The organism is Leisingera sp. ABM4_103 (genome assembly GCF_056158685.1).
Map to the genome: position 1 here is coordinate 3387148 of NZ_JBSWTU010000005.1, position 55896 is coordinate 3443043.

Sequence of the window (55896 nt, forward strand, 5' to 3'; positions counted from 1 at the left end):
CCGTGGTTACGGACATCAGCGGCGCCGGGCCAGCCAGCCTTCGAGGCGGGAGACGATGTCGGCGGCAATCTCCGCATCTTCGATCTCATCCACCGCTTCGGCCAGGAAGGCCAGCGTCATCAGGTCAGTGGCCTCTGCGTGCGGCACCCCGCGGGAGCGCAGGTAGAACAGCCCTTCCTCGTCGATCGCGCCAGAGGTCGAACCGTGCGAGCAGGCCACGTCGTCGGCGTAGATCTCCAGCTCAGGCTTGGCCAGGAACTGGCTGTCGTCGTCCAGCAGCAGCGACTGGGAAATCTGATATCCGTCAGTCTTTTGCGCGCCTTCCTTCACCAGGATCTTGCCCTGGAACACGCCGGTGGCACCGTTGCGCAGCACCTTCTTGAACACCTGACGGCTTTCGCAATTCACGGCGTCATGAGTGATGAAGACCGTGTCGTCGTGGTGGAAGTCGCCGTCGCCGACGCAAGCGCCCGCGATATGGGCCACCGCGTCATCGCCGGTCAGCTCGATCACCGCCTCGTTGCGGGTCAGCACGCCGTTCACTGTGAGGGTGAAGGACTTGAACACCAACTCGGTGCCCAGGCGGGCAAACAGGTGGGTGGCCGCGCGGCGCTCATGGTCACGACCTTGGGCGCGCACCAAATGCAGCTTGCCGCCGTCGGCCACGTCGATCTCCATGCACTTGTTAAAGCGCGACGCCGCCGGGCCGTTTTCAAGGATCGTCACCTCGGCACCGCTTTCCACGCGGATCACGTGGTGCAGGATCGCATCGGAGTTTTCGTCCGAATGCACATAGGTGAAGTTCACAGGTTTGGAGACCTTGCCGGTCACCCGGATCGCTACGCCATCGCTGGCAAAAGCGGTGTTCAGCGCTGCCAGCGGACGTTCCACCGGGGTCTGCCCGCGTGCTTCAAGAACACCGTACAAGTCCTTGGCCCAATGGATATCCTTGCAGCAGATATCCTCGATCCGGTCGATGGTGACACCTTCCAGAGACAGATCGTCGGAGGCTTCTGCATCAAACACGCCATCAACGAAAACGATGTTCAAACGCTCAAAGGCACTGAACATCGGGGCTTCATCGGCGTCGAACACCGCCGCCTTGGGCGCGCCGGCCTGCACCAGCGTGTCCGGCTTGGTGTATTTCCAGTACTCGTCGCGGCGGCTGGGCAGGCCCATGGTCTGGACCCGCGACAGCGCGGCCTCGCGGGCCGCCTTGAGGCAGCCGCTTTCCGGCAGGCTCAGCGCTGACAGCCGTGCCTCGGTTGCGCTTTGCTTGACTTCGGGCAGGGCCATTTACGCCTCCTCTGCCAGGATGCCGGCGTAGCCGTTGTTTTCGACTTCCAGCGCCAGCTCGGGGCCGCCGGTCTTGACGATGCGGCCGTTGGCCAGGATGTGCACCACGTCCGGTTTGATGTGGTCCAGCAGACGCTGGTAGTGGGTGATCACCAGGAAGCCGCGGCCTTCGTCACGCAGGGCGTTCACGCCTTCGGCCACCAGCTTCATCGCGTCCACGTCCAGACCGGAGTCGGTCTCGTCCAGGATGCACAGCTTCGGCTCCAGCATCGCCATCTGCAGGATCTCGTTGCGCTTCTTCTCACCGCCGGAGAAGCCGACGTTGACCGGACGCTTCAGCATCTCGGCGTCGATCTTCAGGGTTTTGGCCTTGGCGCGGACTTCCTTCAGGAAGTCGGAGGCCGACAGCTCTTCCTCGCCGCGGGCCTTGCGCTGTGCGTTTACCGCGGTGCGCAGGAAGGTCATGTTGCCGACACCAGGAATTTCGACCGGGTACTGGAACGCCAGGAACATGCCCGCCGCGGCGCGCTCTTCCGGCTCCAGTTCCAGGATGTCTTCACCTTCCAGCTCAGCCGAGCCTTCGGTCACTTCATAGCCGTCGCGGCCCGACAGGACATAGGACAGGGTCGATTTGCCCGAGCCGTTCGGCCCCATGATCGCATGCACCTTGCCCGCTTCGACGGTGAGGTCGACGCCGTTCAGGATCTGCTTGTCTTCGTCTTCAAGCTTGACGTGCAAGTTTTTGATTTCGAGCATTTTTGCCTCTCGCATAGTACTGTTCCGGCAGCCGTCGGCGCCTAGAAGGTTTTGGTGTAAAGCGTCAGGATCTGGGTCAGATCCCGGCGCGGAAGTTCATCGGGGAGCAGGTCGAACCGGGCCATGCGGCCGCGGATTTCAACCGGCTTCACCCATCTTTCGACCTGCTTGTACAGCGCCCGCCCCGCGTAGTCGTCAAACAGGACGGTGACGGGCTGTTCCGTCCGCAGCATGACGGTCAGAAAGCAGGCCGCGCGGAAGCGGCCGTCAATCAAAACCAGATCCGGTGCCTCAAAGGTTTCAAGATCCCATACGGAGTTCGGATACTGGTGAAACCGCCGCCACATGTCATTGTTCAGCGGCCGTCCCCACTTGCCGGTCTTGCCGATATTGGCGTGGTGCAGATACACCTCGGACTTGGCCCCGGCCTGACGCAAATACCGCTTCATCATGCGGTACCACATCTTGTCGGACTCAACGGAAAAGACCTTTTTCCCGCTCAGCTCAGACGCCAGCACAGTTGAGCCGCCGCTGCCGTATTCCAGGATGACATTTGCCGCCTGGTAATGGCTGCACACCCATTCCGCCTCTTCCGGCGGCAGGGTGAGCGCCGGGCGCTCGATCAGCTGCTCGTCTTTGGCCATGCCCGTCTCCCGGCCCCTTAGCCCAGCACCACGGCGGTGCCGCTGGCCGAGACCATCAGCATGGACTGGCCGACCACTTCATAGTCCAGATCGACGCCGACCACGGCATTGGCGCCCTTGGCCCGGGCGCGCTCTTCCAGCTCGCTCAGCGCGGTTTCGCGCGCGTCCTGCAGCTTGCTTTCATAGGCGCCGGAGCGGCCGCCGACGATGTCGGTGATCGAGGCAAAGACATCGCGCACCACATTGGCGCCCATGATCGCCTCGCCCACCACGATGCCCTTGTATTCGGCAATCTGGTAGCCTTCGACGGAGTTGGTGGTTGTGACGATCATCTTTTCCAATACTCCAACACTTTTGATCCTTGCCGGTAAGTGAACATCCACAAAACCAAAAAGGGGCCGCCAAATACCGCCAGGCATAACACTCCAGCGATCACTCCGTTGACGGCGACGGCCGCGACAAGAGTGATTACAAAAACCAGGAAAAGAGGACCGGCAATGCGGCGCAGGAACCAGGTGAACGCGACGGCGCGAACGCCTTCTTTCGCGTTGTATTCAAAGGCCTTGACCTCTGCATCTGCCCTCTTGTCCAAGTTCACTGCTTACCCCACCGAGCCTTCCAGCGAAATTGCAACCAGCTGCTGGGCTTCCATGGCGAACTCCATCGGCAGCGCCTGCAGCACGTCCTTGCAGAAGCCGTTCACCACCAGAGCCACAGCCTCTTCCTCGTCCATGCCGCGCTGGCGGCAGTAGAACAGCTGGTCGTCGTCCACCTTCGATGTGGTCGCCTCATGCTCCACGCGGGAGGAGTTGTTTTTGACCTCGATGTAGGGAACCGTGTGCGCCCCGCATTTGTCGCCGATCAGCAGGCTGTCGCACTGGGTGTAATTGCGGCTGTCCTTGGCCTTGGGGTGCATAGACACCAGACCGCGATAGGTGTTCTGCGCCTTGCCTGCAGAGATACCCTTGGAGACGATGCGCGATTTGGTGTTCTTGCCCAGGTGCACCATTTTGGTGCCTGTGTCGGCCTGCTGCATATTGTTGGCGATGGCGATCGAGTAAAACTCGCCTTGGCTTTCGTTGCCGCGCAGGATGCAGGACGGGTATTTCCACGTCACAGCAGAGCCGGTCTCCACCTGGGTCCACATCACCTTGGCGCGGTCGCCGCGGCAGTCGGCGCGTTTGGTCACAAAGTTGTAGATACCGCCCTTGCCGTTTTCGTCGCCCGGATACCAGTTCTGGACGGTGGAGTATTTCACCTCGGCATCTTCCTCGATGATGATTTCCACCACCGCGGCGTGCAGCTGCGCGGTGTCGCGCTGCGGTGCGGTGCAGCCTTCCAGATAGGACACATAAGAGCCCTTGTCGGCGATGATCAGGGTCCGCTCGAACTGGCCGGTGTTTTCCGCGTTGATGCGGAAATAGGTCGACAGCTCCATTGGGCAGCGCACGCCCGGGGGCACGTAGACAAACGAACCGTCAGAGAAGACGGCGGAGTTCAGCGTCGCATAGAAGTTGTCCGAAACCGGAACAACGGTGCCAAGATACTTTTTCACCAGTTCCGGATGCTCGCGGATCGCCTCGGAGATCGAGCAGAAGATGACGCCCGCCTCTTTAAGCTCCTTCTGGAAGGTGGTGCCGACGGAGACGGAGTCGAATACCGCGTCCACGGCGACCTTGCGGCCTTCTTCCGGAGTCTCGCCTGCGCCTTCGACGCCTGCCAGAATCATCTGTTCTTTCAGCGGGATACCCAGCTTCTCGTAGGTCGCCAGCAGCTTGGGGTCGACCTCCTCCAGCGACTTGGGCTTGGTTTCCATCGACTTGGGGCGGGCATAGTAATACTGGTCCTGGAAGTCGATTTCCGGGTAGCTGACCATCGCCCAGTTCGGCTCGTCCATCTGCTCCCAGCGCTCAAAGGCCTGCAGGCGCCATTCGGTCATCCATTCGGGCTCTTCGTTCTTTTCCGAAATCAGTCGGACGATATCGGGGTTCACGCCCTTGGGCGCGTATTCCATCTCGATATCGGTTTCCCAACCGTATTTGTAAGCACCGCCTACCTCGCGGACTGCGTCCACGGTTTCCTGGTCAACACCTTCCTTGACTTGGGTCTGGTCCAAAGCGGCCATTATCTTCTCCTCACTCACGCCGCGTGGGCGCGATGTTTCTTTTCTTTTTGCAGCCACGCCTCGGCAAAGCGCAGCACGTCTTCTTCTCTCGTCTCCGGCCCCAGCGACACGCGCACCGCGCCTTGTGCCGTGGCCTCGTCATATCCCATGGCGGTCAGCACCGCGCTAGCGCGCACCTTGCCGCTGGAACAAGCGCTGCCCGCGCTGATGGCAAATCCCGCAAGGTCCATCTGCATGACCTGGGTCTCGCCCTTCCAGCCGGGCGTTGCGAAACACAGGGTGTTCGGCAGCCGCTTCTGATCCTTCCCGACAAAAATAGTATGGCTTGCGCCAGACACAAGCGCCTTTTCTAGAATATTTCTAAGTTCTTCAACCCGCTCCCAGACGCCATCGGCCAGATCTTTGGCAGCAGCTTCAGCTGCGGCGCCGAAGCCAGCGATTCCAATGACATTTTCGGTGCCGGACCGGCGGCCCATCTCCTGGCCTCCGCCTTTTATCTGAGCCGACAGGTCGGTACCGCGTTTCATCACCACCGCGCCGATGCCCTTGGGGCCGCCCAATTTATGCGCTGAGATCAGCGCCATTTGAGCGCCAAGCCAGTTGAAGGCAACCGGCAATTTACCGAATGCCTGGGTCGCATCGGTCACTGCCAGGCCGTCCGGCAAGCGCTGAACAATGCCCGTTTCCGAATTGGCCAGTTGCAAGGTTGAAGCGGCAGGAGCGGTAATTTCCACCGCACCGTCGGAGCCTGCATTCAGGTCCTCGACGGTCCAGGCCCGCACCGCGTCATGCTCCACCGGTGCGCCATGCAGGCCGCGGCCGGCCAGCGCCAGCGACGCGCCCTCGGTTGAACCGGAGGTAAACACGATATCCGCGCCATCGGCTCCAAAAGCGGCAGCCACCTGCGCCCGCGCCTTTTCGACCAGCGCCTTGGCGGCCCGGCCCTCGGCATGGACCGACGACGGGTTGCCGCAGACGTCCATCGCTGCAATCATCGCAGCCCGCGCTTCGGGACGCAGAATGGCGGTGGCGTTATGATCGAGATAAACACGTTTCATAGATGCATCTTTTTGCGGATCGCTGCCGCGTCATACGCGGCCTTGCACCAATGCGCAAAGCCTTCCCGCACAAATTGTGAGGTGGGTCCGATATAACCGGACAGGGTGGCGCAGCGAGTCACCGGCACCTCAGTCATCCACCACGGCAAACAAGCTCGGCACCGCCGGGCATGGCGCCAGGTCGTTCTTGATCACGTCGGACAGGCGCGTCTGATGCAGAAACACATAGACATGCGCGCTGAGGCCTTCCCACAGGCGGTTGGTCAACGATTGCGCCCGACTCCCGGACAGCGCCCCTGAGGCGCCAGCCCCCTTGTGCATAGCGTCAACCGTTTCGTCCACGGCGGACAGCACATCGACAACCCGAATTTCCGACGCCGGCATGGCCAGACGGTAGCCGCCGCCAGGGCCGCGAACTGATTCAACCAGCCCGGCACGGCGCAGTTTGACAAAAAGCTGCTCAAGGTACGGCAGGGAAATATCCTGACGCTTGGAGATATCGCCCAAAGGCACCAGATCACCCTGCGTTTGCAGCGCGATATCGGCCAAAGCGACCATGGCATAGCGCCCCTTGGTGGAAAGCTTCATCTATGTCTCCTCGAAATCAGAGCGGCCACGCGAAAACATTGACCTCGCCCGCGTCTGTGCGTATCTCAGCTTGACGGTGTTCGGCTCTGGCCTGCGCCCTTGATTAGAACTGTTCTAAGATGCCTGACGGAACCCGTCAAGTATTCTGCCAGCAGACCCGAAAACGAGATTAGGATTTAAACCGCCCATGCCCGAGGTCATCTTTCCCGGACCCGAAGGCCGCCTCGAAGGCCGCTATCACCCGCAAAAAGAAAAAGACGCCCCGATCGCCATCGTGCTGCACCCGCATCCGCAGTTCGGCGGCACCATGAACAACAAGGTTGTCTACAACCTGCATTACGCATTCTACAACATGGGCTTCACCGTTCTGCGGTTCAACTTCCGCGGTGTTGGCCGCAGCCAGGGCGAATACGACCAGGGCGTCGGCGAACTGTCTGATGCGGCGTCGGCTCTGGATTATCTCCAGTCGATGAACACCAACTCCAAGCATTGCTGGGTCGCGGGCTTCTCCTTCGGCGCGTGGATCGGTATGCAGCTGCTGATGCGCCGCCCCGAGATCACCGGGTTCATTTCGGTTGCCCCGCCGGCCAACATGTACGACTTTTCCTTCCTGGCGCCCTGCCCGTCCTCCGGTCTGATCATCAACGGCACTGCCGACCGCGTGGCGCCGCCTGCTGATACCGCCAACCTGGTCAGCAAGCTGCATGAGCAGAAGGGCATCACCATCACCCACACCGAGATTGAGGGCGCGGACCACTTCTTCCAGGATCCGTATATGGACACGATGATCGGCAATGTGAGCGATTACGTGAAGCGCCGCCTGACGGAGACGTCGCGCTGATGAGCACAATCGAGACGCTGGCCCAAAAACTGGCGGTCGATACGCTCAAAGTTCAGGACGCCAGCGGCGAGGACCGGCTGTACGTCGAGGTGGGCCAGGTGCTGGGCGCTGCCTCCCAATCGCTGGAAGAGGCGTTTCTGACCGAAATGCGCGTGCGTCTGGCGGAACGCAAGGCGCGCGAGTTCCTCAATCAGAAAGTTTCCGCGCTGCAGGCACAGCTGGAAGCCAAGGGTGACGCGTGAGCGCCCGTCTGGATGCCCAATTCGCCTTCCTGCTGGAAGCGGACAAGCTGCGCTGCGTGGAGCGCCAGAACCTGATCCTGGATTGCAGCCGCCGCGAAAACTCGGCCGAGCACAGCTGGCATCTGGCGCTTTATGCGCTGGTGCTGGCACCGTTTGCCGCGCCGGAGGTGAACATCTTCCGCGCCATACGGATGCTGCTGCTGCATGATCTGGTGGAGATCGACGCAGGCGATCATCCTATCACCGATGAGGTCGACTGGGACGCCGTTTCGCGGTCTGAACTGGCCGCTGCTGACCGCCTGTTTGGCCTGCTGCCCGCGGATCAGGGCGCAGAATTCCTGACACTGTGGCAGGAGTTCGAAGCCTCTGAAACGCCCGATGCGCGCTTTGCCAAGCGAGTGGACCACTGCCAGCCGGTCTTTCAGACCCTTTACGGCGCAGAGCCGTTGGACTGGCATGTCGGCGTGGTCCGGCAGAACCTGTTTGGCGGCCGCGCAGCCGCGCTGGAGCATGACTTGCCCGAAGCGTTTCACCACGCGCTGGCCCTGCTGGGAGAAGACACCGGATTTGATTGCAGCAGGCTGACGGCCCGCCTTCCTTTCCTGAATGAAGCCGACAACCTGAAACTTGTCACCCGCGCATCCAAGCTCGGCGACGGCTCGCGGCACGAAAACTCGGCAGAGCACAGCTGGCACATCATGCTTTACGCTTGGGTGCTGGCAGAGCACAGCGCGGATGCGGCGGATGTGGACCGGGTGCTGCAGATGCTGCTGCTGCATGACCTGGTGGAAATCGACGCAGGCGATGCTCCGATCCACGGGGTGGTCGATCCTGCTGCCCTCGCTGCCCTGGCCGCTGAGGAGCAAGCTGCCGCAGACCGTTTGTTCGGCCTTCTTCCCTTGGAGCAGGGCGCGCCGATGCGCGCCATCTGGGAAGAGTTCGAGGCCGCGAGCAGCGCAGATGCAGTCTTTGCCAAGTCCATTGACCGGGTGCAGCCGGTGCTGCTGAACCTGCTGAACGGCGGTGGCAGCTGGGTAGATTACGACGTGACCCTGCCGCAGCTCGAGGCCCGCGTCGGCGCAAAGGTCAGCCGCGGCACCCCCGGCGTTTGGGACTATGTGCGCACAACGGTCGAACCCTGGTTCCGGGAGGCCGGGCGCCTGTAGCAGCAGGCGCCCCCGCACTGAACGTCACTCCAGAAACGGTTGAAACGGCTCGATTTCCGAACCTTCTCTGGTCAGCGTCAGAAACGCGCCCGGCTTCAACTCGCTCCAGGCTTCGCCGGTCTGCTCCAGCGGCTCCGACACCACCGCCCAGCCGTTCATGCTGCTGCTCCAGCGGTAATAGACCGAGGGCGCAATACTGTCCGAGGAATAGCGCGCCGCATAAAGCCTTTGCCCGTCCGACATTGCTACGGACAGGCGCATATGCGGCGTGGTTCCCCGCGCCCGCGACAAGGCCTCCATCCGGGCAACCGCCCGCTCCAGCGCCGCTTTCGGGTCGGTATCCAGGCCTTCCTGCAAGGCGAGCAGAAACAGCACCTCGCTGTCGGTGGCCCCTTTGCGGTGCTCATACAGCTCATCAGGGATGCACATGTCAGCATGGCGGCGGAATTTCTCAAAACCGCCGACCTGGCCGTTATGCATGAAACTCCACCGTCCCGCGGTGAAGGGATGACAGTTGTTGCGGCTGGTTGCCGACCCTGTCGAGGCGCGCACGTGGGCCAGGAAAAGGCCTGATTTCACCTGCTGGACCAGCGCCCGCAGATTGCAGTCCGACCAGGCCGGATAGACATCGCGGTACAGGCCAGGCTCCGGCCGCTGCCCGTACCACGCGATGCCGAACCCGTCGCCGTTGGTTGCCGTCTTGCATTCAGCCGCCTTCTGGCTTTGGGCAATCAGGGAATGCGCGGGAATTGAAATGATGTCTTCCAGGAACACATCAGCCCCCGAATAGGCAGCCCAGCGGCACATATGGCAGTCCCCCGCACCAGTTTGGGAATCGGACCGGAGTTTTTTCGGCACCGGATTATTGGAACAATCTCCTAAGAAACTCCCAAATCACAGTCCAGTGTGTTCGCGCACAGTCGCCTGTTCACCGCCGCGGCAGGCGGAAAAGCGGCAGTTGGTGACGCATCGGGACTTCCTTGAACGCGGCGGATAAGGTACCGGGGAAACAGGCCCGCCGTTGCGGGGGCAAGCGCGCAGAACGGAGGCAGAGATGCCGGTACATTACTTCTACCTGATCATTGCCGTAGCCGCGGAAACAATCGGAACCACGGCATTGCAAGCCAGCCAGCAGTTTTCCCGTCTTGGGCCGTCGCTGATCGTGCTGGTTGCCTATGCCTTTTCCTTCTACATGATGGGGCTGACGCTCAAGTTCATGCCTGTGGGCATCGTCTATGCCATTTGGTCCGGCCTCGGCATCCTGCTGATTGCGGTGATTGCCTTCTTTGTCTTCGGCCAGAAACTGGATCTTCCCGCAGTCATCGGCATGCTTCTAATCATGTCCGGTATCGTCATCATCCACCTGTTTTCCAAGTCCTCGGGCCACTGAACCGCATTTGCAGGCCATATGGCGGTTTTTCTCTGGCCTTTGAACCGGGATCGGGCTATGCGCGGCCCAACTTCCTTACAAAGGCGAACGTCATGGACTTGCGCAACATTGCGATCATTGCTCACGTTGACCACGGCAAAACCACTCTGGTCGACGAGCTGCTGAAACAATCCGGCGCCTTCCGCGAAAATCAGGCTGTGGCGGAACGCGCCATGGACAGCAACGATCTTGAGCGCGAACGCGGCATCACTATTTTTGCCAAACCGACCTCGGTCGAATGGAACGGCACCCGCATCAACATCGTCGACACCCCCGGCCACGCTGACTTTGGCGGTGAAGTGGAGCGGATCCTGTCGATGGTGGACGGCGTGGTGCTGCTGGTAGACGCCGCCGAAGGCCCGATGCCGCAGACCAAATTCGTGACCTCCAAGGCGCTGGCCCTGGGCCTGCGTCCGATCGTGGTGCTGAACAAGGTCGACAAGCCCGACGCAGAACCCGACCGCGCGCTGGACGAATGCTTTGACCTGTTTGCCTCTCTGGACGCAACTGAAGACCAGCTGGACTTCCCGCACATGTACGCTTCCGGCCGCTCCGGCTGGGCCGATGCCGAGCTGGACGGCCCGCGCAAGGACCTGCACGCGCTGTTCAACCTGATCGTGAACCACGTGCCGGAACCCAAGCAGATCAAGCGCCAGGACGAAGATTTCCGGATGCTGGCCACCACCCTGGGCAGCGATCCGTTTGTCGGCCGCCTCCTGACCGGCCGCGTCGAATCCGGCAAGTTGAAGGTCGGCGCCACCGTGCAGGCGATCTCCCGCATCGGGCAGAAAATCGAACAGTTCCGCGTCACCCGGATCCAGGCCTTCCGCGGTTTGGCCCAGCAGGACATCGAAGAAGCCCAGGCGGGCGACATCGTCTCCATCGCCGGCATGTCCAAGGCCACTGTGGCCGACACCATCTGCGCGCTGGCCGTGGATGAACCGCTGGACGCCCAGCCGATCGACCCGCCGACCATCACCGTCACCTTCGGCATCAACGACAGCCCGCTGGCTGGCCGCGACGGCAAAAAGGTGCAGTCGCGCGTCATCCGCGACCGCCTGATGAAAGAGGCCGAAAGCAACGTCGCCATCAAGATCCAGGACACCCCCGGCGGCGAGGCCTTCGAAGTCTCCGGCCGCGGCGAACTGCAGATGGGCGTTCTGATCGAGAACATGCGCCGCGAAGGTTTCGAGCTGTCGATTTCCCGCCCGCAGGTGATCATGAAGGAAGTCGATGGTGTCCGCATGGAGCCGATCGAAGAAGCCACCATCGACGTGGATGACGAATACTCCGGCGCGGTGATCGAGAAGCTGACCGGCGCCCGCAAGGGTGAGCTGGTCGAGATGAAGCCCGCAGGTGCAGGCAAGACCCGTATCATCGCCCATGTCCCCTCGCGGGGCCTGATCGGCTACCACGGTGAGTTCCTGACCGACACCCGCGGCACCGGCGTGCTGAACCGCGTGTTCCACGGCTGGGCACCGCACAAGGGCGCAATCCCGGGCCGCCGCGCCGGCGTGCTGATCTCGATGGAGAACGGCCAGTCTGTGGCTTACGCCCTGTGGAACCTGGAAGAGCGCGGCAAAATGATGATCGGGGCCCAGGCCGACATCTACACCGGCATGATCATCGGCGAGCATTCGCGCGACAATGACCTGGAAGTGAACCCGCTGAAGGGCAAGAAGCTGACCAACGTCCGCGCCTCCGGCACCGACGACGCGGTGCGTCTGACCACCCCGATGACGCTGTCACTGGAAGAGGCCATCGCCTACATCAACGATGACGAACTGGTCGAAGTGACACCGAACAACGTGCGTCTGCGCAAGCGTTACCTGGACCCGCATGAACGCAAGCGGATGGCCAAGGCCGCAAGCTGACACAGACCTGAAAAGGCGCCTTCGGGCGCCTTTTTTACGCGGCCGACTTAGTCTGCACCGCAGCAAAAAGGGGGCACCCAAGGCACCCCTTCATCTTTCCCAAAATACTCAAAAAAGGCGGCAGAGCCGTCACAGGGACCAGCCTTTACTCGCTGGTCTCCACAACCATCAGCTCGCGCTCGGACGCGCCGCGCGCGTGGTCCAGCGCTTCCTGGTATTCCGGGCTGTGATAGCAATCCACCGCCGCCTCGACACTCGGGAAGCGGGCCACCACATTGCGCGGCCGCTCCTTGCCCTCCAGCTGCACAAACCGGCCGCCGCGGGCGATGAACTCACCGCCATGCTTGGCGATGGCAGGGCCAGCCAGTTCGGCATATTTGCCGTAGGCATCGGCGTCGGTGACGGTCACATGTGCAATCCAAAGCGCGGGCATCGGAGCCTCCCAAGTTTATGATCTTCCCGGCAGCTTAGGCAGTTTGCCGGAAAGACCAAGAGTTTATTGACCAAATGGTCAGCCAGCCAGCACGGCCTCTGCGGCCTTGATCGCCTCCTCGGCGCCGGAGAAGTCCTTGCCGCCGCCCTGGGCCATATCCGGACGGCCGCCGCCGCCCTTGCCGCCCACGGCCGGAACCGCGGCTTTCAGAACGTCCACGGCAGAGACTTCGCCGGTCAGATCGTCAGTGACACCAGCAGCCACGGCCACCTTTCCCTCATCCTCGGCGATCAGCAGGATCACGCCAGAGCCGATGTTCTGCTTGTGCTTATCGATGAGGCCGCGGAGATCCTTGCCGGAGACGCCTTGCAGAGCCTGGGCCAGGAACTTCTTGCCATTCACGTCCTTGGCCTCGGCACCGCCGCCGGAGCCGCCGCCCATGGCGATCTGCTGCTTGAGGTTGGAGATCTCGTTCTGCAGCGCCTTGCGCTCATCCATCATCGCCTTGAGGCGGTCCAGGACTTCTGCGGGCTGCGCCTTCAGCGCACCGGCGACTTCAGCCATGCGGCCCGCTTCGCGCTCCAGATGCTCGACCGCTGCCGCGCCGGTCAGCGCCTCAATCCGGCGCACGCCGGCAGAGGACGCGCTGTCGCCCAGGATCACAAAGGTGCCGATGTCGCCGGTTTGCTTCACATGCGTGCCGCCGCACAGCTCGATCGAGTACGTGTCGCCATCCTGGCCTTTACCAGTCGGAGCACGGCCCATGGAGACGACGCGCACCTCCTCGCCGTATTTCTCGCCGAAAAGGGCCTGCGCGCCCAAATCGCGCGCATCATCCGGGGTCATGATCCGGGTGGACACCGGCGTGTTCTGGCGGATGAAGTCATTCACCTCCGCGCCCACCTTGGCCAGCTCATCCGCGCTCATCGCCTTGTTGTGGCTGAAGTCGAAGCGCAGCCGGTCAGCGGCGTTCAGCGAACCCTTCTGCGCCACATGCTCCCCCAGCGCGTTGCGCAGGGCTTCGTGCAACAGGTGGGTTGCCGAGTGGTTGGCCCGGATTTTGCTCCGGCGGCCATGATCCACTTCCATCGCCGCGCCCTGACCGACGGCAACAGTGCCCTCGGTCACTTCGGCGATGTGCAGGAACAGGCCTTCTACCTTCTTGGTGTCGGTGATGCGGGCTGCGCCGCCTTCCACGGTCAGCACACCGGTGTCCCCCACCTGGCCGCCGCTTTCGCCATAGAACGGCGTCTGGTTCAGGATGATCTGAACCGTGTCGCCCTTGCCCGCGGACTGCACCTGTGCGCCGTCCTTGACGATGGCAACGATCTGGCCCTCTGCCTTCTCGGTTTCATAGCCCAGGAAATCAGTGGTGCCGGCGGCGTCCACGATGTCAAAGTAAACCTTCACATCCGCGGCTTCGCCCAAACCGATACCGCCTGCGCGGGATTTCTCCTTCTGCTCCCTCATCGCAGCGTCGAACCCATCGGTGTCGACCTCGATCTCCTTGGCCCGCAGGGCGTCTTGCGTCAGGTCGAGCGGGAAGCCGTAGGTGTCATACAGCTTGAACGCAGTTTCACCCGGCAGCACGTCGCCCTTGCCCAGATCGGCAGAGGCTTCGTCCAGAAGCTTCAAACCGCGGTCCAGTGTCTTGAGGAAACGGGTTTCCTCCTGCTCGAAAGTCTCTTCGATCAGCGCCTGGCCCTGGCCGAGCTCTGGATAGGCCGCACCCATCTTCTGCACCAGCGACGGCACCAGCTTGTGCATCACCGGATCGGTGGCGCCCAGCAGCGAGGCATGGCGCATCGCGCGGCGCATGATCCGGCGCAGGACGTAGCCGCGGCCTTCGTTCGACGGCAGCACCCCCTCGGCAATCAGGAACGAACAGGACCGCAGGTGATCGGCGATCACCCGGTGATGCACGTTCTGATCCCCGAACGGATCGGTGTTCGTCACGTTCGCGGAGGCTTCGATCAGCGCCTTGAACAGGTCGGTTTCATAGTTGTCATGGGTGCCCTGCAGCAGCGCCGCAATCCGCTCCAGCCCCATGCCGGTGTCGATGGACTGCATCTCCAGATCAACCATGGTGCCATCGGCGAACCGCTCGTTCTGCATGAAGACGAGGTTCCAGATCTCGATGAAGCGGTCGCCGTCTTCCTCCGGCGAGCCCGGAGGGCCGCCCCAGATGTGGTCGCCGTGATCATAGAAAATCTCGGTGCAGGGGCCGCACGGGCCGGTGTCGCCCATCTGCCAGAAGTTGTCGGAGGTGGCGATGCGAATGATCCGCTCCTCCGGCACGCCCATTTTCTTCCAGATCTCAAAGGCTTCGTCATCGGTGTGATACACGGTGGTGTACAGCCGGTCCTTGGGAATATCGAATTCCTTGGTGATCAGCTCCCACGCGAAGGGGATCGCCTCTTCCTTGAAGTAATCGCCAAAGGAGAAGTTGCCGAGCATCTCGAAGAACGTGTGGTGGCGCGCGGTGTAGCCGACGTTGTCGAGGTCGTTGTGCTTGCCGCCGGCGCGGACGCATTTTTGCGAGGTGGTCGCGCGTTTGTAGTCGCGGGTCTCTACCCCGGTGAAGCAGTTCTTGAACTGCACCATGCCCGAGTTTGTGAACATCAGGGTCGGATCGTTGCGCGGCACCAGCGGGCTGGAGTCGACAACCTCATGCCCCTGTTTGGCAAAGTAGTTCAGAAAGGTAGAGCGGATATCGTTGAGCGTCGGCATATGCGGGATCTCTTGCGGGCTTAAAACAAGCGTTCCGGGCAGGTTTACCCGCGCGCCGGGGCGCTGTCCACAGCGGGAAGCGGCGTGCAGCAACGAAAAAGGGCGCAGCCTTCGCCGCGCCCCCTCACTCTCAGGATTTGATCAGATTATCCGGCGCTTAGGCCTCAAGGATATCGTCGGCGCCATCCATGTCCGGACGCTCGAATTCCAGCCCGTGCGCGGCGCGGATCTTGTCCTCGATGTCGTAGGCGATGGAGGGGTTTTCGCGCAGGAATGTCTTGGCGTTTTCGCGCCCCTGCCCGATCCGCTCGTCCCCGTAAGAGAACCAGGCGCCGGACTTGTTGACAACACCGGCTGCCACGCCCAGATCCAGCAGCTCACCCATCTTGGAGATGCCTTCGCCATACATGATGTCGAATTCCACCTGCTTGAACGGCGGCGCCACCTTGTTCTTGACGACCTTGACGCGGGTGGAGTTGCCGACCACCTCGTCGCGGTCCTTGATCGCGCCGATGCGGCGGATGTCCAGGCGAACGGAGGAATAGAATTTCAGCGCGTTGCCGCCGGTAGTGGTTTCGGGGGAGCCGAACATGACACCGATCTTCATGCGGATCTGGTTGATGAAGATCACCATGCATTTGGAGCGGCTGATAGAGCCGGTCAGCTTGCGCATCGCCTGGCTCATCAGACGGGCCTGGACGCCGACGTTGCTGTCGCCCATGTCGCCCTCAAGCTCGGATTTCGGGGTCAGCGCCGCCACCGAGTTGACGATCACCATGTTAACCGCGCCTGAACGCACCAGCGTATCGGTGATTTCCAGCGCCTGTTCACCGGTGTCGGGCTGCGAGATCAGCAGCTCGTCCAGATCAACGCCCAGTTTGGCCGCATACTGCGGGTCCAGCGCATGTTCCGCGTCCACAAAGGCGCAGACGCCGCCCTTTTTCTGCTGTTCCGCGATGCAATGCAGGGTCAGCGTGGTCTTGCCCGAGCTTTCGGGCCCGTAAATTTCGATAATCCGCCCCATCGGCAGACCGCCAATGCCCAATGCGATGTCGAGGCCCAGAGAGCCGGTCGAGCTGGCCTCGATTTCGTTCATGGCATTGCCATCGCCGAGCTTCATGATGGAGCCCTTGCCGAACTGCCGCTCAATCTGGGCAAGCGCGCTGTCGAGCGCCTTTTGCTTGTCACCGCTTACTTTATTTTTCATGGTCAAAAGATCCGCCATAGTCCCTTGTCCCTTTCTATCTGTCACACACCGGGGCGTGCGGCAATCACTGCTTTGTTCACCTCTTGTTCCTTATGAGATCAAAAAGAGAACATTGCAACAGTAAAACTGATATACCCACTTCAACGGCAGGGTGTTAAAGAGTCCTTTATGGTTAAAGCCGAGCAATTATTTTTACCGGGCAGTTAACGGAATGATGATATTTTTCAAGGAACGGCTGGCGCTTCTGTCCGTTCCCAAGACCGGCACCACTGCCTTTCAGGCTGCGTTGCGCGACCGGGCGGATCTGGTTATCTCCGACCCGCCGGAACTGAAACATGCACCGCTCTACCGCTACAACCGCTGGATCCGGCCAATGTATGAAAAGGTCTGCAGCGCCGAGCTGGAGATTGCAGCGGTGATGCGGGAGCCGGTGAGCTGGCTGGGCAGCTGGTACCGCTACCGCCAGCGGCCCGCGCTGGACGGCAATCCGAATTCGACCAAGGGTATCAGTTTCGAAGATTTCCTGCACGGCTACTGCAAGGGCAAACCGCCTGCCTATGCCAATGTGGGCAGCCAGGCAAAGTTCCTCGTGCCCCAGCCGAACGGCTGCAATGTCAGCCATCTGTTCCGCTATGAAGACCAGGATGCGCTGAAAGCGTTTCTGGAACAGCGACTGGACACCGGAATACGCCTTGAGCGCAAGAACGTCAGCCCAGCAGCGGAACTGTCGCTGAGCCCGGACGCCGAAGACCGGCTGCGGCGGAAACGGGCGGAGGAATTCTCGTTGTACGAATTGATACCGCGCCGCTGAGACAAGCAAGCCGCCGGGACCGGCGGCTTATTCAGCGCAAGTCTCCTCAGACCTCAATGCAGCTGGGCGTGTACCGTCTCTGTCAGCTGGTTCAGCGAGAAGGGCTTGGGCAGGAATACCGAGTTCGGGACTTCCGGCTCCGCCTCGCCAAAGGCGCCCTCGGCGTAGCCGGACACAAAGACAACCCGGGTATCCGGCCGCTCCTTCAGCGCTTCGCGCACCCAGCTGGGACCGTCCATGCCGGGCATCACCACATCGGTGACAAAGACGTCAACGGTCAGACCGGGATCTTCCAGCGTGCGCAGTGCATCCTCGGCCGAATCCGCCTCCAGCACGGTATAGCCGCGCATCCGCAGCGCGCGGGAGGCAAAGGCCCGCACCGGCGCCTCGTCCTCCACCAGCAGCACCACACCTTCGCCATGCTGATTTGCTGCGGTCTTGTCCTCCGCTTCTTCGGTCTTCTCTGCGGCCAGCGTGTCAGCCTGCTGCTTGAAGACAGGGAAGAACAGCGTGAACTGGGTGCCGTGCCCCTTGACCGAGTCGACAAAGATATAGCCGCCGGTCTGCTTGATGATGCCATAGGCCGTGGACAGACCCAGACCGGTGCCCTCGCCCGTGCGTTTGGTGGTGTAGAAAGGTTCGAACACCTTCTGCAGCTTGTCCGGTGCTATCCCGACACCTTCGTCGGACACTTTAACCGTTACCCAATCTCCCGCAGGCACGGTGGCGCGGTTCCGCTCCAGCGGCTTGTCCAGCGAGAGGACCTCGGTCTCAACACGGATTTCGCCGCCCAGCGGCATCGCATCGCGCGCGTTCACCACCAGGTTCATCAGCACCTGCTCCAGCTGCCGCTTGTCGGCACGGATTGACTTCATCACCGGGTCGTGGCTCAGGGTCAGCGTGACCTTCTCGCCCACCAGGCGGTTCAGAAGATGAGTCAGATCCGACAGCGTGTCGCGCACATCCAGGATCTCCGGCTGCAGGGTCTGTTTGCGCGAGAACGCCAGCAGCTGGCTGACCAGCGAGGCCGCGCGGTTGGCATTCTCGTGGATCTGAATCAGATCGCCATAGTCCTGATCGCCCTGATCATGGCGCAACAGCAGCAGGTCGCAGTGGCCGGATATCGCCGTCAGCAGGTTGTTGAAGTCATGCGCAACACCGCCGGCCAGCTGGCCGATTGCCTGCATTTTCTGGCTTTGCACAAACTGCGCTTCCAGCGTTTTCAGTTCCGTCGCGTCGTTCAGAACCGCGATCAGCACCGGCGTGCCTTCTTCGACCACGCGGGTGAGAGTGACCTGGACGAAGACTTCCTTGTCGGAACGTGACAGACGCAGGAATTCGGATTTGTTGGGGGCCAGCCCGTCAGCCGTATCGCGCAGCCAGTCGGACATCGGGCGGCCGAGGCCCTCCATCAGCTGGCCAAGTTTCAGGTTGGCGCAGCTTTCGACCCCCAGCAGGCGCAGCGCCATCCGGTTGGTGGTCAGGATCTCACCAGTGGGTGCAACCTTGAGGAAGGGAACCGGCAGCGCCTCCAGCCCGGCCTGCGCGGCGTCGAGCCCGCTTTCGTCCACTTGCATCAGGAACAGCTCGCTGCGGCCCTGGGTACGGTTGTTTTCGCTGACCAGAACCTGCACCGGCCCGTTTTTGGTGCTGAGCGTGTTGATCCGCCCCGGCAGAACCGGCAGCGCGGGGAACAGGCGGTCGGTGGACTTCACCCGTTCGCCGATCAGGCTGCGGGCGGCTTCGTTCATGAACAGAACCGCGCCGGTCCGGCCTACGGTGATCATCGGCACCGGCATAGTGTCCGCGCCGCGGCCATTGCTGCCGCGGTCCAGAATATCCTCCACCCGCCACAGGAAGCTGCCGCCATTCATCTGATGCACCGCCAGCCGGACATGGCCGCGCCGCGTCACGATATCCTCGCGCGCGGCACCATCGACGCGGGCACGGCTTTGCAGCCGGTACAGAACGGCGGACGGATTCGCCAGGATCGACCGCAAAGTGCCCGCCAGAGTTTCCCCGCCGCCATCCTGGAATTGCTTCACCGCCGCGCCGTTGCAGGCGTGGATGACCCCATCGCCGTCCGTGACAAAGCTGGGTGTGGCGTCTTTCTCGATGAAGCCAGTCAGAAGTTCCGCAGCCATCGCCCGTGCGTTCAGCCGCATGCGGGTCTGCACCACCATCAGCACTGCTACCGCAAGTAGCGTCAGTCCGACCATGATAAAGCCGCGGCTCATCCAATCGGGCAGCGGAAACAGCCAGGGGCCGGACATCAGCATCAGGGCCAGCAGCAAAGTGGCGGCCAGCCTGGCGTGTTCAGGCGCATAAACGCGCAGTTCCGGAACGGAAGTGTCTTGGCGACCGGACATTACGGCTCCATGGTCTTTGCTTGGTGACGCCATAACGCGGCGGTTCAGGTTAAAACCACGTTAATAAAAACAAAGGGTTTCCCAGCCGCGACCCTATCAACCGGTCTTTGCGCGCGTCAACACGGCAACATAGAACCCGTCTGTGCCCTGCTGCACCTGCCAGCTCTGCTCCGCCGTCAGGGACCACTCAGGCTGCTCCCGGATAAAGCGTTCAACTTGCAGCGTATTCTCCGCTTGAAGCATGGAGCACGTTGCATAGGCCAGCGTGCCGCCAGGGGCCGTGAGACCCGCCGCTTTGTGCAAAATTTCCGATTGGGTTTGCAGCAGGGCCTGCAAGGCCTCTGGCGTCAGCCGCCATTTACCCTCGGGCGCCCGCCGCCATGATCCGGAGCCGGAACAGGGCACGTCGCAGAGGACGAGATCAAAGGGGGCTGTGCGGTCAACATCCGTGGAGGAGAGAAGCGTCACCCGGGTGCCTGCCCGCGCGGCGCGCTCCGGCAGGTCCTTCATCCGCTTGGGATCGGCGTCATGGGCGTGCAGGCGGATCCGGGCGCGGGCCGCCATGGCAAGGCTCTTGCCGCCGCCGCCGGCGCAATAGTCGAGAACGGACATGCCATCCTGCAGCGGCAGCTGCTCAACCACCGCCTGGCTGGCCGCGTCCTGCAGCTCTACCAGACCGTCCAGATAGGCCTTGGCATTGCGCAGCTTGCGGGCGCCTTCGGTGATCTCCAACGCAGTTGAAGCCGCGGGGTGCGGCTGGGTGGATATCCCCTCGGCAGACAGAGCGTCTTGAGCTTGCTCCATTGTGCCCCGGGCCGTGTTCACCCGCAGATGCACCGGAGCACGGCTGCGAAGGGCCTTCGCGGAAGTTTCGGCGTTCCGTCCGAGACTGGCACTGAATTCAGGCCACAGCCAATCGGGAATATCCAGCGCCTCAGCCCATTCAGGCGGCGGAGGCAGTTGGCGTTCAGCCTCGCTCAGCGGCGCGGGGGCGTGGCCCTGCCCGGTGAAGACCTCATCCGGGTCCTGTCCGGCCTCGCGCAAGGCGCCAAGGATCAGCCCCCGCCCGCTGCGTGCACCGCCCAAGGCCGCGTGCGAGCGCAGGCAGCGTACGGCAGTGAACACATGATCGCGCACGGCGGCGCGGTCCTTGGAGCCGGCAAAGCGGCTGCGCCGGCCCCAGGAGGTCAGCGCCTTTTCCGCCGGCTCCCCCGCCAGCACCTGGTCGAGGATTTCAATGGCCGCCTGCAGGCGGGCGGCGGGGGTCATGCCCCTGCCCCAATTTCACACGCGGCCGTCATCAGTTTATCCCACCCGGTAGTTCGGCGCTTCGCGGGTGATCTGCACGTCGTGCACGTGGCTTTCCTTGAGCCCGGCGCCGGTGATGCGGACAAAGTTGCAGTTCTTGCGCATCTCATCAACGGTGGCACAGCCGGTGTAGCCCATTGCAGCGCGCAGGCCGCCGACCAGCTGGTGAATCACCGCGTTTGCGCCGCCTTTGTAGGGCACCTGGCCTTCAATGCCTTCCGGCACCAGCTTGTCGCTGGCCGCATCCTTCTGGAAGTAGCGGTCAGCGGAGCCGCGCGCCATCGCACCCATTGAGCCCATGCCGCGGTAGGATTTGTAGGAGCGGCCCTGGTACAGAATCACCTCGCCCGGGGACTCGTCAGTGCCCGCAATCATCGAACCGACCATCGCGCAGGATGCGCCGGCTGCGATCGCCTTGGCGAAGTCGCCGGAGAACTTGATGCCGCCATCCGCGATCACCGGAGTGTCGCCAGCGGCGCTTGCGCAATCCATGATCGCGGTCAACTGGGGCACGCCAACGCCCGCCACCATGCGGGTGGTGCAGATCGAGCCCGGGCCGATGCCGACCTTAACCGCATCCGCGCCTGCGTCGATCAGCGCCCGGGTCGCTTCACCGGTGGCCACGTTGCCGGCAATCACCTGAACCTTGCTGGACAGCGCTTTGACCCGCTTAACGGCGTCGATCACGCCCGCGGAATGACCATGCGCCGTGTCGACCACGACGATATCAACACCCGCGTCGATCAGTGCTTCGGAGCGTTCGAAGCCGCTGTCGCCGACGGAGCTGGCAGCCGCCACGCGCAGGCGGCCCAGCTCGTCCTTGCAGGCGGTGGGGTTCAGAACCGCCTGTTCGGTGTCCTTGAGGGTTAAAAGGCCGGTCAGCTTGCCGTTCTTATCGGTAACCAGCAGCTTTTCGATCCGGCGCGCCTTCATCAGCGACTTGGCCTCTTCCAGATCGGCCGGCTCCTGCAGCATCGCCAGGTTGTCGGAGGTCATCATGACCGAGACCGGCGTGCTGTCATCGGAAGCAAAGCGCATATCGCGGTTGGTGACGATGCCGACGACGCGGCCGGAGCCGTCCACCACCGGGAAGCCGGTCACCCGGTAACGCTCCTGCAGCGCCTTGGCATCGGCCAGTGTCTGCTCGGCGGTCAGGGTGATGGGGTTGTAGACGATGCCGGAGACAAAGCGTTTCACCCGGCGCACTTCGCGGGCCTGCTCTTCGACGTTCAGGTTCTTGTGGATCACGCCCATGCCGCCGGCCTGTGCCATCGCAATCGCCATGCGGGATTCAGTCACCGTGTCCATCGCCGAGCTGAGCAGCGGGATATTCAGCGACACCGACCGGGTCACCCGGGTGCGGGTATCGGCGGTGTTCGGAAGCACGCTGGACGCGCCCGGCACCAAAAGAACATCATCAAAGGTGAGAGCCTCACGAATCTGCATTTGTCATCCCCATGCATAACCCCGTTTGGCGGTGACCCTATGGCACAGAACCGGCCGGGGGAAAAGAGGCAGAGGGCAAGAATTCCTGCGGTGCAGAAAACCCGGCTTTTCCTGACTTGCATCAAGGACCTGTTTCACAGGAACGTTAGCACTGTGCTGCATCGAACCGCGAACAGGACTGCTCATGCCCGGACCACTGGAAAACATCACCATCCTTGACCTCACCCATGTGCTGGCCGGTCCCTATTGCTCCATGATCCTGTCCGACCTGGGCGCCAGGGTCATCAAGGTGGAGCGTCCCGGCGGCGGTGACGACACCCGTGCCTTCCCGCCGTTCAAGGACGGCGAAAGCGCCTATTTCGCCACCATCAACCACGGCAAGGAAAGCATCGCGCTGGATCTTAAGGCACCAAGGGACCGCGCCATTTTCGACCGGCTGCTGGCGCAAGCCGATGTGCTGCTGGAAAACTTCCGCCCCGGAGTGATGCAGCGGCTGGGCTACGGCTGGGACACGCTGCACGCGCAATATCCGCGGCTGATCTACGGTGCCGTCTCCGGATTCGGCCACAGCGGGCCGGATGCCCTGAAACCGGCCTATGACATGGTGGTCCAGGCCCGCGGCGGGGTTATGTCGATCACCGGAGAAAAGAACCGCGAGCCGGTGCGGGTCGGCGCCTCGATCGGCGACATCGTGGCGGGCATGTTCCTGGGCCACGGCATCCTGGCAGCGCTTCTGGACGTGCAGAAAACCGGCGAAGGCAAATTTGTCGACGTCGCCATGCTCGACAGCCAGCTAGCACTGCTGGAGCACGCCATCGCCATCACCTCGGTGACCGGCGAAGCGCCGCAGCCCTCCGGCGCGCGCCACCCGTCGATCACCCCGTTTGAAACCTTTCACGCATCCGACGGGCTGTTTGTGATCGCCGCGGGCAACGACGCGCTGTTCGCCCGCCTCTGCGACGTTCTCGAGCTGCCGTTGGCCTCTGACCCGCGTTTCGCCACCAACCCCGCCCGCTGCGACAACGCCCGGCTTTTGAAACGGCTGATCGAGGCCGTGACCCTGGACGGGACAAAGGCGCATTGGATTTCGCTGCTGACGGAGGCGGGCATTCCGACCGGACCGATTCAGACCGTCGATCAAGTGCTCAAGGATCCGCAGATCCTGGCCCGTAATATGGTCGTGGATGTGCTGGGCGATGATGGCCGCCCTGAATATTTGTCAGCTGGCAATCCGATCAAGATGACCGGCCTGCCCGACCCTGCAACTAGGCCGCCTGCCCCTCAACTCGACGGCAGCCGGGCGCAGATTCTGGCGTGGCTGGAGGAGGTTGAAGGGCAGCAGCCCACCTGACGGCAGGACGCTCGAAATCCGCATTCCAAAGTCATCAATTTACAAAAATGCCGCCGGCAGACGGGAAAATGCCGCCCATTGCCTTTCGCTTGCCGCAAAAGCCCATATGCTCCGCCTAAATTGCGGAATGAGAAGGCCACAGGCATGACTGACGAACCCCTCGTTGTGTTTACCCCCTCCGGCAAGCGCGGGCGTTTCCCCGCGGGCACGCCGATCCTCACCGCCGCCCGGCAGCTGGGGGTCGATCTCAACTCGGTCTGCGGCGGCCGCGGGATCTGCTCCAAGTGCCAGATCACGCCCTCCTACGGCGAATTCCCCAAGCACGGCGTCACCGTGCAAGAAGGCGCGCTCAGCGAGTGGAACAAGGTCGAGCAGCGCTACAAGGACAAGCGCGGCCTGATCGACGGCCGCCGCCTGGGCTGCCAGGCCACCGTGCAGGGCGACGTCGTGATCGACGTTCCGCCGGAAAGCCAGGTGCACCGCCAGGTGGTCCGCAAACGCGCCGAGGCCCGCGACATCACCATGAACCCATCTACCCGGCTCTATTATGTCGAGGTGGAAGAGCCCGACATGCATAAGCCTACCGGCGATATGGAGCGCCTGATTGAGGCGCTGGACAGCCAGTGGGGCCTGAAAGGTGTCAAAACCGACCTGCATATCCTGAGCGTTCTGCAGCCAGCCCTGCGCAAGGGCAACTGGAAGGTAACCGTCGCCGTGCATCTGGGCGATGCCAACCATCCGCCCAAGATCATGCACATCTGGCCCGGCTTCTACGAAGGCTCAGTCTACGGGCTGGCGGTTGATCTCGGCTCCACCACCATCGCTGCGCATCTTTGCGATCTGAAAACCGGTGAAGTGGTCGCCTCCTCCGGCATCATGAACCCGCAGATCCGCTTTGGCGAAGACCTGATGAGCCGGGTGTCCTATTCGATGATGAACAAGGGCGGCGACCAGGAAATGACCCGCGCGGTGCGCGAAGGCATGAACGCGCTGTTTACCCAGATCGCGGCTGAGGCCGAAATCGACAAGGCGCTGATCGTGGATGCGGTCTTTGTCTGCAACCCGGTGATGCACCATCTGTTCCTCGGCATCGACCCGTTCGAGCTGGGCCAGGCACCGTTTGCGCTGGCAACTTCCAATTCGCTGGCACTGCGCGCGGTTGAGCTGGATCTGAACATCCACCCCGCTGCCCGCGTTTATCTGCTGCCCTGCATCGCAGGCCATGTGGGTGCCGATGCCGCCGCGGTGGCGCTGTCTGAAGCCCCGGACAAATCCGAGGATCTGGTTCTGGTCGTCGACGTGGGCACCAATGCCGAGATCCTGCTTGGCAATAAGGAAAAGGTCCTCGCCTGCTCCTCCCCCACCGGCCCCGCGTTCGAGGGCGCGCAAATCTCCAGCGGCCAGCGTGCCGCCCCCGGCGCCATCGAACGGGTCGAGATCAATCTCGAGACCAAGGAGCCCCGTTTCCGCGTCATCGGCTCCGAGATCTGGTCCGACGAGCCGGGATTTGCCGAATCCATTGCCACCACCGGCATCACCGGCATCTGCGGTTCCGGCATTATCGAGGCCATCGCCGAAATGCGCCTGGCCGGGGTGCTGGACGCTTCCGGCCTGATCGGCTCGGCTGAGCAGACCGGGTCGGCCCGTTGCATCCAGGACGGCCGAACCAACGCCTATATGCTGTGGGACGGCTCCGCCGAGGGCGGCCCGACCATCACCGTCACTAACCCCGACATCCGGGCGATCCAGATGGCCAAGGCAGCGCTGTATTCCGGCGCGCGCTTGCTGATGGACAAGTTCGGTGTCGACAAGGTGGACCGCGTGGTGCTCGCCGGTGCCTTCGGCGCGCATATCTCGGCCAAACACGCGATGGTGCTGGGGATGATCCCTGATTGCCAGCTGGACAAGGTCACCTCGGCCGGCAACGCCGCAGGCACCGGCGCCCGCATCGCGCTGCTGAACACCGAAGCGCGCGGCGAGATCGAGGAAACCGTTCGCAACATCGAAAAGATCGAAACCGCCGTGGAGCCCCGCTTCCAGGAGCATTTCGTGAACGCCTCGGCGATCCCGAACTCGGCCGAACCCTTCCCGATCCTGGAAACCGTGGTGACCCTGCCGCAGGTGAACTTCAACACCGGCGGCGGCGACAGCGAAGGGTCCGGAGGCCGCCGGCGCCGCCGCCGCGGCTGAAGACCGAAAGGCCGAAAATACCGCTGCAGCGCCCTTGACCTCCTTGGCGCTGCAGCATAGTCCTGCTGTTCACAGGCGGGTATGATGTAATGGTAGCCTGTCAGCTTCCCAAGCTGAACGCGCGGGTTCGATTCCCGCTACCCGCTCCAAATCAAAATGAAATTTCAAAGTCTTCCCGCCAGCCAGCCGGGCACGCCCGGTGCGTATCCGCCGGCAGCAAGCCTGCCGCGCGGCACAGGCCGAAGTGTGCTAAACTCGGACCATCTGCCTGCAAGGTGCGGGCGGCTTGGTTGAGAGGGTATCAGTATGACACGTCATTGTTTGACCGCAGCACTGCTTTGCGCATTCGGAGCAGGATCCGCACTGGCCGGCACGACCTGGGACCAAACGGGCAAAGGAACCGGAATCTCCACCAGTTCCGTCAACCAGATTGCCGAAGGCCACATGGTGATGCAGATCAGCAGTTCCTATGAAAATGTTGAAATGGATGAGGCTGAGCATCCCATGAACGGCGCCGCGGGCCCCTGTTTCGGGGCGGTTGAGGTTGCCTCTGGCCAGGTTGAGGGCGGCGGCATCTGCGCCTTTACCGACAGTGCGGGCGAAAAGGTCGTGCTGCACTGGGACGCCGAAGGCATGGACGACTCCGGCGCGCTGACCGGCAGCTGGACCCTGGGCGGAGGCAGCGGCCCGTGGGCTGATGCGCAGGGCGGCGGCACGTTTTCGTCCCTGACCGACCCCGAGACCGGCAAATTCGTGAACACCATCACCAGCAGCGTGACCATGCCCTAAGGCGGCGTGCGGTCCGGACCTGACTGGGACCCTCGGGCAGAGCTCCGGCCCGGCGCCCCAGCGGCGGTCCGTCCGCTGACCTATTGCGCCTCTTGAACGAACGTGAGGAGCGCCCGGGTTGATCCGTCCTTCCCGTCAGCAGACCCCTCGCCGCGCAATAGCGGAAGCAGGGAATTGGCCAGCTCCTTGCCCAGTTCAACACCCCATTGGTCAAAGGAGTTGATGCCGAGGATCACGCCTTCGACAAACACCCGGTGTTCATAAAGCGCGATGATCTGGCCCAGCACATGAGGCGTCAGCTGCGGGTAGACCAGCGTCGTGGAGGGCCGGTTGCCCGGGAACACCCGGTGCCGCGCCTGCCGGTTCAGTTCTGCGCCCTCATAGCCGGCGGCCTTCATCAGCGCGCAGGCCTCTTCCAGGCTGCGCCCGCGCATCAGCGCCTCGGACTGCGCCAGACAATTCACCACCAGCAACTGGTGGTGCTGGTCGAGCTCCGGCTCATGCCCCTTGGCTGCGACAAGAAACTCAGCAGGCACAACCGTGGTTCCCTGATGCAGCAGCTGGTAAAAAGCGTGCTGGCCGTTGGTTCCGGGCTCCCCCCAGACAACCGGGCCGGAGTTGTAGGGCAACGGTGTGCCGTCCATGGCCACGGATTTTCCGTTGGATTCCATCTCCAGTTGCTGCAGGTACGCCGGCAGGCGCCGCAGGCGCTGATCATAGGGCAGCACGGCGCGGGTCGGATAGCCGCAAACCTGATGGTGCCAGATCCCGGTCAGCGCCAGCATGACCGGCATGTTTCGCTCCCAGGGGGCCGCGCGGAAGTGATCGTCCATCGACTTGCCGCCTGCCAGGAAAGCCCGGAAATGCTCCGGCCCGACGGCCAGCATCAGGCTCAGCCCGATCGGCCCCCAGACCGAGTAGCGCCCGCCGACCCAATCCTCGAAGCCGAACACATGCTCCGGCGGGATGCCAAAGGCTGCTGTTTCCTCCTCGGACGTGGACAGCGCGAGAAACTGGCGCGCCGGAGTGCCGCCGCCGGCCTTTACCCAGCGCCGCGCCGTGGCGGCATTGGTCATGGTTTCGACGGTGGTAAATGTCTTGGAGGCAACGATCACCAAAGTTGTTTTTGGATCAAGCCGCTGCAGGATGTCATTGATGTGCGCGCCGTCCACGTTGGACACGAAATGGCAGCGCGGGCCGTCATGGTACGGCGCCAGCGCCAGCGTCGCCATCACCGGCCCCAGATCGGAGCCGCCAATGCCGATATTAACCACATCGGTGAAGGTGCCGCCCGGCCCGGCCAGAGCACCCGAGCGCACCCGGCGCGCCAGATCCTCCATCCGCTCCAGTGTGTGCCGCAAAGGTGCGCGCACGTCCTCTCCATCGACCAGCAATTCCGGCCCGTCCGGGTCGCGCAAAGCAGTATGCAGCACCGCGCGCTGTTCCGTTTCGTTGATCAGCCCGCCGTCGAACATGGCCGCACGCCGCCCGGCGACGTCCCGATCCTCGCAAAGGGCAGTCAGGCCTTCCCGCACCTCTGCAGTGATCCGGGTTTTGGAATAATCGAACAACAGCGTTTCGAACCGCGCGCTGAAACTGCTGGCGCGCTGCGCGTCCTCTTCAAAAAGTTCAGTTATATCTCCGCCGCATTTCTCTGCATGCAGCGTCTTCAAACCTTCAAACATACTTAGTTTTCCTGAAAATCAAGGTGCCCAATGGACGGTGGCCTCGGACAATACGGCCTGGACCGGCGCATCTTCCGGCGGCAAGGACATCGCTTGTTCAAGCGCCCGCCGTTTGGCATCGCCGAATATTACCAAATGCTTTGCAATCGCACCGTCCAGCACCCGTGCGGTCAGACTGACCCGGGGCTCCGGCTGGCTGTCCGGACGCATGACCGTGAGCGCAGGCGCATCCGGCTCCAAAGCCGCTTCAATACCCGCCGTGCCGGGGAACAGAGACGCAGTGTGCATGTCCTCGCCCATGCCCAGCAGCAGAACCGACAGCGGCAGCTCCGGCACCACCCGGCTCTCGAGTTCCGCCAGAACATCCTCAGGCTCGCGTTCCGGCACATGGAACGGCAGGAATTGCGCCGCAGACGCCCGGTTTTGCAGGAGCCGCGCCCGGATCATCGCAGCGTTGGACCGCGCGCTGTCCGCAGGCACCCAGCGTTCGTCTGTCGCCATCACATGCACCCGGTCCCATTCGATGTCCGCAGCGCACAGATCGTCAAAGATGAGGCCCGGCGTGGACCCGCCAGCTACCGCAAAGGATACTGTATCGTGATGCAGAAGATGGGTTTTCAGATCCCCTGCGATTTCGTTCGCAACTTCAATCGCCAGCATGTCCTGGTCAGGGTACTCGTTGAATTTCATGGGTTTATCCCCCTCCATTCACGCCCATCGCGGCGCATCAGCAAATCGGCATCCCCGGGACCGGTACTGCCGCTTTCATAAGGTTTAGGCACATCGCCCCGGGACTTCCAGCCCGCAATCACCGGGTCTGTCCAGGCCCAGGCCGCCTCCACTTCGTCCCCCCTCATAAACAACGTCTGGTTGCCGCGCACAACATCCATAATCAGCCGCTCGTAGGCATCAGGCGGATCGCCGCCCTCCGGCCCCAGCGCCTCGGCAAAGCTCATGTCCAAGGGCACGTCGATCAGCCGCATGCCGCCCTGCCCCGGCTCCTTGATGGTCACGCTGAGCGTGATCCCCTCATTCGGCTGCAGGCGGATCATCAGGTGATTGGCATGACGCCCCGCCTCGGCTCCGAAGATCGAATGCGGCGCGTCCTTGAACATCACGTTGATGACCGAGGATCGGTTCACCAGCCGCTTGCCGGTGCGAAGGTAGAACGGCGTGCCCGCCCACCGCCAGTTGCTGATATGCGCCTTCAGCGCCACATAGCTCTCAGTCGTGCTGCGCGGGTTGCCGACCAGACCGCGGTAGGACGGATGCGGCGCCTCCGGGTCCAGCCGCGCCTGATACTGGCCGCGCACGATGTGATGCGGCTCCACCGGGTCTAAGGCCCGGATCACCTTCAGCTTCTCGTCGCGCACCGCGTCCGGGTCGAATTTCGCGGGCGGCTCCATCGCGATCAGGCACAGAAGCTGCATCAGATGGTTCTGCATCATGTCGCGCATGGCACCGGCGCGCTCATAGTATTCCTCGCGGCCCTCGACGCCAACGGTTTCGGCCACGGTGATCTGGATGTGATCGACATACTGGCTGTTCCAAAGCGGCTCGAACAGCATGTTGCCAAAGCGGACCGCCATCAGGTTCTGCACCGTTTCCTTGCCCAGGTAATGGTCAATCCGGTAAATCTGGCTTTCGTCAAAATGACTGGCGAGCGTCCGGTTCAACTCCCGTGCAGAAGCCAGATCGCGGCCAAAGGGTTTTTCCACCACGATCCGGGTCTGCGGAGTGGCAAGACCGTATCGGTGCAGGCGCTCCGCCAGCGGACCGAACAGCGCCGGGCCGACAGAGAAATAGAACATGCTGATGCGCTGATCCTCTGCCCCTTCCAGCTCTTGCCCAAGCTGCTGCCAGCCCGACTCGCCCAAGGCATCCAGCGAAACGTAGCTGACCCGCTCCAGGAACGCCTCAAGCGCGCCGCCGCCACAAGCCCTGGGGCCTGCGTGCTCGCGGATCGATTCCGCAACAACAGTACGGTAGTCCGCGCTGCTCATGGCCGTGCGCGCGGCGCCGATGATCCGCTCACCGCCCGGCAGCTGGCCGGCGCAATGGCGGCGGAACAGCGCGGGCAGGATCTTGCGCTGCGCCAGATCGCCCGTGCCGCCGAAAATCACCAGGTCAAACGGGTCGACCGGTATCACACGCGAAACCATTATTGTTCTTCCTGTCTAAGCCGGTGCAAGCGCGGCACACCGCCGCTCACATCCCTGTCATGTGCCTGCCCGGCTGCTTTCATTTCCTGCCTAGTATAAGGTAGCTTCCGGCGAAAGAAACGCCTCAGAGGACATCTGCATGAAAGACCTGCAAAAACCCGTCGCGAACCTAGGCAAGTTTCAAGACGCTTACGTGACGGCAGACGGTCAGGAACGCGCCTATGTTCCGCTCAGCGACCCGCAGACCCTTTGGTTCAACACCGGTACTCTGTGCAATATCGAATGCAGCAACTGCTATATCCTGAGCTCCCCTACCAACGATGCGCTGGTCTATCTGACCGAGGCTGAAGTGCAGAGCTATCTGGATCAGATCGCAGCACGCGGCTGGCCAATCCGCGAAATCGGCTTCACCGGCGGCGAGCCTTTCATGAACCCCGGGATGATCGCAATGACCCGCGCCGCGCTGGAGCGAGGGTTCGAGGTTCTGATCCTCACCAACGCCATGCGCCCGATGATGCGCAAACCGGTGAAGGCCGGGCTTCTGGACTTGCGCGAACGGTTTGGAGACAAGCTGACCCTGCGGATATCCGTCGATCACCACAGTGCGGCGCTGCACGACGAGGAGCGCGGCGCAGGCAGCTTTGCCAGGACCATCGAAGGCATGGAATGGCTGCGCGACAATGGTTTCCGGATGGCCGTGGCCGGCCGCACGGTCTGGGGGGAGAATGAAGCCGAAGCCCGTACCGGTTATGCCGCGCTGTTTGCCTCGCATGGCTTTGCAATCGACGCGCAGGACCCAGGCCAGACAGTGCTGTTTCCGGAAATGGATGAACGTGTGGAAGTTCCCGAAATCACAACCGCGTGCTGGGGCATTCTCAACAAAAGCCCGCAAGATGTCATGTGCGCGTCATCACGGATGGTGGTCAAACGCAAAGGCGCAGAGACACCCGCCGTTCTCGCCTGCACCCTGCTGCCCTACGCGCCGGAGTTCGAATTGGGGACAACCTTGGCCGAGGCCGAACAGGCAGTGCAGCTGAACCACCCCCACTGCGCCAAATTCTGCGTCCTTGGGGGGGCCAGCTGCTCCGCCTGACTGGCCGTTAGTACTCCCAGTCTCCGGTGGTGAAATTGGCGGCGCTCAACGTCACGTCGGTGGTGAATTCCACCAGCACGTTATCGCCATAGTACAGCTTGTTCTCGGCGTTGCTCATGTACAGGCGGTCTTCGCTGGCGTCCTCCCACTCCGACCTGTCGAAGGTCACGTCAGTGTTGCGGGAGATCGTTCCCGCGGCTTCGTCAGCGTCAAAAACAAACACATCATTCTGGGCTGAGAAGTCATCCAGAACCGCGACCGTGGAATAAGCGTCCAGCTCGATGAACAGCTCATCCTTGCCCGATCCGGTAGAGATCGTGTCGGCAGCGTTTTTAAAGCTGCCGGTCAGAATATAGATATCGTCGTTGCCCCCGCCCGCTTTCAGACGTTCTGAGTGCATCCCTTCCAGAACAATCGTGTCGGCGCCGGAACCGGTACGGATATTCGCGGTCAAACCGTCGGGATAAGCAATGGTGGTTCCATTAATCACCACAGTATCCTTACCCTTGCCAGTGGAGACACTGAGGCCTGCGGTTACATTCCAGAACCCGTTGAATTCAAAGTAGTCACTGCCTGCGCCAGTGTTCACGCGCAGGTCGCTGACATCGTGCTCAGTTGAATACTCGACATGATCATTGCCGGCCAGGGTCTTGATCTTGACGGTTGCATCCCCCGCAGCCGCCCACTGCCGGATGTCCAGAGTGTCGTCCTGGCGGCCGGACCGGATAACGAAATCTCCATCGCCCGTGCTGGTCCCCAGGTCTATGCCGTAATCCCAATGCTCAACGGACCGGACGCTTGTCTCGATGTTGGAGAGGTCCAGAGTAAACCCGCCGGTGATCTGCGTGTCGATCTCCGAGGACACGGTGTCGTAGCCGGCGCCGCCGTTGAAGCTGAGCTGACTGTAGTCGCTCAGCGTGCTACCGTTGACGAGATCGAAATTGAGCGTGCCCAGAGTATCGGCTCCGCCCCCGCCGAAGAACCGGTCTGACAAATCGGGGTACAGCACGCCGTTCACGTCGTGATGGTAAATCGAAAACGTGTCGTCGCCGTCCCGGCCGTACAAGCTCTCGCGAATTGTTTGGGTGGCTTCCAGGTCGTTGTCGAACCTGGTTCCCAGAATATATTTACGCATTAATTCCTGCCGTGCTTTCCGATTATTGACTGCTCGCAATCGTCTGGTGCCGCCCGAATCCGCCGCACTGCACCAGAGAACTTAACACGCATAGGAGTAAGCCCGCCGTTTGGTTCCCGCAATATCAAAGGAACTTCCCTGCGCCCCAAGGCCGCCAGCCTCCTTCAGGACAGGACCGGCCTAGTGGATCGGGAACTCGCCAACGACATTGCGCCATTGGCCCGGCCCGATCATCTTGCGGTGGGTAAAGCGCACCGAATGCAAGGGCCCCTCGATCTCCCGGTGCCAGAATTCGATGAACTCAAACAGCCGCGGGTGATCCGGCGCAAGATCGTATTCCTGCCAGACAAACGTATTCAGAACATGGATGTAATCGGGCATCCGGTAGGTGAATTCCGCCGTGGTCAGCCCGTATCCTTTCAGCATCAGCTCGGTTTCGCTGGTCTCCATCTCTAGCCTCCAATTCTTACCCCCTCCTGTTGATGCTAGGGTGCAATTGGTTAATTTCCTCAAAAACAGTGCGTTACCACCGCGTGAACGGCTGGAATCCGGCATTTCCGGGCTGTGTGCTTGCGCCCCATATACGGTCTCTGATAGGGTGCGAACACAATATATAGAGCCAGAAGAAAGAGCGGGCAGCCAACGTGAGCGATACGCCGGAAACTCCTGAAAACATGGACGAAAACCTGCCGGAACGCCCGGCCTATGACGGACCGACCGTTTCCATCGAAGCCGAGATGCGCAACTCGTATCTCGACTATGCGATGTCGGTCATCGTCAGCCGTGCAATTCCCGACCTGCGGGACGGTCTGAAACCGGTGCACCGCCGCATTCTCTATGCGATGCACGAATCCGGCAACACCCACGACAAGGCCTACCGCAAGTCGGCGCGCCCTGTCGGCGACGTGATGGGTAAATACCACCCGCACGGCGACAGCGCGATCTATGACGCGCTGGTGCGGATGGCGCAGGACTTCTCGATGTCGCTGCCGCTTCTGGACGGCCAGGGCAACTTCGGCTCGATGGACGGCGACAACCCGGCGGCCATGCGTTACACCGAGGTCCGCATGGACAAGCCCGCCGCGGCGATCCTGGCGGATATCGAAAAAGAAACCGTCGATTTCCAGGACAACTACGACGGCAAGGACCGCGAGCCGACCGTGCTCCCGGCCCGCTTCCCGAACATGCTGGTCAACGGCGCCGGCGGTATCGCGGTCGGCATGGCCACCAACATTCCGCCGCACAACCTGGGCGAAGTGGTCGACGCAACGCTTGCGCTGATCGACGACCCGGATCTGACCAGCGAGCAGCTGATCGAGTACATCCCCGGCCCCGACTTCCCGACCGGCGGTGTGATGCTGGGCCGCTCCGGTGCCCGCAAGGCCTATCTCGAAGGCCGCGGCAGCGTGATCATCCGCTCGAAAACCCGCGTCGAGGAGATCCGCAAGGACCGCTATGCCATTGTCGTGGACGAGATCCCCTATCAGGTGAACAAGGCCGCGATGATCGAGAAGATTGCCGAGCAGGTCCGCGAAAAGCGGATCGAGGGCGTGGCGCATGTGCAGGACGAATCCGACCGCAATGGCGTGCGTGTGGTGGTCGAGCTGAAGCGGGACGCAACGCCCGAGGTGGTACTGAACCAGCTGTTCCGCTTCACCCCGATGCAGACCTCCTTCGGCTGCAACATGCTGGCGCTGAACGGCGGCCGGCCGGAGCAGCTGACGCTGCGCAAGTTCCTGACCTCCTTCATTGATTTCCGGGAGGACGTTGTCGCCCGCCGCACCGCGCACCTGTTGCGCAAAGCGCGTGAGCGCAGCCACATCCTGTGCGGTTTGGCCGTTGCGGTCTCCAACGTTGATGAAATCGTGGCAACGATCCGCTCTTCGGCAGATGCGGCTGAAGCGCGTGAAAAGCTGATGACCCGGCGCTGGCCGGCCGCCGACATCGCGGACTACATCCGCCTGATCGACGACCCGACCCACAAGATGAACGACGACGGGACCTATAACCTGTCTGAAACCCAGGCCCGCGCCATCCTGGAACTGCGCCTGCAGCGCCTGACCCAGATCGGCGTCAAGGAAGTCACCGACGAGCTGGAAGAACTGGCGGCCAAGATCAAGGAATACCTTGAGATTCTGTCCTCGCGCGAGCGCATCATGGGCATCATCGGCGACGAGCTGCGCGAAGTGCGCGACAACTTCGCCGTGCCGCGCCGCACCGAGATCGTCGACTGGTCCGGCGACATGGAGGACGAGGACCTGATCGAGCGCGAGGACATGGTGGTGACCGTGACCTCCGGCGGCTACATCAAGCGCACTCCGCTGGCCGATTTCCGCGCCCAGAAGCGCGGCGGCAAGGGCGTCTCGGGTATGCAGACCAAGGAAGAGGATGTGATCACCACCCTCTTCGTGGCTAACACCCATACCCAGCTGTTGTTCTTCACCACAGACGGCATGGTCTACAAGCTCAAGACCTGGCGCCTGCCGCAAGGCGGCCGCACCTCCAAGGGCAAAGCGATTGTGAACATCCTGCCGATCCCCACAGGCGTGTCCATCGCCGCCATCATGCCGGTCGATGTGCCGGATGAGGAATGGGAAAACCTGCAGGTGGTTTTTGCGACCTCCGGCGGCGACGTGCGCCGCAACCGGCTGTCCGACTTCACAAACGTCCGCCGGAACGGCAAGATCGCGATGAAACTGCCGGAAGACGGCTCCGTCAAACTGGTGAACGTGCGCATCTGCTCGGAAGACGACGATGTGATGCTGTTCACCAATTCCGGCCGCGCCATCCGCTTCCGCTCCACTGACGTGCGAGTGTTCAACTCGCGCGAATCCACCGGTGTCCGCGGCATCAAGCTGACTGGCGAGGACAGCGTGGTCTCGATGTCCGTCATCCGCCACTCCAAGTACACACCGGAGCAGCGAACGGCCTACCTCAAGATGCGCCGGGCAATGGCCGGCCTGACCGACGACGCTGACGCTTCGGATGAGGATGCACCCGAGGATCCGAACTTCTCCACCGAGCTCTATGCAGAGATGTCGGCAGCGGAGAACCTGATCTTGACGATTACCGCGGGCGGTTCGGGCAAGCTGTCGTCCTCGCACGATTACCCGGTGCGCGGCCGCGGCGGCATGGGCGTGACCGCCATGGACAAGGCGATGCGCGGCGGTGAGATCGTGGCTTCCTTCCCGGTTGAGATGGACGACCAGATCATGCTGGCGACGTCCAAGGGCCAGTCGATCCGGGTTCCTGTCGATGGCATCTCCTTCCGGTCGCGTTCGGCCGGCGGGGTGCGGGTGTTCAACACCGGCAAGGGTGAAGAAGTGGTATCCGTCGCCTGGATCGCCGAAAACGGCGAGGAAGAGGACGGCGGCGAAGAATAAGCCCATCCCATTGGAAACGCTGAACGCCGTCCCGTTGCCGGGGCGGCGTTCGCTTTGTTAACGGCCCCCTAACGGGTTTCGGGCATTCTTGCGGTCAAGTTCCGTTTTCTCAGCAAGGGGATGCCCCATGAACTTGTATCACTGCTCCATCGACCTGCATCACGAAGCCAAGGCCCTGAGCTTTGCCAGCGCGGTTGAGCAATGGATAAGCTATCTGCAAGAACGCGGTGTGGTGCTGGGCTGGCGTCTGCTGCGGCGCAAGCTGAATTTGGCCAGCGACAACTGCCGGGACTTTCTTCTCGAAATCGAATTTCGTGACATGACCCAGCTCGACCAAGCCTTCCGCGTTCTGGGTGAACATGACGAGGAAGTGGAAAAGCTGTATTCAAATGTCACCGCCCTGATCGCCAGGGCGGAAATCGGCCTCTACCGGCCCTTCCCCGATCCGGAGCGGGCCGAACGGATGGCGTTGATCTGACGGTGGCCTCAGATCAGGGTTGGTGCCAGCACGAAGCTGGCAAAGATCAGGTAGGCTACGGCTGTATGCATCATTTTACTCTCTTCCACACGTCCCCACGTGCGCTGGAGAATACCGGATGAATACGGCATTTCCGGGGCAGCTGAATACCCGCCGCCCCGTCACCCCAATCCCGCCGTGCGCGGATGAGACTCACAGATCGTAAAGCAGACCGAATTTCTCTTCCAGATAGGCCAAAAGCGGCTCTTGTCCGGGCTCCATGCCAGCCGCATGGATAATGGTCTCACGCGGGCTGCGCAAACCACCATGCTGCTGCAGGTTTTGCTTCAGCCAGGCCGTAGCGCCTGAGGTATCACCCTCAGCCAGCTGTGCATCGAGACCGGGCAGATCCCGCCGCAGCGCCTGGTACAGGCAGCCGGCATAGACATTGCCCAGGCTGTAGGTCGGGAAATACCCGAACAGCCCGACCGACCAATGCACATCCTGCAGGCAGCCGTTGGACGGCTTGTCCACCGCATAGCCGAAGTCCGCCTCGAACCGGTCGTTCCAGGCCGCTTCCAGATCCGTCACCGCCAGATCGCCGCTCATCAGCGCGCGCTCCAGGCCGAACCTCAGCATGATATGGAGGTTGTATTGCAGCTCATCCGCTTCTGTCCGGATATAGCCTTTATGCACTGCGTTGACGGCGGCATAAAAGGCGTCCGCATCGGCAATCCCGAAATCGCCAAAGGCGGCTTTCATCTCCTCGAACAGCCAGCCGGTAAAGGCGCGGCTGCGGCCGATCTGGTTTTCATAGATCCGGCTTTGGCTTTCATGCACCCCCATCGACACACCGCTGCCCAGCGGGGTCAGCAGGTAATCACGGCTGATGTTCTGCTCATAGGCGCCGTGGCCGACCTCGTGGATGGTCGAATAGAAGCAGTTGAACGGATCTGTCTCGCTGGTCCGGGTGGTGATCCGAACATCCAGGCCGGAGCCGGAGCTAAACGGATGCACCGCCTTGTCGACCCGTCCGTGCCCCATGTCATAGCCGAACACCTTGGCAATCTTGCGCGTCAGCTTCATCTGCGCCGCTTCGTCGAAACTGCCGGTCAGCCCCTTCGGCGCGGGTTTCTCCAGCACCTTGGCGCGCAGCTCCACCAGTCCGGGGCGCATGGCATCAAAGATCTCCGCAATCGCGGTCCCGGTCATGCCGTGCTCATAGTCCTCGACCATGGCGTCATACACGTCACCGCCCGCGGACAGCGCCAAGCCTTCCTCGCGCTTCAGCGCGACGACTTCCTCCAGCACCGGCACGAACGCCGCCACATCCTCATCCGCCCGCGCCGCGGCCCATTGGCCCTGCGCCACGGAAGTCACCTGAGCGATTTTCTTGGCCAGATCTGCGGGCACCTTGACCGTGCGCTCATAGCTGCGGCGGATCTCCCGCAGCTGGGCTTCACCCGCCTCATTCGGGGCATCCGCCTGTTCCAGCCACTCCGCCACCCGCGGGTCGGAGCGGCGGGCGTGCAGCACTGCCTCCATCGCGGCCATTTCCTCGCCCCGCTGCGGTGCAGCCCCGCGCGGCATCATGGTTTCCTGATCCCAGCCCAGACGGCCCGCAATCTGCCCCAGCGCCTGGGTTTCGCGCTGGAAGGCCATCAATTCGTCAAATGCGCTCATAATTCAATGATCCTTGATCGAGGTTGCAATGGGATAGGCAGACAGGAAGCGGGCGCGCAGGATCAGCACCCAGACGCCAATTGCCACCAGCTGATGGGTGATCGCCGCATGCAGCGGCGCCGCGTAAACCACGGTGATGATCCCCAGCAGCACCTGCACGGACAGCGCCGCAATAACCGCGTTGAAGGCAAAGCGGGTGCGCGCATGGGCAGAGCTGCGCCCGCGCAGCCAGGCTACGACGCCAAACGCAAACAGCAGATAACCCGCCAACCGGTGGATGAACTGCACCAGACCGGGGTTTTCAAAGAAATTCTTCCAGACCGGCTCAATCATGAAGGGATTGGGCGGGATCACCTGCCCGCCCATCAGCGGCCAGTCGGTATAGGAACGGCCCGCATCAATGCCCGCCACCAGCGCGCCCAGCAAGATCTGCAGAAAGGCGAAGTGCATCAGGCCGGTGGAGAGGCTGAACAGCTTGGCCTCCTTGGCCCGGCGCGCCTGCATCAGCTCGCGCTCCTCGCGGCCCAGCATCAGCACGTACCAGGCGATGAAGCCGAGGATTACGAACGCGAGCCCCAGATGCACCGCCAGCCGGTAGGAGGCAACGGCGGTCATCCCCTCGCCCTGGGTGACGCCAGAGGCAACCATCCACCAGCCGATAGCGCCCTGCACGCCGCCGAGGACACCGGGCAGCAGAAGCCGTCCAGTCCAGCCCGCCGGAATCTTGCGCGCGGCCAGGAAGCCGAGGAAGCCAACAGCCCAAACCACGCCAATGAACCGGCCCAACTGGCGGTGGCCCCATTCCCACCAATAGATCTCTTTGAAATCAGACAGTTCCATCCATTGGTTCTGGATGCGCCACTGGTCGATTTCCTTGTATTTGCCGAACTCCGACTGCCATTCCGCCTCGGACATCGGCGGGATGGCCCCGGTCACGGGGCGCCATTCGGTGATCGACAGACCGCTGTCAGTCAGGCGCGTCAGCCCGCCCACCACGATCATCGCAACCACCAGGCCAAACAGAACCATCAGCCAGGCGCAGATCGCCTTGCGGGCGCCGCCGCGGCCGCGGTCGATCAGCCCCGGCTGCACCGCGGGCGCATCCTTCTTCTCGCCCTCGACCTCTTCAAAAATGCTGCGCTTGCTCATGCTTGCCTCTTTGTCTGTGCTGCCAAGCTAGGGGCGGTTTCGGAATTGGTCCAGAGCGGCTTATTCGCCGCCCCGCTCTTTCCAGCGGACCATCTGCCGCATGATCCCGTGCAGCATCTGCACGTCGGAGCGGGTCATCCGCATCCGGGACCACAGGTTGCGCAGGTTGGTCTTCATGCCCTCGGCCTTTTCCGGCGGATAGAAGAAGCCCGCGTCGTCCAGCCGCTCCTCGTAGTGCTCCACCAGCTTCTCGACTTCAACGCCGGTCGCCCAGTCGCCCTTGCGGCCCAGATCGGTGGTCTCATGCACCACATCGCCGGACTGGCGCATCCATTCATAGCCAGTGAGCAGCACGCATTGGCCCAGGTTCAGCGAGGCGTAAAGCGGGTTCACCGGCACGGAGATAATGGCGTTGGCCTTCGCGATATCCTCGTTTTCCAGGCCTGCGCGTTCCGGGCCGAACATCACCGCGACCTTCTCGCCCGCTGCGATCTTCTCCGCTGCGATCTGCATGGCGCGTTCCGGGCTGTAGACCGGCTTGGTCAACCCGCGCTGGCGGGCGGTGGTGGCGAAGACATAGGTGCAGTCGCCCAGCGCCTCCGGCACGTCCGCAAACAGCTGCGCCTCGTCCAGCAGACGGCCCGCGCCGGAGGACATTGCCACCGCCTTGGGGTTCGGCCAGCCGTCGCGCGGCGCCACGATGCGCATCCGGTCCAGCCCGAAGTTCCACATCGCCCGTGCGGCGGCGCCGATATTCTCGCCCATCTGCGGGCGGACAAGGACAAAGGCGGGCTGAGGGGTGTCGGTCGGCATGGCTGCAGGCATCCGTCTGTTGCGCGTTAAATCGGTAGTGCTGTAATCCCCGTGCGCGCCGGGGGCAAGGTCCGGCACCCGCGCAGGCCGTTTTTCCTGGCCCGTACCAGAGCGCAAATCCTTGCGTCCCGCAGCAAATACGGTAAACACCGTCCAATCGCCTGAACAATGGAGCACCATTATGGGAAGCCCTGCTAACGCACCGGAGCAGCCGCAGATCTACCTGATCTCCCCGCCGAGTTTCGAGTTGGGCAAATTCCCCGGTCTGCTGGCGCGGGTCCTGGATGAGGTCGACGTGGCCTGCGTGCGCCTGGATCTGGCCAGCCGCGATCAGGACACGCTGAGCCGCGCAGGCGACGCGCTGCGCGAAGTTACCATGGAGCGCGATGTGGCGCTGGTGATCTCAGACCATCAGATCCTGGCCGAACGGCTGGGGCTGGATGGCGTGCATCTAACGGACGCCTCCAAGTCCGTGCGCACGGCGCGCAAGGCACTGGGGCCGGATGCAATCGTCGGCTGCTTCTGCAGAGCCTCCCAGCACGACGGCATGGTGGCCGGCGAGGCGGGCGCGGATTACGTGAGCTTTGGCCCCGTAGGAACCTCCGGCCTGGGCGACGGTGCGCGGGCAGAGGCCGATCTGTTCGAATGGTGGTCGAAGATGATCGAGGTTCCGGTCGTTGCCGAAGGCGGGCTGACCGAGGAACTGGTGCGCGGTATCGCACCCAATACAGATTTCTTTGGCATCGGTGATGAGATCTGGCACGCGGAGGACCCGCTTGCAGCGCTCAAAGCTCTAATGCGGGCCATGGGCTGACCTTTACGCAGCCGCTAAAGAAACACCCGCTCCACAAACCAGTATCCGCCAATCATCGCGATGGTGACTGAGGCCGGGATCGCCACCCGGCCGCGGTATTTCGGGTGCCGCCCGAACCACAGGCGCACGCCCAGGTAGGCTGCGGCGATCACCGCCAGCTGGCCCAGCTCCACACCCACGTTGAAGCCGATCAGCGCAGGCAGGAATTGGTTTTGCGGCAGTCCGAATGCCCCCAGCACGGAGGCAAAGCCCAACCCGTGCAGCAGTCCGAAGCCGAAGATCACGAATGTGCGCCAGCTGTGCAGCTTTCGGGCAAAGATGTTCTCGACCGCGACAAAGACAATTGACAGGGCAATCAGCGGCTCGACGATGGCGGCGCTGACGGAAACCATGCCCAGCGCGCCCAGCGCCAGGGTGATAGTATGGGCGACGGTGAACACGCTCACTTGCAGCAGCAGCGGTTTCACCCGCGGGCTGAGGAAGAACAGGCCCAGCACAAACAGGATATGATCCAGCCCCTTGGGCAGGATGTGAGTAAAGCCGACGGGGATGTATTCCATGAAAGCCTCGACCGGTGTCTTGGCCGCACCTCCGCTCAGCGGGATCGGCGACGAAGTCTCTCCCCCCTGCAGATATCCGGTATAGGGCTCCGCTACCCCGTTCTGGCGCAGCACCACTCCGCCCGAACCCGCGGGCCAGGCAATGCGCAGGCTGCGGGCCTCGGGCGGGATCTCACCGTCAAACACAAGATAGGAGGCGCGCGGCAGGCTGGCGTCACCGACCTCCGGTATGGTGATCCGGGACAGGCTGAGGCCGATCCGGCCTGGCGCTTGAACGGAAAAGGTCTCAAGCCATTCCTCGGCAAAGAGCTGCACCATTGGTTCCAGCTCCTCCGCGCCCAGCGCGCGCAACTCGTCATAATCGGCGGCCTGTGCCGTCTGGTTGGTATCCTCAAGCCCGTCCAGATTTATCCCGGCAACAAATGCCTCGACGTTCAGCCTAAGCTCCAAGGAAATCCGGCCGTCCTCCACCCGGAAATCGGCTATCGCCGGAGTGACCTCATGGGCGCGGACACTTGCGGCGGCTATTGCAACCCAGCAGAACAGCAGCGCAAATATGATCCGCGGCCTCTTTAAGCCGCGACCGACAGCCAAGGACATTTCCATGCAATACCGCCTGTTCTGCTCAATTATCTGTGCCGGACTAGCCTATGGGGCCGCACCGGTATTATCCCACGAGTTTTGGATTGAGCCGGAGAAATATCAAGTGGAATCCGGCGAACCTTTGGTGGCGCGGCTGCGCAACGGTCAGGAGTTCAAGGGCGCTGAACAACCCTATCTTGATCACCGGATCGCCCGGTTCGAGGTGATCCAGGGCACAGACACCCATCCCTACCATGGCCGGATGGGGGATATGCCGGCCTTTACACAGGACATGCCGCAAGACGGCCTCGCCGTGCTCATCCATCAGACGCAGTCGCAAACCCTGACATATGACACCTGGGAAGAGTTTCAGGCCTTCATCGACCACAAAGCGTTTGGCGATATCCGCACGCAGCATCTGGAGCGCGGGCTGGCGGAGACGGGCTTCAGCGAGCAATACACCCGCTACGCAAAATCTCTGGTAGCGGTCCGGACAGGCAGAGGATCAGATGCGGCCACCGGGCTGGAGACAGAAATCGTTGCCCTGGCCAATCCCTATACCGATGATCTGTCCAACGGGCTGCCTGTCCGGGTGCTCTATCAGGGAGAGCCGAGGCCGCAAGCCCAAGTCGAGGTATTTGCCAAGGCCGCGGATGGCAGCGTTACCATCAGCACCCAGCGGACAGATGCGCAGGGCGAAACCGCTGTCGCCGTGATGCCGGGGCATCAATACCTGCTGGACGCTGTTGTCCTTCGCCCGGCGCCCGGCGGTAAAGATTACGTTTGGGAAAGCCATTGGGCCGCCCTGACCTTTGCGGTGCCGCCCCGGTGAAGCCGCTTGCAGAGGCCTGCCAAAGGCGGCAATAGGTCAATATGACACAAGCCTCTGCCACACAGCCCCCCGCCATTCTGTGCATCGGGTCGGTCCTTTGGGACATCATCGGCCGCTGCACCACGGAAATGCAGCGCGGCTCGGATATGCCCGGCCGCATTACCCGCCTGCCCGGCGGGGTTGCCATGAACATTGCCATGACGCTGTCGCGGTTCGGCGTCCAGCCCGCGCTGCTGACCGCCGTGGGCCGCGACCCCGAAGGCGACGAGCTGATCCATGCCTGCGGCCATTTCGGGCTGATCACCGACCACATCTACCGCTCCGAGGACCTGCCCACCGACCGCTACATGGCGGTGGAGGGCGCCAACGGGCTGATCGCCGCCATTGCCGACGCCCATTCGCTGGAAGCCGCCGGTGACAAGATCCTGCGCCCGCTGTCTGACGGCTCGCTCGGCACAGAGGCCGCGCCCTATGAGGGCCAGGTGGCGCTGGACGGAAACCTGACGCTGTCGCTGCTTGATGACATTGTCGCGAGCCCTGCCTTTGCCAAGGCCGACCTGCGCGTCGCGCCTGCCTCGCCGGGCAAAGCGGAACGGCTGCGCCCGTTCCTGACCCGCACCCGCGGCACGCTCTATGTGAACCTCGAAGAGTCAGGCATCCTGTGCCAGGCGGAGTTCACCGACAGCGAAACCGCAGCCAAGGCGATGCTGGACCGCGGCGCAGCACGGGTATTGGTCACCGATGGCGGCTCCTCCGCCACCGTGGCGGATGCCGAGGGCACCATTACCCTGCACCCGCCCCGCGTCACGGTCGCCCGGGTGACCGGTGCAGGCGATACCTTTATGGCCGCCCATATCGTTGCCGAGGCACGGGGCGAAGACCGTAAAACCGCATTGGCCTCAGCCCTCAAGGCTGCGGCAACCTACGTTTCAGGAGAACCCCCGCTGTGATCGACATTCAGTATTCGTCCGAGGTCCAGGCCGCCAAGTCCGAAGGCCGTGCCATTGTTGCGCTGGAGAGCACCATCATCACCCACGGCATGCCATACCCGCAGAACGTCGAGGTCGCGGCGCAGGTGGAGCAGGACATCCGCGATGCCGGCGCCGTCCCCGCCACCATGGCGGTGATCGCGGGCGTGCTGCACGTGGGTCTGGAGCCCGATCAGCTGCAAGCGCTGGGCCAGGCGAAAGGCGTCGCCAAGATTTCCCGCGCCGACATGCCCGCGTGCATCGCCACCGGCGGCACCGGAGCGACCACTGTGGCGGCCACCATGATCGCGGCGCGGCTGGCAGGCATCTCCGTCTTTGCCACGGGTGGCATCGGCGGTGTCCATAAGGGCGCTGAAACCACTTTCGACATTTCCGCCGACCTGATGGAGCTGGCACAGACCCCGGTTACCGTTGTGGCCGCAGGCGCCAAGGCGATCCTCGACCTGCCCAAAACCTTGGAAGTGCTGGAAACCCAGGGCGTTCCGGTCATTGCCTACGGGCAGGACAGCTTCCCTGCCTTCTGGTCGGCCCAGTCGGACCTGAAGGCGCCGCTGCGCATGGATGACCCGGCGCAGATCGCCCGCGCCCACGCCACCCGGGAGGCGATGGGCCTGCCCGGCGGCCAGCTGGTTGCCAACCCGATCCCGGCGGACGCCCAGATTGCGGCAGAAGACCTGGCCCCCGTCATCGCGCAGGCCCAGTCCGAGGCCGACGCCCAGGGCATCGCCGGCAAGGACGTGACCCCTTTCCTGCTCAGCCGCATCTTCGAACTGACAGAGGGCCGTTCGCTGACCGCGAATATCGCGCTGGTGCGAAACAATGCCCGGCTGGCGGCAAAGATTGCACAGGAACTCAACAATATCGCACAGTGAGTTGATTTTTGGGGCGGAAACCATTGCTCCGCCCCAAAACAGTGCCTAGGTTCCACCCGGAATTCCTGGAAAACTGATCTATGACCACGCCATTCGACGAAGAACCTCACCGCCGCAAGGGCCTGTTCGCAAGCCTGCGCGCCTCCTTCTTTACCGGCATCGTCGTGATCGCGCCGGTGGGGCTCACCATTTGGCTGTTGTGGTCGGTGATGGGCTGGATCGACAGCGTGGTGCTGCCGCTGGTTCCGCACACGTTCCGGCCCGAGCAATACATCGGCATCAACCTGCGCGGCGTCGGGTTGATCATCTTCCTGCTGTTCACAATTGTCGTCGGCTGGATCGCCAAGGGCATCCTGGGCCGCTCGCTGATCAGCTTTGCCGAAAGCCTGGTCGACCGGATGCCGGTGGTGCGTACCGTCTATTCAGGCATCAAGCAGATCTCCGAAACCGTCTTTGCCCAATCGGAGCGCAGCTTTGAAAAGGCCTGTCTGGTGCAATACCCGCGCAAGGGCATCTGGGCGATCGGCTTCATCTCGACCACCGCAAAGGGTGAGATTGCCAAGCGGGCGGAAACCAGCGGCGGGCTGGTGAGCGTCTTCCTCCCGACCACGCCGAACCCCACTTCGGGCTTCCTGCTGTTTGTGCCCGAGGAAGACGTGATCGAGCTGGACATGTCGGTGGAGGATTCCGCCAAGCTGGTGATCTCGGCGGGCCTGGTTTATCCGAACCCCAAGGACCCATCGAAACCGGTGGAGAACGGCAAAAAGACCAAGGCGCTCGAAAAAGAAAACGCCTAGCCGAACATCGCGGGCAAATCGGCTGAAGACCGAACCCCGAGATTTTCCCGGTGCTGAGTCAGGAAACCCTCTGCCGCCTCCCGGCCTGCCTGTTTGAGCCTTGCCAGGATCTGCGGCACCGGGATCAGCTTGGTGGTAACGGACAGCTTCGTCATCAGGGCGTCATCCGCGATCATGTGCACGCGAACCTGCTTCATCCGCCCCGGCTGAAGCGTGCCATCCGCCAGCAGCCGCTGCACAAAATGGACCGCCCTCAGTTCCCGCAGCAGCGAAGAGTTGAAGCTGATCTCATTCACCCGGTTGCGGATCTGCTGCGGCGTCTTGGGGATTTCCTCACGCTCCAGCGGGTTGATGTTCACGATCACCACATCCCCCGGCAGCGGTTCCTTGAACAGCGGAAACAAGGCCGGATTGCCGGTATAGCCGCCGTCCCAATAGGCCTCCATGCGGCCGGTGTCCGGGTCTTCGATCTCCACGGCCTGGAACATGTCCGGCAGGCAGGCGGAGGCAAGAATTGCATCCGTGCTGATCTCCTGCCCTTCAAAGATGCGGATCTTGCCTGTCCGAACGCAGGTCGCGCAAACGAACAACTCCGGACCGGCGCCTGCGCATACGTCTTCGAACCGGAACTTCTCCACCACCTCCCGCAGCGGGTTCTCATAGAACGGGCCATAGTGATAAGGGGAGATCACCTGGCTCACCGCCTCCATCGGCGTGAAAGGCATAACGGCTTCCAAGGCCCCGGCCCAGGCCACCGCATCGAACCGCGTCAGCCAATGGGTGAACCTCATATCCCCCACGGCCCCCATGCGCTGCCATAGACCGTCCAGCGCCGCCTTGGCGCCCTGCCGCCCGCCCTGCACCATGCCGGACTTGAAGGCAGCCCCATTAAGCGCACCGGCCGATGTGCCGGTAATCCCGGCCACCTCGATCCCCTCATCCTCCAGCAGACGGTCCAGCACCCCCCAGGTGAACGCCCCATGCGCGCCGCCGCCCTGCAGGGCCAGATTGATCTTAACAGTCATACTCTGATCCGCCTCTTCATCTGGCTGAAAATATCCCGGGGGTGAATTGGCCGCCAGGCCAAGAGGGGGCCGCCCCCTCTCGCCTCCTCATAGTGCGGTTACAGCGCGGTCCAGCCGCCGTCGACGCTGATCGCGGTGCCGGTGATCTGCGCCGCCGCGTCCGAGCACAGGAACACAGCAGTGCCGCCCAGTTGCTCGACAGTGGCGAACTCGCGGCTCGGCTGGCGCTCCAGCATCACCTTCTTGATCACCTCTTCCCGGCCCATGCTGTATTTCTCCATGGTGTCCGGGATCTGCGCCTCCACCAGCGGCGTCAGCACATAGCCGGGGCAGATCGCATTGCAGGTGATCGGCTCCTCCGCTGTTTCCAGCGCCACCGTCTTGGTCATGCCCACAACCCCGTGCTTGGCCGCCACATAGGCCGCCTTGTAGGGCGATGCCGTCAGACCGTGCGCAGAGGCGATGTTGACGATCCGGCCCCAGCCTGCGGCGCGCATCTTGGGCAGGGCTGCCGCCATGGTGTGAAAGTTCGAGTTCATGTTGATGGCGATGATCGCATCCCACTTGTCCTGCGGGAACTCGTCAATCGGCGACACATGCTGGATGCCTGCGTTGTTGATCAGGATATCGCAGGCCCCGGCCTTTTCGATCAGCGCCCGGCAGTCGGCGCCCTTGGACATGTCGGCCTGGATGTACTGTGCCTTGACGCTGAATTCACGGGCCAGTTCTTCTGCCAGCGCGTGATCCTCCTCCCGGTCGGTGAAGGAGTTCAGCACCACATTGGCCCCTGCCCGCGCCAGTTCGCGGGCTACTCCCAGGCCAATGCCTGAATTTGATCCGGTGATGACGGCAGTCTTCCCTTGCAAGGACATCAGCTTCTCCGCTTTGGCTCATTGAAACTGCCGCCACTGTGCCATGCTGCAGATGCAAAAGAAACGCGTAAGACTACGGAGAGCCCGGCAGGAACGCAGGGGCATTTTCAGTCAGACCGGAAGTAAAACACCGCAGAAAAAAACGCCCGCACGAGGCGGGCGTTAGTTATTGAGGCAGGTTTCATACAGGCAAGAAACCTATCGAGCAGTGATCTCTTTATAAGCAATTTCCGGCTTTCGTCCAAGCTAAAAGTTTGAAAAGACGAAAAAGCGCACGTAGCGTGCAGAGGCAAGAAAATAAGGGCAGAGCGGGATTGTTGTGAAACTGCGAAAAGAAAATTTCCTAAATCTTCGCATGGCACTGGCTGGAATCACCTTGGCATTTGCCGCGAATTCCGCGCAGGCAGAATTGGCGCATGGCATAGCTATGTACGGGGACCCCGCCCTGCCACCGGATTTTGTGTCTTTGCCCTACGCCAACCCCGATGCCCCCAAAGGCGGCAAGGTGGTCTTTGGCAACACCGGCGGCTTTGACTCTCTGAACCCGTTCACCCTCAAAGGGACCTCTCCCTGGCAGCTGAGGTTCTGGGGATACGAAAGCCTGATGGGCCGCTCGTGGGACGAACCTTTCACCCTGTACGGCCTTCTGGCCGAATTGATTGAGGTGCCGGAGGACCGTTCCTGGGTGGAATTCACCCTGCGGGAAGAGGCGCGATTCTCCGACGGCAGCCCGGTCACCATCGAGGATGTGATCTGGTCCTATGAAACGCTCGGCACCCAAGGGCATCCCCGTTACCGCGGATTCTGGGCCAAGGTGGAGCGGATCGAACAGACCGGTCCGCGCAGCCTGCGCCTGACCTTCAACACCGAGGACCGCGAGCTGGCCCTGATCGCCGGAATGCGCCCGATCCTGAAAAAGGCGCAGTGGGAGGGCAAGGATTTCGCCAGCGATACAGTCGAAGGCGCCCCCATCGGCACCGGGGCTTATGTGGTCAGCGCCTATGAGCCGGGCCGCTTTGTCACCCTGCGCCGCAATCCGGATTACTGGGGCAAGGACCTGCCCCTGCAACGCGGCACCCAGAATTTCGACGAGATGCGCATCGACTTCTTCGGCGACGAAACCGTGCTGTTCGAGGCTTTCAAGGCGGGCGAGTTGAGCGCGGTGCGCGAATTCAATGCCGACAAGTGGGACAGTGTCTACAACTTCCCGGCCGTCACCCGCGGCGATGTGGTCAAAAGCGAAATCCCGCACCAGCGCCCTTCCGGCATGACCGGACTGGTGATGAATACGCGCCGTGCGCCGCTGGATGATTGGCGCGTGCGCGAGGCGCTGCTGCTGGCATTCAACTTCGAATACATCAACGGCACCGTGACCGGCGGCGTGCAGCCGCGCATCACCTCCTATTTCTCCGGCTCGGCACTGGGACTGCAGCCGGGGGCGGCCAGCGGCAAGGTGCGCGCGCTGCTGGAGCCGTTTGCGGACAGCCTGCTGCCCGGCACGCTGGACGGCTATACCCTGCCCCAGGGCGACGGCAGCAAGCGCAACCGCGGCAACCTGCGCAAGGCCATGAAATTGCTGGAAGACGCAGGCTGGACCGTCACCGGTGGGGTGCTGCGCAATAGTGAAGGACAAGCGCTGGACCTCACCGTGCTGATCCGTCAGGGCGACGGCGAGATGAAGACGGTGACGGAAATCTACGCCCGGGCGCTGGAGCGTCTGGGTATGACCCTCACCGCCGAAACTGTCGACAACGCGCAATATGTGGAGCGTGAAAACGCCTATGACTTCGACCTGACCCGCTACCGCCGGGAACTGTCGCTGAGCCCCGGCAACGAGCAGCGCTACTATTGGGGCCGCGACGGGGTTTCCCAGCCCGGCAGCCGCAACCTGATGGGGATGGACAGCCCCGCGGCCGAAGCGATGATCGACGCGATGCTGACCGCCAAGGCGCCCGAGGATTTCACCGCCGCCGTGCGGGCGCTGGACCGGGTGCTGACCGCGGGGCGTTACGTGATCCCGTTCTGGACATACGATGCCGGACGGATCGCCCACATCAAGGAAATGCGCTACCCGGATAAGCTCCCGATATACGGCGACCGCACCGGCTTCATGCCAGATGTCTGGTGGTACGAGGCCGATTGACGGCCTGACGCTGTGGGCCGATAGCCGCGAACTGAGTTGACAGCCGCTTCCAATTTCCGTATTTCGCGAACTATGGAAATAGAGATCACAGATAAGCTTGCTGCCCTGGCGCACCCCAACCGGCTAGCCCTGTTCCGCCTGCTGATGCGCCGCTATCCGGACGCCGTTCCTGCTGGGGAAATCGCCTCGGCGCTGGAGTTCAAGGCCAACACCGCCTCGGCCTATCTGTCAGTGCTGAAACAGGCCGGGCTGATCAGCCAGCACCGGACCGGCACCTCGCTGATGTACGCCGCCGACCTGCCGGGTCTGCGCGGCATGTTTGATGATCTGCTGTCCGGCTGCTGCCGGAACCGGCCAGATATCTGCTCCCCAGCCAGTTCTGAGGTAATGCCGGTTCCCACCACCGAGCGCCCTTTGAACGTGCTGTTCATCTGCACCGGCAATTCCGCCAGATCGCTTCTGGCCGAAGCCATTCTCAACCATGAGGGCGGCGGCAAATTCCGCGCCTATTCCGCGGGCACCAGCCCGTCTCCCGGCCCGCGGCCGGAAGTGACTGCGCTGCTGCAGGCCAAGGGGCACGACACCTCTGAACTGCGCTCCAAGGATTTGGGTGAATTCTCAGCGGAAGATGCGCCGCAGATGGATTTCGTCTTCACCGTCTGCGATCACGCCGCCAACGAGGAATGCCCGGCCTGGCCCGGCCAGCCGATGAGCGCCCATTGGGGGCTGGCCGATCCGGTGAAGGCGACAGGCACAGACGCCGAACGGCGCCTTGCCTTCCAGCAGGCCTACGGGCTGCTGCGCAACCGCATCAAAGCCTTTGCGGCGCTGCCTTTTGATACCCTCGACCGCATGTCGCTTCAGCACCGGGTTGACGATATCGGCCGCGCGAACTCTTCCGACTAACCCTCAATCACGGTCATCAATCATGAACATTCTCGTCCTATGCACGGGCAACTCCGCGCGCTCAATCCTGCTGGAGTCGATCTTCAATACGCTTGGTGCAGGCCGCGTGCGCGCCTATTCGGCAGGCTCCAACCCCACTGGCAAAGTGCATCCGCAATCGCTGGCGCTGCTCAAGGAACTGGGTCACGACACCTCCGGCGCCCGGTCCAAAAGCTGGGATGAGTTCGCCGCCGAGGACGCGCCGGAGATGGACATGGTCATCACCGTCTGCGCCTCAGCCGCGGGTGAAACCTGCCCGGTCTGGCCCGGCGCGCCGGTGCGCGCCCATTGGGGCGTAGAAGATCCCGCCGCGGCTGAGCAACCGGACTGGGACGCAGCCTTCCGCGCGGCCTATGCCACGCTGGAAAAACGCGCCAAGGCGCTGCTGGAGCTTCCATTTGAAACCATGAGCCCGGCGGAACTGACACAGCAGCTCAAGCGGATTGGAGATATCGCATGACCGCGCGGAAACTTCTGGCCGAGTGCCTGGGCACCGCCATGCTGCTGGTTGGTGTGGTGGGCTCCGGTATCATGGCGGAAACTCTTGCTGACGGAAACGTGGCCTTGGCACTGCTGGCCAATGCCGTTGCCACCGGCTGTATGCTCTATGTGATCATCACCACGCTGGGCCCGGTTTCCGGCGCCCATTTCAATCCGGCTGTCACGCTGGCCTTTGCCATGCGCGGCGAACACTCCTGGAGCGCGGTCGGGCCGTATGTTCTGGCGCAGATCGGTGGCGGTATTCTTGGTGTCTGGGCCTGTCACGTAATGTTCGATCTTGCAATTCTGCAAAGCTCGACCACCATGCACCGCACTGGAACTGCCCAATGGTTTTCCGAAATCCTGGCCACCTTCGGCCTGTTGTTCGTGATTTTCGGCGGGCTGCGGTCGCGTCCCGACGCGGTTCCCCCGCTGGTCGGCCTCTACATCACCGGCGCCTATTGGTTCACGTCCTCCACCAGCTTTGCCAACCCGGCGGTGACCATCGCCCGCGGCTTTACTGACACCTTCGCAGGCATCTATCCGGGCCACATTCCGATGTTCATCGTGATGCAGCTGATTGCGGTTGGGATCGGCCACGTGGTGCTGACGCGATTGTTTGCCGAGCGCTCAACTCCGGCGGAAACCCGCCAGAGGCCGGCAGACTTGACCCGGGCCCCAAGCCCGGACGTTACAAAATGACACGAAAAGTGTTACCATGGGGGGCCAAAAACCATACACCGTTTGTCAGGGAGTTCCCCCCATGCCTGTACAAGCAGCAGCTGCCAGCTGGATTGACAGGATGCCCCGCATCAAACAGCGCTTTCCGCACCTGAAAGCCAGCAATGCGCCGTCCATACTGGATGACCGGGACAGATTTGTTGCCTATCTGGCCCGCACCCATCACCTTACCTTGAATGAAGCCAAGGAGGAGGTGGACGATTTCCTCTACATCGAAAGCCTGCTGAGAGAGCTGGACGGCCGCAAGCACTAGCGCGCCACGTCAGGCCAGCGACGTCACCCAGAGGATCATTGCATCTTCGGGGCTGACAGAGATGACGTTGTGACCCATCGCCGCGTCGTAATAGGCGCTGTCGCCGCGGCGCATCTCAATCGGCTCATAGAATTCCGTGTAGAGCTTGACCACGCCTGTCAGCACATACAGGAACTCCTCGCCGTCATGGCGCACCCAACCGTCGAATTCCTCCATCGACCGTGCCCGCACCCGTGCCCGGTAGGGCAGCATCTGCTTGCGTGTCAGGCCATCAGCCAGCAGCTCGTGCTCATAGGTCGCGGTGGCATGGGCCGATCCGTCGCCGGATTTGGTCACCGTCATCCGGCCGTTCACCTGGTCCCGCTGCGGCGGGGTGAACAATTGCGGCACCGAGATTTCCAGACCCACGGCCAGCTTCTTCAACGCCTCGTAAGTCGGTGACATCTGGCCGTTTTCGATCTTTGACAGAGTCGACCGCGCCAGCCCGGCCTGATTGGCCGCATGTTCCAGCGTCCAGTCCCGCGCCTTGCGAAGCTCCCGCACCCGGGCGCCCAGATCCAGCGGTTCTGCGTCGTCTTCGCCGCCATTGGCGCGGGCGATGGTGATCAGGGATTTCGGGTCACGGCCAGTCATAGCCACTCTATAAGCCGCACCTGCGCGCCTTGCAACGCAGGACAGCGCAGGCTAGCCATTTGCCATGCTGTCGGTTTTTGATCAGGGGCCCTTCGCGCCCTGCCCCTCGCCCTTCAATCTTGCCGCCCATGTGCTGCGCCATGCTGCCCGGCTGGCAGACAAGACTGCGCTGTCGGTTCTTGAGGGCGACTCTCACGACGATTGGAGCTATGCCCGGCTGGAGGCCGCGGTACGCGGGACTGGAACCGGCCTGCTGGCGGCGGGTCTGAACCCGGGCGACATCGTGCTGATGCGGCTCGGCAACACGGTCGAGTTTCCGATTGCCTATCTCGGCGCCATTGCCGCCGGGCTGGTGCCGGTGCCGACCTCGGCGCAGCTGACCGGGCCGGAAACCGCCCGGATAATCGCCGATCTGAACCCCGCGGCGGTCCTGCGCGACCCCGCGGTGGCCTGCGCGAGTCACCCGGTGGAGATCACAACCCGGCAGTTGCTCAATATGCACGGCCTACCCCCTTGTGAGTACGCCCCCGGAGACCCGGAGCGCCTAGCCTATGTGGTCTATACTTCCGGCACCAGCGGAAATCCGCGCGCCGTGGCACACGCGCACCGGGCGGTCTGGGCGCGGCAAATGATGGTTGATGGATGGTACGGGCTGACTGAGCAGGACCGGCTGCTGCATGCGGGCGCGTTCAACTGGACCTATACGCTGGGCACAGGGCTGATGGACCCTTGGGCTGCAGGTGCGACGGCGCTGATCCCGGCGCCGGGAACACCGCCCGAACGGCTGCCGGCGCTGCTTAAACGGCACCGCGCGACCATCTTTGCAGCGGCCCCTGGTGTCTACCGCAAGTTCCTGCGGGGCGGCCCGCTGGACCTGCCGGACCTGCGGCATGGGCTTTGCGCAGGTGAAAAGCTTTCACGGCACCTTCACGAAGACTGGGACGCAGCCACCGGCTGCGGGCTTTATGAAGCTTTCGGCATGTCGGAGTGCTCGACGTTCATTTCCTCGTCACCTTCGCACCCGGCGCAGGATGGCGCTTTGGGCCAGCCGCAACCGGGCCGCAAGGTGGCCATTCTGGGCACGGACGGACCGGTGCAAATGGGCGAGGAAGGCACTATCGCGATCCACCGCTCCGATCCGGGGCTGATGCTGGGTTACCTGAACGCACCGGAGGAAACCGCCGCACGCTATCAGGGCGATTGGTTCCTGACCGGCGACCAGGGGGCAATGACGGCTGACGGCCAGATCCGCTATTTCGGCCGCAGCGATGACATGATGAACGCAGGCGGCTACCGGGTGTCGCCGATCGAGGTCGAAACCGCGCTTGCCGCCCATCCCGGCATCGCTCAGGCCGGCGCTGCCGCGGTGGAGGTGAAGGAAGACACCTATATCATCGCTGCCTTTTACACCGGTCCCGAAGAGTTGAACGCGCAGGACCTGCAGGCCTTTGCATCCGAGCGCCTGGCCCGCTACAAGCAGCCGCGCGCCTATGTCCATCTGGACGCGCTGCCCACCGGCGCCAATGGCAAACTGTTGCGCCGCGCCCTGCCTGCCCTGTTCAAAGGATGACCCAAATGGCCACTGTCAAACTCGACATCCTGTCAGACCCGATCTGCCCCTGGTGCTATATCGGCAAGACCCATCTGGACAAGGCGCTGGCGGAGGTCCCGGACCATCCTTTCGTCATTGAATGGCACCCGTTCCAGCTGAACCCGGACATGCCGCGTGAAGGCATGGACCGGCGCGAGTACCTGGAACGCAAGTTCGGCGGCAAGGAAGGCGCGGTCAAGGCTTATGCGCCCGTCGTGGAACATGCGGAAAAAGCAGGTTTGACGATCAACTTCGAAGCCATGAAGCGCACCCCGAATACGCTGGACGCGCACCGGCTGATCCACTGGGCCGGGATCGAGGGCAAGCAGGGCCAGGTCGTGGACGCCCTGTTCCAGGCTTACTTCGTGGACGCCAAGGACATCGGCGACCAAGCGGTGCTGGCGGAGATCGCGCAGGCAGCAGGCATGGAGGCAGATGTCGCTGCCCGTCTTCTGGAGGGCGACAGCGATGTGCAGGCAATCCGCGACCGCGACGCCCATTCCCGGGAGATGGGCGTGAGCTCGGTGCCAACCTTCATTGTCGCCAATCAGCACGCGGTGCCCGGCGCCCAGCCGCCGGAACTGTGGAAGCAGGTGATTGAGGACATCCAGAAGCAGCTGAAAGAGGCCGAGGGCAACTAGGCCGCAGCGCGACTGCTTAGCATCGCAACTATGCACAGCCTCCTGTGCAACCGGGCGCTGGCACGGCTGGGAGGATTGTGGTAGCGGAAGCGGACAGCTCCCAGACCGGCCCTATTCCCCGGAACCATCTGAAGAGCTGTTAGAGGTTTCAGATGTCACAGTCCCCCGCCCATGGCATGGCCAAGGCTGAATTCATCGCGCTGATTGCGATGATGTTTGCCACCATTGCCTTTTCCATCGACGCGATGCTGCCCGCCCTGCCCGAGATCGGTCAGGCGCTGAGCCCCGATGACGTCAACCGCGCGCAGCTGGTGCTGACGTCGTTTGTGCTGGGCATGGGGATTGGCACTTTCTTCACCGGCCCGCTTTCTGATGCCTTTGGCCGAAAGCGCGTGATTGCCGGCGGAGCGGTGCTGTATATCCTTGCCGCTGCCGTTGCCTGGCGGTCGCAATCGCTGGAGCTTCTGCTGGCCTCCCGTGTCGTGATGGGATTGGGGGCCGCCGGGCCGCGCATTGTTGGCATCGCCATCGTGCGCGACCTTTACGCAGGCCGGGAAATGGCCCGCCTCATGTCTATTGCCATGATGATCTTCACTCTGGTTCCTGCCTTTGCACCGATGCTGGGCGCCGGCATCATCGCATTCTCCGGCTGGCGCGGCATCTTCCTGGCCTTTGCCATCTTCGCCGTTATCATCGTGGTGTGGATGGGTCTGCGGCTGCCAGAGACCCTGGCCCGGGAAAACCACCGCCCGTTCCGCCTGCCCCTGCTGCTGGGCGCGGTGAAGGAGATGCTGGGCCATCCCACCGTGCGACTGTCGATCATGGTGCAAACTCTGTGCCTGGGTATGCTGTTCACCATGCTGACCATGGTTCAGCCGGTTTATGACGTGATCTTTGACCGCGCCGAAAGCTT

At 62.6% G+C, this 55896-nt stretch carries 53 protein-coding genes and 1 tRNA gene (2 of these 54 cut by a window edge); 26 read left to right on the plus strand and 28 right to left on the minus strand.

The window, feature by feature from the left end; translation table 11 throughout:
• The 9 genes from ACXAED_RS18430 to iscR all read right to left on the minus strand — a co-directional run.
• Window positions 1-16, minus strand: partial view of a YIP1 family protein gene (locus ACXAED_RS18430; RefSeq protein ID WP_475052174.1) — the start only. It extends 470 nt beyond the left edge of the window; only the first 16 of its 486 coding nucleotides appear in the window; its start codon is at window positions 14-16; its stop codon lies beyond the left edge, outside the window.
• The gene (locus tag ACXAED_RS18435; protein ID WP_475052175.1) at window positions 16-1296 is read right to left on the minus strand and encodes a SufB/SufD family protein; all 1281 of its coding nucleotides are present in this window, start codon (window positions 1294-1296) and stop codon (window positions 16-18) included. Before ACXAED_RS18435 ends, ACXAED_RS18430 begins: the two co-directional genes overlap by 1 nt.
• Window positions 1297-2052 (minus strand): Fe-S cluster assembly ATPase SufC, encoded by a 756-nt coding sequence (gene sufC / locus ACXAED_RS18440; protein WP_475052177.1) that lies wholly within the window; start codon window positions 2050-2052, stop codon window positions 1297-1299.
• 41 nt (window positions 2053-2093) lie between these two features.
• Window positions 2094-2696 carry a hypothetical protein gene (locus ACXAED_RS18445; protein ID WP_475052178.1) on the minus strand — a complete coding sequence of 201 codons (603 nt, stop codon included), beginning with the start codon at window positions 2694-2696 and terminating at the stop codon, window positions 2094-2096.
• Between the two features lie 17 nt (window positions 2697-2713).
• A complete protein-coding gene (locus ACXAED_RS18450; RefSeq protein ID WP_475052180.1) occupies window positions 2714-3028 on the minus strand; it encodes a YbjQ family protein in 315 nt (104 codons plus the stop codon).
• The gene (locus ACXAED_RS18455; protein ID WP_475052181.1) at window positions 3025-3294 is read right to left on the minus strand and encodes a hypothetical protein; all 270 of its coding nucleotides are present in this window, start codon (window positions 3292-3294) and stop codon (window positions 3025-3027) included. The genes ACXAED_RS18450 and ACXAED_RS18455 overlap by 4 nt, the downstream gene beginning before the upstream one ends.
• Before the next feature lie 3 nt (window positions 3295-3297).
• Complete coding sequence (gene sufB, locus ACXAED_RS18460) at window positions 3298-4821, minus strand: Fe-S cluster assembly protein SufB (RefSeq protein WP_475052182.1); 1524 nt, start codon at window positions 4819-4821, stop codon at window positions 3298-3300.
• Between the two features lie 14 nt (window positions 4822-4835).
• Window positions 4836-5879: a cysteine desulfurase family protein gene (locus tag ACXAED_RS18465; protein ID WP_475052184.1), complete on the minus strand. Its 1044-nt coding sequence runs from the start codon at window positions 5877-5879 to the stop codon at window positions 4836-4838.
• Between the two features lie 129 nt (window positions 5880-6008).
• Window positions 6009-6467: a Fe-S cluster assembly transcriptional regulator IscR gene (iscR, locus tag ACXAED_RS18470; protein WP_475052185.1), complete on the minus strand. Its 459-nt coding sequence runs from the start codon at window positions 6465-6467 to the stop codon at window positions 6009-6011.
• 187 nt (window positions 6468-6654) lie between these two features.
• Here iscR and ACXAED_RS18475 point away from each other — a divergent pair, with 187 nt between their 5' ends.
• From ACXAED_RS18475 to ACXAED_RS18485, 3 genes are read left to right on the plus strand one after another with little or no spacing between them, the layout of a single operon-like run.
• Window positions 6655-7308 carry an alpha/beta hydrolase gene (locus ACXAED_RS18475; protein WP_475052187.1) on the plus strand — a complete coding sequence of 218 codons (654 nt, stop codon included), beginning with the start codon at window positions 6655-6657 and terminating at the stop codon, window positions 7306-7308.
• The gene (locus ACXAED_RS18480) at window positions 7308-7550 is read left to right on the plus strand and encodes a hypothetical protein (protein ID WP_475052189.1); all 243 of its coding nucleotides are present in this window, start codon (window positions 7308-7310) and stop codon (window positions 7548-7550) included. Before ACXAED_RS18475 ends, ACXAED_RS18480 begins: the two co-directional genes overlap by 1 nt.
• The gene (locus tag ACXAED_RS18485; protein WP_475052191.1) at window positions 7547-8716 is read left to right on the plus strand and encodes an HD domain-containing protein; all 1170 of its coding nucleotides are present in this window, start codon (window positions 7547-7549) and stop codon (window positions 8714-8716) included. Before ACXAED_RS18480 ends, ACXAED_RS18485 begins: the two co-directional genes overlap by 4 nt.
• Before the next feature lie 24 nt (window positions 8717-8740).
• On the opposite strand, the gene ACXAED_RS18490 is transcribed toward ACXAED_RS18485, so the two are convergent.
• Window positions 8741-9523: a class II glutamine amidotransferase gene (locus tag ACXAED_RS18490; protein WP_475052193.1), complete on the minus strand. Its 783-nt coding sequence runs from the start codon at window positions 9521-9523 to the stop codon at window positions 8741-8743.
• 247 nt (window positions 9524-9770) lie between these two features.
• On the opposite strand from ACXAED_RS18490, the gene ACXAED_RS18495 reads away from it, so the two are divergent.
• Together ACXAED_RS18495 and typA are read left to right on the plus strand one after the other, a co-directional pair.
• Entirely contained in the window at window positions 9771-10106 is a 336-nt protein-coding gene (locus tag ACXAED_RS18495) for a DMT family transporter (protein ID WP_475052195.1), read from the plus strand.
• 92 nt (window positions 10107-10198) lie between these two features.
• The gene (typA, locus tag ACXAED_RS18500; RefSeq protein ID WP_475052197.1) at window positions 10199-12019 is read left to right on the plus strand and encodes a translational GTPase TypA; all 1821 of its coding nucleotides are present in this window, start codon (window positions 10199-10201) and stop codon (window positions 12017-12019) included.
• Between the two features lie 145 nt (window positions 12020-12164).
• On the opposite strand, the gene ACXAED_RS18505 is transcribed toward typA, so the two are convergent.
• From ACXAED_RS18505 to recA, 3 genes are all read right to left on the minus strand, one after another.
• Window positions 12165-12452 carry a DUF1330 domain-containing protein gene (locus tag ACXAED_RS18505; protein ID WP_174147010.1) on the minus strand — a complete coding sequence of 96 codons (288 nt, stop codon included), beginning with the start codon at window positions 12450-12452 and terminating at the stop codon, window positions 12165-12167.
• A 78-nt stretch (window positions 12453-12530) separates the two neighbouring features.
• A complete protein-coding gene (alaS, locus tag ACXAED_RS18510) occupies window positions 12531-15182 on the minus strand; it encodes an alanine--tRNA ligase (RefSeq protein WP_475052200.1) in 2652 nt (883 codons plus the stop codon).
• A gap of 157 nt (window positions 15183-15339) precedes the next feature.
• Window positions 15340-16407: a recombinase RecA gene (recA, locus tag ACXAED_RS18515; protein WP_475052202.1), complete on the minus strand. Its 1068-nt coding sequence runs from the start codon at window positions 16405-16407 to the stop codon at window positions 15340-15342.
• A 193-nt stretch (window positions 16408-16600) separates the two neighbouring features.
• Here recA and ACXAED_RS18520 point away from each other — a divergent pair, with 193 nt between their 5' ends.
• Window positions 16601-17200 (plus strand): gamma-glutamyl kinase, encoded by a 600-nt coding sequence (locus ACXAED_RS18520; protein ID WP_475052204.1) that lies wholly within the window; start codon window positions 16601-16603, stop codon window positions 17198-17200.
• A 53-nt stretch (window positions 17201-17253) separates the two neighbouring features.
• On the opposite strand, the gene ACXAED_RS18525 is transcribed toward ACXAED_RS18520, so the two are convergent.
• The 3 genes from ACXAED_RS18525 to guaB form a co-directional block, all read right to left on the minus strand.
• The gene (locus ACXAED_RS18525) at window positions 17254-19569 is read right to left on the minus strand and encodes an ATP-binding response regulator (protein WP_475052206.1); all 2316 of its coding nucleotides are present in this window, start codon (window positions 19567-19569) and stop codon (window positions 17254-17256) included.
• Window positions 19570-19665: 96 nt separating this feature from the next.
• Window positions 19666-20838 (minus strand): RsmB/NOP family class I SAM-dependent RNA methyltransferase, encoded by a 1173-nt coding sequence (locus ACXAED_RS18530; protein WP_475052208.1) that lies wholly within the window; start codon window positions 20836-20838, stop codon window positions 19666-19668.
• Window positions 20839-20874: 36 nt separating this feature from the next.
• Window positions 20875-22323, minus strand: coding sequence for an IMP dehydrogenase (gene guaB, locus ACXAED_RS18535; protein ID WP_475052211.1), 1449 nt, complete (start codon window positions 22321-22323; stop codon window positions 20875-20877).
• Window positions 22324-22507: 184 nt separating this feature from the next.
• On the opposite strand from guaB, the gene ACXAED_RS18540 reads away from it, so the two are divergent.
• From ACXAED_RS18540 to ACXAED_RS18555, 4 genes are all read left to right on the plus strand, one after another.
• The gene (locus ACXAED_RS18540) at window positions 22508-23674 is read left to right on the plus strand and encodes a CaiB/BaiF CoA transferase family protein (RefSeq protein ID WP_475052213.1); all 1167 of its coding nucleotides are present in this window, start codon (window positions 22508-22510) and stop codon (window positions 23672-23674) included.
• Window positions 23675-23818: 144 nt separating this feature from the next.
• Window positions 23819-25864 (plus strand): ASKHA domain-containing protein, encoded by a 2046-nt coding sequence (locus ACXAED_RS18545; protein ID WP_475052215.1) that lies wholly within the window; start codon window positions 23819-23821, stop codon window positions 25862-25864.
• A gap of 75 nt (window positions 25865-25939) precedes the next feature.
• Window positions 25940-26013, plus strand: a tRNA-Gly gene (locus ACXAED_RS18550).
• A gap of 157 nt (window positions 26014-26170) precedes the next feature.
• Window positions 26171-26653 (plus strand): hypothetical protein, encoded by a 483-nt coding sequence (locus ACXAED_RS18555; RefSeq protein WP_475052216.1) that lies wholly within the window; start codon window positions 26171-26173, stop codon window positions 26651-26653.
• 80 nt (window positions 26654-26733) lie between these two features.
• On the opposite strand, the gene pgi is transcribed toward ACXAED_RS18555, so the two are convergent.
• From pgi to zwf, 3 genes are read right to left on the minus strand one after another with little or no spacing between them, the layout of a single operon-like run.
• Complete coding sequence (pgi, locus tag ACXAED_RS18560; RefSeq protein ID WP_475052218.1) at window positions 26734-28338, minus strand: glucose-6-phosphate isomerase; 1605 nt, start codon at window positions 28336-28338, stop codon at window positions 26734-26736.
• 18 nt (window positions 28339-28356) lie between these two features.
• Window positions 28357-29028: a 6-phosphogluconolactonase gene (gene pgl / locus ACXAED_RS18565; RefSeq protein WP_475052219.1), complete on the minus strand. Its 672-nt coding sequence runs from the start codon at window positions 29026-29028 to the stop codon at window positions 28357-28359.
• Window positions 29025-30500, minus strand: a complete 1476-nt coding sequence (gene zwf / locus ACXAED_RS18570) for a glucose-6-phosphate dehydrogenase (protein ID WP_475052222.1) — start codon at window positions 30498-30500, stop codon at window positions 29025-29027. Before zwf ends, pgl begins: the two co-directional genes overlap by 4 nt.
• Before the next feature lie 139 nt (window positions 30501-30639).
• Here zwf and ACXAED_RS18575 point away from each other — a divergent pair, with 139 nt between their 5' ends.
• Window positions 30640-31593, plus strand: coding sequence for a radical SAM protein (locus tag ACXAED_RS18575; protein WP_475052223.1), 954 nt, complete (start codon window positions 30640-30642; stop codon window positions 31591-31593).
• 7 nt (window positions 31594-31600) lie between these two features.
• Here ACXAED_RS18575 and ACXAED_RS18580 read toward each other — a convergent pair whose 3' ends face one another.
• Window positions 31601-32728 carry a hypothetical protein gene (locus tag ACXAED_RS18580; RefSeq protein ID WP_475052225.1) on the minus strand — a complete coding sequence of 376 codons (1128 nt, stop codon included), beginning with the start codon at window positions 32726-32728 and terminating at the stop codon, window positions 31601-31603.
• Window positions 32729-32908: 180 nt separating this feature from the next.
• A complete protein-coding gene (locus ACXAED_RS18585; protein WP_475052227.1) occupies window positions 32909-33178 on the minus strand; it encodes an usg protein in 270 nt (89 codons plus the stop codon).
• A 224-nt stretch (window positions 33179-33402) separates the two neighbouring features.
• Here ACXAED_RS18585 and gyrA point away from each other — a divergent pair, with 224 nt between their 5' ends.
• Together gyrA and ACXAED_RS18595 are read left to right on the plus strand one after the other, a co-directional pair.
• Window positions 33403-36111, plus strand: a complete 2709-nt coding sequence (gene gyrA / locus ACXAED_RS18590; protein ID WP_475053142.1) for a DNA gyrase subunit A — start codon at window positions 33403-33405, stop codon at window positions 36109-36111.
• Between the two features lie 127 nt (window positions 36112-36238).
• Window positions 36239-36589: a DUF6614 family protein gene (locus ACXAED_RS18595; protein ID WP_475052229.1), complete on the plus strand. Its 351-nt coding sequence runs from the start codon at window positions 36239-36241 to the stop codon at window positions 36587-36589.
• A 192-nt stretch (window positions 36590-36781) separates the two neighbouring features.
• On the opposite strand, the gene ACXAED_RS18600 is transcribed toward ACXAED_RS18595, so the two are convergent.
• The 3 genes from ACXAED_RS18600 to ACXAED_RS18610 are packed head-to-tail and all read right to left on the minus strand — an operon-like array spanning window position 36782 to window position 40213.
• Window positions 36782-38251 (minus strand): carboxypeptidase M32, encoded by a 1470-nt coding sequence (locus ACXAED_RS18600; protein ID WP_475052230.1) that lies wholly within the window; start codon window positions 38249-38251, stop codon window positions 36782-36784.
• Window positions 38252-38254: 3 nt separating this feature from the next.
• The gene (gene ctaA, locus ACXAED_RS18605) at window positions 38255-39400 is read right to left on the minus strand and encodes a heme A synthase (protein WP_475052232.1); all 1146 of its coding nucleotides are present in this window, start codon (window positions 39398-39400) and stop codon (window positions 38255-38257) included.
• A 60-nt stretch (window positions 39401-39460) separates the two neighbouring features.
• Window positions 39461-40213, minus strand: a complete 753-nt coding sequence (locus ACXAED_RS18610; RefSeq protein ID WP_475052233.1) for an RNA methyltransferase — start codon at window positions 40211-40213, stop codon at window positions 39461-39463.
• 181 nt (window positions 40214-40394) lie between these two features.
• On the opposite strand from ACXAED_RS18610, the gene ACXAED_RS18615 reads away from it, so the two are divergent.
• Entirely contained in the window at window positions 40395-41027 is a 633-nt protein-coding gene (locus ACXAED_RS18615) for a thiamine phosphate synthase (protein WP_475052235.1), read from the plus strand.
• Window positions 41028-41041: 14 nt separating this feature from the next.
• Here ACXAED_RS18615 and ACXAED_RS18620 read toward each other — a convergent pair whose 3' ends face one another.
• Complete coding sequence (locus ACXAED_RS18620; protein WP_475052237.1) at window positions 41042-42193, minus strand: HupE/UreJ family protein; 1152 nt, start codon at window positions 42191-42193, stop codon at window positions 41042-41044.
• Here ACXAED_RS18620 and ACXAED_RS18625 point away from each other — a divergent pair.
• From ACXAED_RS18625 to ACXAED_RS18640, 4 genes are all read left to right on the plus strand, one after another.
• The gene (locus tag ACXAED_RS18625) at window positions 42192-43001 is read left to right on the plus strand and encodes a DUF4198 domain-containing protein (RefSeq protein WP_475052238.1); all 810 of its coding nucleotides are present in this window, start codon (window positions 42192-42194) and stop codon (window positions 42999-43001) included. The two genes, ACXAED_RS18620 and ACXAED_RS18625, sit on opposite strands and share 2 nt — an antisense overlap.
• 41 nt (window positions 43002-43042) lie before the next feature.
• Window positions 43043-43951, plus strand: a complete 909-nt coding sequence (locus ACXAED_RS18630) for a PfkB family carbohydrate kinase (protein ID WP_475052239.1) — start codon at window positions 43043-43045, stop codon at window positions 43949-43951.
• Window positions 43948-44862, plus strand: a complete 915-nt coding sequence (locus ACXAED_RS18635; RefSeq protein WP_475052242.1) for a pseudouridine-5'-phosphate glycosidase — start codon at window positions 43948-43950, stop codon at window positions 44860-44862. Before ACXAED_RS18630 ends, ACXAED_RS18635 begins: the two co-directional genes overlap by 4 nt.
• An 80-nt stretch (window positions 44863-44942) precedes the next feature.
• Window positions 44943-45659 carry a DUF502 domain-containing protein gene (locus ACXAED_RS18640; protein WP_475052243.1) on the plus strand — a complete coding sequence of 239 codons (717 nt, stop codon included), beginning with the start codon at window positions 44943-44945 and terminating at the stop codon, window positions 45657-45659.
• Here the strand turns inward: ACXAED_RS18640 and ACXAED_RS18645 are convergent.
• Together ACXAED_RS18645 and ACXAED_RS18650 are read right to left on the minus strand one after the other, a co-directional pair.
• Window positions 45656-46684 (minus strand): patatin-like phospholipase family protein, encoded by a 1029-nt coding sequence (locus tag ACXAED_RS18645; protein WP_475052244.1) that lies wholly within the window; start codon window positions 46682-46684, stop codon window positions 45656-45658. The two genes, ACXAED_RS18640 and ACXAED_RS18645, sit on opposite strands and share 4 nt — an antisense overlap.
• Window positions 46685-46782: 98 nt before the next feature.
• A complete protein-coding gene (locus ACXAED_RS18650) occupies window positions 46783-47556 on the minus strand; it encodes a 3-hydroxybutyrate dehydrogenase (RefSeq protein ID WP_475052247.1) in 774 nt (257 codons plus the stop codon).
• A 355-nt stretch (window positions 47557-47911) separates the two neighbouring features.
• Here ACXAED_RS18650 and ACXAED_RS18655 point away from each other — a divergent pair, with 355 nt between their 5' ends.
• The 5 genes from ACXAED_RS18655 (at window position 47912) to ACXAED_RS18675 (ending at window position 52118) form a co-directional block, all read left to right on the plus strand.
• Window positions 47912-49699 carry an extracellular solute-binding protein gene (locus tag ACXAED_RS18655; RefSeq protein WP_475052250.1) on the plus strand — a complete coding sequence of 596 codons (1788 nt, stop codon included), beginning with the start codon at window positions 47912-47914 and terminating at the stop codon, window positions 49697-49699.
• A gap of 72 nt (window positions 49700-49771) precedes the next feature.
• On the plus strand, window positions 49772-50605 hold the full coding sequence (locus tag ACXAED_RS18660) for an arsenate reductase/protein-tyrosine-phosphatase family protein (RefSeq protein ID WP_475052251.1): 834 nt from the start codon (window positions 49772-49774) through the stop codon (window positions 50603-50605).
• A gap of 22 nt (window positions 50606-50627) precedes the next feature.
• Entirely contained in the window at window positions 50628-51104 is a 477-nt protein-coding gene (locus ACXAED_RS18665) for an arsenate reductase ArsC (protein ID WP_475052253.1), read from the plus strand.
• Window positions 51101-51826: an aquaporin gene (locus ACXAED_RS18670; protein ID WP_475052256.1), complete on the plus strand. Its 726-nt coding sequence runs from the start codon at window positions 51101-51103 to the stop codon at window positions 51824-51826. The genes ACXAED_RS18665 and ACXAED_RS18670 overlap by 4 nt, the downstream gene beginning before the upstream one ends.
• A 61-nt stretch (window positions 51827-51887) precedes the next feature.
• Window positions 51888-52118 carry a hypothetical protein gene (locus ACXAED_RS18675; protein WP_475052259.1) on the plus strand — a complete coding sequence of 77 codons (231 nt, stop codon included), beginning with the start codon at window positions 51888-51890 and terminating at the stop codon, window positions 52116-52118.
• Between the two features lie 9 nt (window positions 52119-52127).
• Here the strand turns inward: ACXAED_RS18675 and ACXAED_RS18680 are convergent, their stop codons facing one another.
• Window positions 52128-52751, minus strand: a complete 624-nt coding sequence (locus ACXAED_RS18680) for a helix-turn-helix domain-containing protein (protein ID WP_475052260.1) — start codon at window positions 52749-52751, stop codon at window positions 52128-52130.
• 64 nt (window positions 52752-52815) lie between these two features.
• Between ACXAED_RS18680 and ACXAED_RS18685 the strand changes: the two genes are divergently transcribed.
• The 3 genes from ACXAED_RS18685 to ACXAED_RS18695 form a co-directional block, all read left to right on the plus strand.
• Window positions 52816-54321 (plus strand): class I adenylate-forming enzyme family protein, encoded by a 1506-nt coding sequence (locus ACXAED_RS18685; protein ID WP_475052262.1) that lies wholly within the window; start codon window positions 52816-52818, stop codon window positions 54319-54321.
• Entirely contained in the window at window positions 54318-54983 is a 666-nt protein-coding gene (locus ACXAED_RS18690) for a DsbA family oxidoreductase (RefSeq protein WP_475052264.1), read from the plus strand. The genes ACXAED_RS18685 and ACXAED_RS18690 overlap by 4 nt, the downstream gene beginning before the upstream one ends.
• Window positions 54984-55135: 152 nt before the next feature.
• Window positions 55136-55896 carry the 5' portion of a multidrug effflux MFS transporter gene (locus ACXAED_RS18695; protein ID WP_475052266.1) on the plus strand. 463 nt of this gene lie beyond the right edge of the window, so the window shows 761 of its 1224 coding nt (coding positions 1-761); its start codon is at window positions 55136-55138; its stop codon lies off the right edge, out of view.

What these genes read in the sequence shown, in the direction of transcription:
- ACXAED_RS18435 (WP_475052175.1), bottom strand. Translation starts at nt 1,296, where the DNA reads ATGGCCCTGCCCGAAGTCAAGCAAAGCGCAACCGAGGCACGGCTGTCA.
- sufC (WP_475052177.1), bottom strand. Translation starts at nt 2,052, where the DNA reads ATGCTCGAAATCAAAAACTTGCACGTCAAGCTTGAAGACGAAGACAAG.
- ACXAED_RS18445 (WP_475052178.1), bottom strand. Translation starts at nt 2,696, where the DNA reads ATGGCCAAAGACGAGCAGCTGATCGAGCGCCCGGCGCTCACCCTGCCG.
- ACXAED_RS18450 (WP_475052180.1), bottom strand. Translation starts at nt 3,028, where the DNA reads ATGATCGTCACAACCACCAACTCCGTCGAAGGCTACCAGATTGCCGAA.
- sufB (WP_475052182.1), bottom strand. Translation starts at nt 4,821, where the DNA reads ATGGCCGCTTTGGACCAGACCCAAGTCAAGGAAGGTGTTGACCAGGAA.
- ACXAED_RS18465 (WP_475052184.1), bottom strand. Translation starts at nt 5,879, where the DNA reads ATGAAACGTGTTTATCTCGATCATAACGCCACCGCCATTCTGCGTCCC.
- iscR (WP_475052185.1), bottom strand. Translation starts at nt 6,467, where the DNA reads ATGAAGCTTTCCACCAAGGGGCGCTATGCCATGGTCGCTTTGGCCGAT.
- ACXAED_RS18475 (WP_475052187.1), top strand. Translation starts at nt 6,655, where the DNA reads ATGCCCGAGGTCATCTTTCCCGGACCCGAAGGCCGCCTCGAAGGCCGC.
- ACXAED_RS18480 (WP_475052189.1), top strand. Translation starts at nt 7,308, where the DNA reads ATGAGCACAATCGAGACGCTGGCCCAAAAACTGGCGGTCGATACGCTC.
- ACXAED_RS18490 (WP_475052193.1), bottom strand. Translation starts at nt 9,523, where the DNA reads ATGTGCCGCTGGGCTGCCTATTCGGGGGCTGATGTGTTCCTGGAAGAC.
- ACXAED_RS18495 (WP_475052195.1), top strand. Translation starts at nt 9,771, where the DNA reads ATGCCGGTACATTACTTCTACCTGATCATTGCCGTAGCCGCGGAAACA.
- typA (WP_475052197.1), top strand. Translation starts at nt 10,199, where the DNA reads ATGGACTTGCGCAACATTGCGATCATTGCTCACGTTGACCACGGCAAA.
- ACXAED_RS18505 (WP_174147010.1), bottom strand. Translation starts at nt 12,452, where the DNA reads ATGCCCGCGCTTTGGATTGCACATGTGACCGTCACCGACGCCGATGCC.
- alaS (WP_475052200.1), bottom strand. Translation starts at nt 15,182, where the DNA reads ATGCCGACGCTCAACGATATCCGCTCTACCTTTCTGAACTACTTTGCC.
- recA (WP_475052202.1), bottom strand. Translation starts at nt 16,407, where the DNA reads ATGGCGGATCTTTTGACCATGAAAAATAAAGTAAGCGGTGACAAGCAA.
- ACXAED_RS18520 (WP_475052204.1), top strand. Translation starts at nt 16,601, where the DNA reads ATGATGATATTTTTCAAGGAACGGCTGGCGCTTCTGTCCGTTCCCAAG.
- ACXAED_RS18525 (WP_475052206.1), bottom strand. Translation starts at nt 19,569, where the DNA reads ATGTCCGGTCGCCAAGACACTTCCGTTCCGGAACTGCGCGTTTATGCG.
- ACXAED_RS18530 (WP_475052208.1), bottom strand. Translation starts at nt 20,838, where the DNA reads ATGACCCCCGCCGCCCGCCTGCAGGCGGCCATTGAAATCCTCGACCAG.
- guaB (WP_475052211.1), bottom strand. Translation starts at nt 22,323, where the DNA reads ATGCAGATTCGTGAGGCTCTCACCTTTGATGATGTTCTTTTGGTGCCG.
- ACXAED_RS18540 (WP_475052213.1), top strand. Translation starts at nt 22,508, where the DNA reads ATGCCCGGACCACTGGAAAACATCACCATCCTTGACCTCACCCATGTG.
- ACXAED_RS18545 (WP_475052215.1), top strand. Translation starts at nt 23,819, where the DNA reads ATGACTGACGAACCCCTCGTTGTGTTTACCCCCTCCGGCAAGCGCGGG.
- ACXAED_RS18555 (WP_475052216.1), top strand. Translation starts at nt 26,171, where the DNA reads ATGACACGTCATTGTTTGACCGCAGCACTGCTTTGCGCATTCGGAGCA.
- pgi (WP_475052218.1), bottom strand. Translation starts at nt 28,338, where the DNA reads ATGTTTGAAGGTTTGAAGACGCTGCATGCAGAGAAATGCGGCGGAGAT.
- pgl (WP_475052219.1), bottom strand. Translation starts at nt 29,028, where the DNA reads ATGAAATTCAACGAGTACCCTGACCAGGACATGCTGGCGATTGAAGTT.
- zwf (WP_475052222.1), bottom strand. Translation starts at nt 30,500, where the DNA reads ATGGTTTCGCGTGTGATACCGGTCGACCCGTTTGACCTGGTGATTTTC.
- ACXAED_RS18575 (WP_475052223.1), top strand. Translation starts at nt 30,640, where the DNA reads ATGAAAGACCTGCAAAAACCCGTCGCGAACCTAGGCAAGTTTCAAGAC.
- ACXAED_RS18580 (WP_475052225.1), bottom strand. Translation starts at nt 32,728, where the DNA reads ATGCGTAAATATATTCTGGGAACCAGGTTCGACAACGACCTGGAAGCC.
- ACXAED_RS18585 (WP_475052227.1), bottom strand. Translation starts at nt 33,178, where the DNA reads ATGGAGACCAGCGAAACCGAGCTGATGCTGAAAGGATACGGGCTGACC.
- gyrA (WP_475053142.1), top strand. Translation starts at nt 33,403, where the DNA reads ATGGACGAAAACCTGCCGGAACGCCCGGCCTATGACGGACCGACCGTT.
- ACXAED_RS18595 (WP_475052229.1), top strand. Translation starts at nt 36,239, where the DNA reads ATGAACTTGTATCACTGCTCCATCGACCTGCATCACGAAGCCAAGGCC.
- ACXAED_RS18600 (WP_475052230.1), bottom strand. Translation starts at nt 38,251, where the DNA reads ATGAGCGCATTTGACGAATTGATGGCCTTCCAGCGCGAAACCCAGGCG.
- ctaA (WP_475052232.1), bottom strand. Translation starts at nt 39,400, where the DNA reads ATGAGCAAGCGCAGCATTTTTGAAGAGGTCGAGGGCGAGAAGAAGGAT.
- ACXAED_RS18610 (WP_475052233.1), bottom strand. Translation starts at nt 40,213, where the DNA reads ATGCCGACCGACACCCCTCAGCCCGCCTTTGTCCTTGTCCGCCCGCAG.
- ACXAED_RS18615 (WP_475052235.1), top strand. Translation starts at nt 40,395, where the DNA reads ATGGGAAGCCCTGCTAACGCACCGGAGCAGCCGCAGATCTACCTGATC.
- ACXAED_RS18625 (WP_475052238.1), top strand. Translation starts at nt 42,192, where the DNA reads ATGCAATACCGCCTGTTCTGCTCAATTATCTGTGCCGGACTAGCCTAT.
- ACXAED_RS18620 (WP_475052237.1), bottom strand. Translation starts at nt 42,193, where the DNA reads ATGGAAATGTCCTTGGCTGTCGGTCGCGGCTTAAAGAGGCCGCGGATC.
- ACXAED_RS18630 (WP_475052239.1), top strand. Translation starts at nt 43,043, where the DNA reads ATGACACAAGCCTCTGCCACACAGCCCCCCGCCATTCTGTGCATCGGG.
- ACXAED_RS18640 (WP_475052243.1), top strand. Translation starts at nt 44,943, where the DNA reads ATGACCACGCCATTCGACGAAGAACCTCACCGCCGCAAGGGCCTGTTC.
- ACXAED_RS18645 (WP_475052244.1), bottom strand. Translation starts at nt 46,684, where the DNA reads ATGACTGTTAAGATCAATCTGGCCCTGCAGGGCGGCGGCGCGCATGGG.
- ACXAED_RS18650 (WP_475052247.1), bottom strand. Translation starts at nt 47,556, where the DNA reads ATGTCCTTGCAAGGGAAGACTGCCGTCATCACCGGATCAAATTCAGGC.
- ACXAED_RS18655 (WP_475052250.1), top strand. Translation starts at nt 47,912, where the DNA reads ATGGCACTGGCTGGAATCACCTTGGCATTTGCCGCGAATTCCGCGCAG.
- ACXAED_RS18660 (WP_475052251.1), top strand. Translation starts at nt 49,772, where the DNA reads ATGGAAATAGAGATCACAGATAAGCTTGCTGCCCTGGCGCACCCCAAC.
- ACXAED_RS18665 (WP_475052253.1), top strand. Translation starts at nt 50,628, where the DNA reads ATGAACATTCTCGTCCTATGCACGGGCAACTCCGCGCGCTCAATCCTG.
- ACXAED_RS18670 (WP_475052256.1), top strand. Translation starts at nt 51,101, where the DNA reads ATGACCGCGCGGAAACTTCTGGCCGAGTGCCTGGGCACCGCCATGCTG.
- ACXAED_RS18675 (WP_475052259.1), top strand. Translation starts at nt 51,888, where the DNA reads ATGCCTGTACAAGCAGCAGCTGCCAGCTGGATTGACAGGATGCCCCGC.
- ACXAED_RS18680 (WP_475052260.1), bottom strand. Translation starts at nt 52,751, where the DNA reads ATGACTGGCCGTGACCCGAAATCCCTGATCACCATCGCCCGCGCCAAT.
- ACXAED_RS18685 (WP_475052262.1), top strand. Translation starts at nt 52,816, where the DNA reads ATGCTGTCGGTTTTTGATCAGGGGCCCTTCGCGCCCTGCCCCTCGCCC.
- ACXAED_RS18690 (WP_475052264.1), top strand. Translation starts at nt 54,318, where the DNA reads ATGACCCAAATGGCCACTGTCAAACTCGACATCCTGTCAGACCCGATC.